Genomic DNA, 54,237 nt, shown 5'->3' on the forward strand with positions numbered 1-54,237 from the left:
TCGACTGTTCCGGCTCTGGTGTCCCATTCACGTGGCCGGTAGCCGTTGCGGTGGTTGACGCGGTCGTCGCTGCGCTCGCCGTAGCCGGCGCCGCACAGGGTGTCGGCCTCGGCCGACATCAACGCGTCGGCCATGGTCTTCACCATGGATCGCAACATGTCGGGGTCGCCGGTCTCGATCTGCTTCGCCAGCCAGGCGGCAGGGTTCACACTGTTGTTCGCGGCCATCGCCTGTTCTCCTTCGATCATGGTTTCAGCAACCTGAAGGATCACGCGATGGCCGTGTTCATTTCACGGTCGCCACGCTTGTGGCCAGGTCAAACTCGTACACCACTTCCGTGGACGCAACCCGTTGAGCATTTCTTGGCATGCGGCCTCGGCACCAGGGTGACCGAGATGGGTCAAGGTCGGGACCTTCATCTGCCCATGCCGCACCTCCGGCCAGCCGTCATGCCTGATCGGACGAGACTTCGTCTCACTAGGGAGCCGTCGAAACAGCTCCTCTTGAGCGCGCAGCTGGTCCAAAGCACTCTCTTTGTCACCTCTGGCGGCACTGATCTGAGCCAGCGTGCCGACGGCTTCCGCAGCAGCCGGAAGCGCACGCCCGTCCGCGACCCGAAGCGCGGCACGTGCATGCTCGGTGACAACCTGCGGGTTCCTTTCGCCGAGCGCTTGGTTTGCCTGGAAAGCATGAACGGCACTGATCATCTGCGGGTCGCCCGTCTGCTCGGCGGCACGGCGAGCTGTCTCCCACCACAGGCACACCTCCAGGGTCCTGCCTGTGCACGTGTTCCGCGTATGGGCGAGCAAGAATGTGAGCCGCGCGTTCAGACGCGCCCACCCGAGCGCCTCATAGGGCGGCGCGCCTGCGGCAGGGCCCTGTATGGCCGCGAGATCTGCGGCGATCTGCGAAGCAAGGTCTGGGAGTTCAGCCATCGGGTAGTTCTTGGCGTACTCCCATACCCTCCCTTCCCAGTCGGCCAGGCGGGTGGCGCCAAGCCGCGAGTCGATCAGTTCCCGCAAAGGGGTCAAAGAGTCTCCGAAGGCGGTCCCCATGGCCAAGCCGGCGCCGCCAGCCAGAATCTTGCGTCGTATCTCGTCCATGCCACCAGCATTCCCCGTTGGATCCGCTTCTGATATGTCACCGTCGTTGACATTCATGTTTGAACGCCTGATTTTCTGCCAGCCGACGAGGATCGCCCCTTGAGCGCGGAAAAGCTGCTCCAAAGGCTCGACACTCTCCTGCGGCAGGCGCCGCTGAGCACATTCGATCTTGCTGACTAAGCTCAAGCTCGTGTGGAGATGCGCCGCGACCTGCTTCAACGTGAGTTTGTTAGCTTCTCGAAGCACCTTGATTTGCGCTCCAAGCAGGTCCCAACCAGCTTGCTCGCTCGGGCTAGCACCTGGAATCCCAGCCACACGACCTCCTTGGACACGGTTGGACAACCGGATGTGTCCAACTATTGGCCTTCTACTGTCACCGACCATCACACATCATTACCTGGTGACCAGGGAGCTCCACCCCCCTGATTATGGGCGTACAGCACGGCCAATCGGCATCCACCGAAAAGAAAGCTCCGAAAACAATTCGGACCCGCGAGATGAAAGCGACTCACCCCACGGGCCTTTGACCGGACGCCAGACACAAGGAAGTCCGATCCTTAAGACCATTGCACCCGCTATGCATCCCCGAACTGCGACGCCGAATCAGTGATCGCCCTCACCCACAGGTCGGGCTGCCGAGCGACTACGTGAAAAACTCGCCCACTCGGCTTTCCCGCCGTCGTGCACGAAGGCCATCACCTCGCCGTACTGAGCCTCGACTTCTTCGACGCGATCAGGCCGCCGCTGCTATGGAGATGGGCGTGCAGGGACCATCCCCGCGTGCGCGGGGGCGATCCGGCCATACGGTCTGTCCCCGCGGGACCATCCCCGCGTGCGCGGGGGCGATGGTGCGTTGAACTGGGGAAACACAGTCCCTGGCGGACCATCCCCGCGTGCGCGGGGGCGATGCTCAGAACCTCGCCGTGTGGTGAGGCCCTTCGGGACCATCCCCGCGTGCGCGGGGGCGATTTTCTTCCTTAGTGCAGTGCGGGGCCTGGAACAGGACCATCCCCGCGTGCGCGGGGGCGATCGGACGGGGACCCGGCCCGGGGCCGGTTACAGGGGACCATCCCCGCGTGCGCGGGGGCGATCGCGGATTGGCACCGCAGAGGAGTGTGATCGGCGGACCATCCCCGCGTGCGCGGGGGCGATTTGCCGATGGGGGCCAGGTGCTCGTCGGAGCCCGGACCATCCCCGCGTGCGCGGGGGCGATCGCCCTCCCTGACCTCATGGCGCTCTATCCCACCCGTGGGACACTAGATATCCCGACCGACAATCCCTGGAAGCCATAGCCGCAGCATGAGATCCACAAGCCATTCCGAACCGAATGAAAAACAGCTCCCGGCGTAGAAGAGACCCAGGTCAGCGAGTGTCGGCCCCGCGCACGCGGGGATGGCCCCCTGCGGTCATCGTTGTTGAGCGTGATCTCCGCGTCGGCCCCGCGCACGCGGGGATGGCCCGAGGAGATGACACCGCCCCGGGAGATCCTGGCGGTCGGCCCCGCGCACGCGGGGATGGCCCCATGGTGCCTGCCTCGGGGATCCAGGGCCAGGCGTCGGCCCCGCGCACGCGGGGATGGTCCGAGCGGCAAGAAGGGCGGTCGGAAGTGACCGCTGTCGGCCCCGCGCACGCGGGGATGGTCCTGGATCGCCGAACATTCCTCGCCGCCACCTCGGGTCGGCCTCGCGCGCGCGGGGATGGTCCGTCCGTCTGGATCTCGACCCGCACCCACTGCACGTCGGCCCCGCACACGCGGGGATGGTCCGGCGGGTGCGGCGGCGTCGAGGGTCGATTCCGTGAGAGCGCTGAGGCTTGCAGATGCCCGTTGCGCTTCTCCGATCATGGTGGCGTTGAAGCCGGATTCGACGGATTGAAGCGGGACAGAACCGGTTCTGTCCAGCGCAGCGGGCTGGCCTCGGGGATCTCGACGACACCGGTGACGGTGAACTCGACTGACCGTTCGGCGCCGCACGCGGGATTCCAGTCGGTGCGGGCGGTGCCGGTGAGTTGCAGGGTGGCGCCTGTGCGCCAGTCGGGGAACAGTAGCCCGGCCTTGGGCTGGACTTCCAGGTTGCCAAGGGTGTTGAACATGGCGTTGCCGACGTAGTCGGGCCAGCGCACGACGGTCGGTGACAGCACCTCGACGAAGCCGGGGTTGCCGCCGCGGTGGGAGGCGTCGGCGTTGCCGTCGAGGTCGGCGGTGGCGATGAAGAACGTGTCGGCGGCGGCTATCAGCCGCCGTTGGCCGTCCGTCAGGGCATGGGATCGCATGGGCTCGGCGGGCGTGGTTGGTTCCCACCGAGGTTCACGCTTCTGGATGTACTTGGGGCAGTTGGAGTAGACCTGGTCGAGTGAGACGCGCAGGGCATGTCCGAGGGGGACGGCGTGGCCGTTCATCCGCATTCGGCGGTGGCGGGCCGGTTCGATCGCGAGCAGGCCGACCGCTGCGGGTTCGGCGAGCCGATCGCGCAGGGGGTCGCCCCACACCGCTCGTCCGTCGATCGTGATGGTGCGGGCGTCCTCGGCGTATAGGAACCCCGGCTGCCCGGTGAGCAGCGTCGCCCACATCCGCCCGTCGGTGTCTGCGGCGCCGAGCACCACCATCGGCTGCTGGGCGAGGAATTTGCGTGCCGCTTCGGGGATTTCCGCGCGGATGGCGCGGGAGGAGACCTTTCCCTGGTCGAGCAGGCCCGCGTGCCGCTGGGCAGCTCGTTCACCCTCGTGGTAGACGTCGACCGCCACAGCGGCCTCTTTTCGTCGGGTCGTCGGGTCGTCGGGATGAGAAGAATTAGAAGAAACCGCAGGTCGGAGCGGCTCCGTTAGGGGCGGGCTCGGTGTCGGCGCCGGTCGCTGCGTAGATCTCCAGGCGGATCCCGTCAGGGTCGGTGAAAAAGATCCCTCCGGAGGAGGCGCCCTCACTGTGCGGGACGACGCCGTCGTAGGCGAACTCGGCGGAAAGGTCGCGCAGAAGGTGTTCGGCGGCCTTCACGTCGTCGATCGACTCGACCTGGAACGACAGGTGGTGCAGGCCCGCCGAGGTGGTCGAATAGGCGGTGCAGCTCTGCTGCCACAGGGTGAGCACCAGCTGCCCTTCCCGTCCCAGGAACGCCCAGCGGCGCCCCTCCTCTTTGCCTTCGGCCTGCACCTCGAGGCCAAAGACCCGCAGGTAGAAGGGCAGCGACCGGCTCAGATCGGTCACGTTCAGCCCCACGTGCCCCGTCTGCAGGGACTTAATGGCGACCGTTTCCATGACGCACTCGCTAACCCGGGCTGTCACGCCCGATTGTCGATCTAACTGTCTATTCCAAGATAGAAGGTTAGACAATCGTCGTCAACCGGCAAAACCTCGATAGGCGGTAGACTCGGGACATGGAGTCCAGGGATGCATCACACCCGCAAGGAGCCACGGACCCCCGTCCACTCATCGGCGAACCGCTGTCCCTGGACCTGCTCAACACCCGGTGGGTCATCGACGGCATCGGCCATGACCTGCTCGACTCCACCGATGGCTTGGCTGTCTGGCTACGCTCGGCCGGCCTCCACGACCGGACGGTGGTCGACCGGGCGACTCTCGACGCCCTCCGGGAGACCCGCGAGACCCTGCTGGCGCTCGTGGACGACGCCTCGTCACCGAGAGCCGCCGACGCCCTCAACCGCCTTCTCGCGCACGGCGCACTGCGCTACCGCCTCGGGCCTGGCGGCCCGGAGACGCATTCGGAGACCGATGACCCCGCCTGGTTGGCGGCCTGGCTGGCCGCAGCCGACTATCTGCGGCTTCTAGCCGACAGGCCCGGCCGCATCAAGGCCTGCGCACACCCCGACTGCGTGCTGCACTTCCACGACACGACCAAGAACGGCACCCGACGCTGGTGCTCCATGGCCATCTGCGGCAACCGGAGCAAGGCCGCCCGCCACTACGAGCGCACGAAGACCCGGCATTGATCACATCGCAAGGCTCATGGGAGGGGGCGATGGGACAGTCGGTCTCGATCCCCCGTAGAGGCACTCCGAAACGATCGAAGATCGGAAAGGTCAACCTCTACTGGTTGCGGTAGAGCACGCCATGTAACCCGCCGATCATTGCCCGAACCCGTGGCCCGGAATCTCACAGTTCTGCCGTGAGCGCTAACTGCCGTGAGCACTACTGCCGTGGACGCCGTTGCCATGGATCGGGCTCCGCTTGTCAATGCCGAAATCCGGCGACGATCTCGTAGATTGCTGCTTTGTCCAGCGGGTCGGCATTTCGGAGTACGCGGCGCAGGTCCCCGAGAGCGGCTGTCATGGCAGTGATCTCCTCCCCTGCGAGTTTCTTGGGCGGCTCCTCCCTTGCCGGGTCCGTAGCGGCAAGGGAGGGCTCGTTACCTTTGTTGACTCCGCCCCCTCGTCCAACAGTCGTCGAGGGCGGTGGAAGGGCGAAGACGCAGCTCACACTGGTGATGGCAGCACCGGCATCGCGCTACAGCCCCAGGGTGGCGGCGGTCCGCTCGTAGATCGCAAGGGCCAGGGCCGGGTCCACGGCTCGGGGGGAGGGCTCGGAGGGCGCCGCGTTGGTGAAGAAGCCTCCGCTGGGTTCCGGTGCAGGTGTGGCGGTCGCGAGGTGGACGATGGTGCGTACCCCTTCGTCGGGTGTGATGGAGAACGGGCGGAACAGTGGAGCCGTCAGCCGCATGAGGCCCCCGGCGTTGGTGTTTATGCCCGTCCCCTTCACCATGCCGGGGTCGGCGTTGTACACCTTCACTCCTTGGGGAAGCCGCCGGGCGAGTTCCTTGGATGCCAGGAGGGACAGCAGCTTGCTCGTCGCGTAGACGTGTATCTGTGAGTAGAAGCGCTTGCGCCAGGACGTGCCGAGAACGTCGGGGTCGTGCACGTCGAGCTTCCCGCGTTTCTCTAGGAAACTGGACAGATTGATGATCCGGGCCTCGGGAGTGAACATTCCGGCCTTCAGCAGCGCATGGGTCAGGAGGAACGGAGCATGGTGGTTGACCGCGTAGGTCCGTTCAGCGCCGTCCGGGGTCTCCGCGTAACGGGGGAAGGCGGCTCCCGCGTTGTTGACGAGCACATCGACGGGGGTACCGTCGGCTTCCAGCTTCGCCGCCAGGTCCCAGACCTGTGCCCGGTGTGACAGGTCGGCCGCCAGCGACCGGACGTTCCCGGGCAGCCCTCTGGCCGCGGCAGCGGTGCGCTCTCCGTCGCGGCCGACGAGGACGACATCCATTCCGGCCTGGACGAGGTGACGGGCGGTCACCAGGCCGAGGCCGCCGGCGGCGCCGGTAATGACGATGGTCTTGGCTGTCATGGCGATTCCTTGTGGTCACTGCGGCTGAAATGCGGCGCGGGCGCGGGCTGGACGAGCCCATCGACCGTTACGAAGGCGTTCCGCGCCTGGTGGTGCGGGTGCCGAGCTGCCGGTAGGTCATCCCACCGAGGTCGTCGACTAGGGCGACCCGGTCGGGGTGGGCGGCCATGGCCGCCTTGACGGCGGCGGGCATCGCCCCCACCGGTCAGAGTCGCGTTTGAGCCGGACCAGCAGGCCCGGCCGCAGCGGGTCCAGCACGCCTGCCCGCACCAGCACCCTCGGCATGCGCCACGGCGAGATCCTCGTATCCGGCATGCTCACCCCTCCGTTCTTGGGTTGTGCGGAAAATCTAGGTCGGAACGCCTGGCCAATTGGACGACCCAAACTCGCGCATTGCATGACCGAAGCGCGCGTCTGCTACGGTCCAGCTCAGGGAGGGGCTTATGTCGATATCCGGAGTTCCGAGCCACTTTCTCCGTACGGCTGTCGCCTCGGTCGAGGCGACGGGAGCCGACGTACGGCACGCGATCCGCCACCCCTTTACCGCCTCACACGTGGACTGTGATCAGGCGGTGGACGTGATGCGGGCGCTCTGGCACGCCACCGGCGACGAACTTCTGGGACTCGGGCCACGGCCGGTGCCGCCCGGCACGTTCCGGATGATCGCACTGGGACTGATCCACACGCCCGACCTGCGCTCCTCGCTGGAGCGCCTGGTCGAGTTCACCGCGATCACCACGGGTTACACACGCAGCAGACTCGTCGTGGACGGCACCGCGGCCCGGATCGAGATCGCCACCGACACGGAAGTGCGGCCACTCGCCGCCGAGATCACGGTCGCCCTCGTGCACCGCTTCCCCGCCTGGCTGGTCGCGCAGCGGATCGCGCTCACCGCGCTGCAGCTGCCTTTCCCGGAACCGGACTACAGTGCCGAGTACGCGCCGATCTTCGGCGTCACGCCGGTTTTCGACGCCCCGGCGGTCTCACTCACCTTCGACGCCCGCTACCTGGCCGCGCCTGTCGTGCGCAACGAGCGGGAGCTGCTGAGCTACATCCGCCGCTCTCCAGCGGATCTGATCTACCACCGCGACTACGGCACCACGACCGCCGACCGGGTGCGCAGCATCATCGAACGCGGCGACATGAGCAGTTGGGCCCGCGCCGAGGACGTGGCCGCCCGGCTGTCGATCAGCGTCCAGCACATGCGCCGGCTCTTGCGGGAGGAAGGCACCTCCTTCAACAAGATCCGCGAGGAACTGCTGCGCGACCTCGCCGTGGACAGCCTGCGCCGCGGTGGCGAGTCCATCGATGAGATCTCCTACCGGCTCGGATTCTCCGAGCCGAGCGCGTTCCGGCGCGCCTTCACACGCTGGGTCGGGACTCCGCCCGGTGAGTACCGCCACAGCCTGATCACGACCGCCGCCACGACGCCCGCCAGGCACAACCAGGCGAAGACGTCGCCGATCACCCGGTAGAGCGTGGCGGAACCTCGCGTAGAAACATCGGCGAACACGATGTGCTGGTCGCTGCCCGCGTAATCATGAGCGGCGAGGGTACGGCCCGTCGAACGCCCCGGCCACGCCGAATTCCGCCTGCCGGATCATGGAGTAGCCGTTCTCGATCGCGCGGAGCTGGGCCTTCTGGCTGTGGACCGGCCCCATCAGCGGGCACCGGTCTTGAGGCAGCGGGACAACCGGCTGGGCCGGCTTCGAGCCCCCGGTCATGTCATGCTGTGCCGATCGCGCAGGATTTCGACGCCGTCGCCGTCAAGTTCATCGCAGTACACCGAGCGTCCGGTCGTGGCCATCACCAGTGCCAGGGTGGTGCCGGACACCAGCGGGCCGGAGCCCGTGGTGAAGGGGCCGTCGGTGGCGACGAGTCGCAGGCCGACGATCCGTCTCTTGGCGGCGACGACCAGGTCCGAGCCCCGGTAGTACTCGGCTAGCCGGGTGAGGGTCTCGATCGGGTACTCATGGCGAATGCCCAGCGGTCGCCGGATGTCCTCGGCATGCACGATCGTCTCACCCAGCATCGCGATGACCGGGAGAGGTAGTTTGGTGGTGCTCGTGATGACGCGACGGAATCTGTCATGCGTCTCGGTCGCGGTCGTGCCCAACTGCTCGGCCAGCCGCATGGCGACCTGTTTGTCGAAGTCGAACCGGCAGCGGATCACCCCTGCCAGCCACCGCAGACCGTTAAGGCTCGCCCCTACGGTGAGGTGCGCCAGCACCTCCCGCACAGTCAACCCGGCACACAGCGACGGAGCCGCCCACTGCTCGTCGGTCAGATCCTCCAGGTCGTCCGCCAGGGCCGCTCGCTCGGCATGCACCAGCGGCCAGAGGCCGGCCCTGCGACTGCCCCGTGCTTTCGGCGCCGGATTGGTCTTGCCGGACAGCCTTTTCTCGTCAGTCACAGAAGTCCTCGCGTCAGGTCGGTAGAGACGGTCGACGAGCAACCGGCGGCGCTCGCAGGCAGGGGTCTATTCGCCCGACATGCCTTGACGACCTTCGTGTCGTTGACCAGCAAGTTCGTTTGACAACCCTAGATAACGACGGCCACGCGGGCCGGTGCCGGCACTGCACCAGCGGCGGCACCGGCGGAAGGCCGAAGTCGCTCCCGATTCCAATATACTCGCACAGGCGTTCGATTGAAACATCCAGTCTTTGGTTCAGGGGTTACGGCATCCGACCGCCGGGTTCTCCGGCAGCGCCCGTACCCCGCGGAAGAGGACGGCGATCAGCAGGGTGATCCGGGCGCTGCCGGCGTGGGCGAGTCAACGTACGAGGTGCTCGCTTATCCTCGGCCGGTGACGCGCGCGGCGCGGAAGTCGACGACTCCGTTGGGCTGGGCCGTGAGGCCCTCCAGCGAGTCGCGCACCCCGGCGTAGAAGGACGGGCGGACCAAGTAGATCATGGGCAGTTCCTTGGCGAGTTCGACGGTGAGCTTCCCGTAGAGTTCACGCCGCTTGTCCACATCGGGTTCTGACCGGGCCGCGGTGACCATTTCGTCGACCTTCGGGTTGGAGAAGTTCCCGTAGTTGGACGGGCTCCCGGTGGAGACGAAACGGCTGATGTTGGCGTCCGGGTCGATCCGTCCCGACCAGGTGTTCATGTGCAGCTGGAACTCCCCGGCGGTCGCGGCGGCCAGCACCGCCGTCGAGTCACGCGCGTCGATCTGCAGGTCGAATCCACCCTCCTGGACCATCGACTTCAGGGCCTGGGCGATCCGGCTGAACTCGGGGGTGTTGCTGAGCAGCACCGAGACCTTGACCGGTGTGGTCACGCCCGCCTCTTTCAGCAGCTCCTTCGCCTTCTGCGGATCGTGCGGCGTGCACGCGGTCGCCGGCTCACTGGCCAAGGCGGACGACGGCGCGATGAAGCCGCAGGCCCCGGCGTATTGGCCGTTGTAGACCACCTTGTTGAGCGCCTCGCGGTCGATGCTCAGCTCAAGGGCTTTACGGACCTTGGGGTCCTGCAGCGGCCCCTCGACCTTGCCGGGCTTGCCGATCTTGCCCGTGTTCCCGCTATTCACCTCCAGGCCGATGAAGCCGATCCCGTTGGACTTGATGATCTTTGTGCCGTTCTTTCCGTCGAGGCCGGCGACGTCCGTCGTCGGAACCCGTTCCACGACGTCGATGTCCCCGGACCGGAGGTTCGTCACCCGGATGGTCGAGTCCGCGATGACCTGGAAGGTCACGCTCTCCAGCTGGATCTTGGCGGCGTCGTAGTAGTTCGGGTCCTTGACCACCTTGACGAAGTTCTGCGGAGCCCGGCTGTCGAACTTGAACGGGCCGACACATACGGGAGAGTCGCCGAAGTTGTCCCCGGCCGACTTGAGCGCGGTCGGCGACATGACGAGACCCGCCCGGTCACTGAGCATGACGCTGAACGCACCCGGCGAGATGGGCTTCTTCATCGCCAGCAGCACGGTGTGCTCGTCGGCGACCGCGACGCTCTCCAGCGCGGCCAGCTCGTTCTTCCGCTGCGAACTCGGATGGGTCAGGTGCCGCTCGATGGACACCTTGACCGCCTCGGCGTTGAACGGGGTGCCGTCGGCGAACTTCACGCCCTGGCGCAGTTTGACGGTGACGGTCTTGCGGTCCTCGCTGAACTCCGGCTCACTGGCGGCGAGCCGGGGCACCATGGTGGCCTCGGGGCTGACTGCGTAGAGCGTCTCGCACATCGCCTCGTAGACCACGACGGAGGAGAAGGTGTTGGCCAGTGTCGGGTCCAGCTGCCCCGGTTCACCGGCCACGGCGTACTTGACGTGCTTGTCTGTGCCGCCAGTTGCCCCCTGCGTGGTGTTCGACTGGGAACTGCAGGCGCCGGTCGCGACCAGGGCGCCGACGGCGAGAATCGAGTACAGGGCGCGCTGCGCCCCCTGGGGAAATGCTCTGAACGACCTCATGTGGTTCCTTGGAGATCAGGATGTTGCGAAAGGGGGGGTAGGGGCGCCGACCGATAGGACGGCACCGTGGTCGCCGGGCGTTCGTCTTATACGGTCTCGGTCAGCCGACGAGGCCGCTGGTCCAGACGGTGCGGCCGTCCAACAGAGTCAGTTCCGAAGTGATGGTGTGGATCTCTTCGGTCGGAATCGTCAAGTAATCCTTGGAGAGCACCACCAGGTCGGCTCGGTAGCCGGGGATGAGACGCCCCCGGATGGCGTCCTCGAAGGTGCACCAGGCACTCCCCACTGTGTAGCCCCGCAGGGCTTCCTCCCTGGTCAGCAGGTTTTCCTGAGCCAGTGTCGGGGTTCCCGCCACGGTGAGACCGGTGAGGAACCACTCCAAGCTGGTGAACGGGTTGTAGGAGGCGCCGCGCATGCCGTCCGAGCCCAGGGCGATCGGGACGCCCGCCTCGATGAGCTTGCGCATTTCCGGAGATCTCGCGATGAGCGGTGCGCCCCAGGACTTGATGGACTCATCACCGTGGAACCGCATCAGGCTCTGGAGCATCACGCCCACCCCTAGGGCCTTCAACCGGGGGATGTGCTCCTCGGTGATCCCGGTGCCGTGCACGATCGTCCAGCGAAGGCCGGAGATCGGGTGCTTCTTGTTGATGCGCTCCCATACATCTAGTAGCCGGTCGATGTACAGGGTGTGGAACGCGTGGATCTGCACAGTCCACCCCTTGGCGGCGAACGGCGTGAGTAGCCGCTCGTGCAGCTCCATGGCCTCGGCCGAGGTGTCGCCCGGGGTCTCCATGAGATCATGGCTGCGGAAGATGATCACTTCGCCGATGCCCGACATCCGCATCATGTCGTCGCCGAAGTGCGGCTCAAGAAACCGGGCGTAGCCCGCCAGGTCCTCTTCCTCCGTGCCGGGGGCGGTCCCGTGCTTGAAGAGCCGCACCCGGGTGGCAAGCTCACCCCGACGCCATGTCTCGTAGATCGGATGGTAGACGTCCGGCCCGGTGTTGAAGCCGCCGCCGTCGATGCAACCGGTCAGGCCGACCCGGGCGAACTCCCGGGACAGGGAGGCCGTCGAGGCGACCTGGTTCTCAAAGGCCGGGGTCGGGAGCTGCCGGTAGAACCACGGCATCAACTGGACGCCACGCCCGCGGCCGGTCAACTCGCCGTTTTCGTCCCGCTCGAACCTCCCAAGGTGGGCCACGGACGCCACCAATTCCTCGGTGATCCCCATGGCCTCCATGGCGAGTGTGTTGAGCTGGACGTAGGTGTACTGCATCTGGACATAGACCGGGTGGTCGGGGGCGGCCCGGTCCAGCTCCTGTCTGGTCGGCCCCCGGCCGCCGTCCCGGAACTGCCGCTCGTCGAAGCCGCCGATAACCCGGATCCAGCTCCCCTTGGGCTGTCGCCGCGCCGCCTCCGCGACCAGCTCAAGCCCGGTGGACAGCTCGTAGACGTCCTCCCACCGGATTTCGTCGTCCCACGTGAGGCCGGCCCGGACGAAGTGGACGTGGGAATCGATCAGTCCGGGGATGACCCGGCGACCGCCCAGATCCACCACCTCGGTGGATTCACCGGCCAACGACCGGATCTCCTCGTCATCCCCCACCGAGGTGATCACACCGTTGCCGATCGCGAGGGCACTGACCTCGCCGACGTCGGCGAGAGTGGCGATCCGGCCGTTGACGAGAATCCGATCGGGAATGGCGGATGAGGTCACAACACCTCCAACAGAATCAGCCCGCGCATCGGCGCGGCTGTGGATGGAGAGCGTGGACGTCAGGACCATGACGAGAATCCGGCGGGGATTACAGATCGTGACAATCCGCGCTCGACAGTTACTCATTCAATGTCGCGGGGGATACCCCGCGAGGTCCAACAGAAGCTTTCAAAGGTAGGTATGGATAGCATCGCTAGATGGAGCTACGGCAAGTAGAGCACTTCGTCGCCGTCGCCCAAGAGCTCAATTTCTCCAGGGCAGCCGAGCGGCTGCACCTCGGTCAGTCGGCGGTCTCCTCGTCGATCCGGGCGCTTGAGCGCGACCTGAACACGGTCCTGTTCATCCGGGACAGCCGGACCGTTCAACTCACCCATGCCGGCCAGGTCTTCCTGCCCGTGGCCCGCCGGTTGCTGGCCACCGCGCGCGAGGCCCTCGACAACGTCTCGGCGGTCAGCGGGCTGCTCACCGGCACGATCAGAATCGGGATTATCCAGACACTGGAGAGGATCGATATCCCGGGCGCCCTGGCCGATCTCCGCAAGCGCCATCCGGGACTCTCCGTTCACCTGCGCGACGAGCAGCCTCACACCATGCTCACCGATGTGGCTAGGGGCCGACTGGATCTCGCCGTGGTTCCCGCGATCGGCGACGAGCCCCCCGGGGTACAGCTGCAGCCGCTGCATCGCGAGGACTTCGTCCTGATCACATCGACGACGCACCGCCTCGCCGACCGGGTGACGGTAGACCTCGACGAACTGACCGACGAGGTGTGGGTCGAGTTCCTCAAAGGCAGCACGCTGCGCCAGGTCAACGACGAAGTCCTGGGCACATCGCGCACCGTCGTGGCCGACCTCGGCCAGATGGCGCTGCTGGTCTCGCTCGTCCAGGCCGACGTCGGCATCGCCATCGTCCCGCGCTGCGTGGCCGAGAACGCCGGCATGCCGACCATCGGCATCCGCCAGGCCTTCCCGCCCCGCGAGATCCTGCTGGCCTATCCCGCCGGTCCGATCAGCGCCTCGACTTCCGCCGTCATCGACGCTTTCCTGTCGGCCAAACGCCGCCGCGGCACCCGCACGCGCACCCCGATGAACCCGGATCCCGGAAACCCGGGTCCCGACACCTGACCGGCGCCGAAGGTTCAGACGCGGGTACGGCGAAGCGCGGGCCGCCAACGCCTCACGAATCCTCGGTCCTTGGCGGCTCCGGCCGGATTCCCGCCCGGGTCGTCATCGACGTGCTCATCGACGCGATCCGGAACCGTGTCCGAGCCGTCACCGCGTTGCCGTCCCCGTCCCGGCCGCGGAGGATCGTCTCTACCGACGACCCGTTGATCACGGCCGCCGCGACGGCCGGCGTGCCGTAGACGGAGCAGTAGTCGTCGACCAGCCGTTCGCCGGCGGATGGAATCCTCAGTCAGGCAGTTCGCCGCGACCGACAAGCCCGTTCTCGTACGCATGGATCACCGCGTGCACGCGGTCACGCAGGTCCAGTTTCTGCAGGACGGCCCGGACATGCGACTTCACCGTGTTCTCGCTCAGCACCAGTTCGGCGCAGATCTCGCTGTTGGACCTGCCGCGGGCGAGCAGGCCGAAGATCTCGAGCTCGCGCGGGGTGAGACCGTCCAAGGCCGTCGTCCGCCGTATCGGCACCTGCCGTACGAGATCGAGGACCGTCGCGGCGACCCCCGGTGCGAGCGCCGACGTCCCGGAGGCGACGTCGCACACGGCTTGGGCCAGGGCGGCGGGCCGGACGTCCTTGGTGAGGTAGCCGCTCGCGCCGGCCCGGATGGCGGCCACGACCAGTTCGTCATCGTCGAAGGTCGTCAGCATGAGCACCCGGGTCGCCGGTGCGATCCTGACGATCTCCGCGGTGGCGGCGACCCCGTCCATACGCGGCATGCGGATGTCCATCAGCACCACGTCCAGGCGGTGCCGCCGGACGACCTCGATCGCGTCGCTGCCGTTCGCGACGTCGTGGGTGACCTCGATGCGCTCATCGGCCGACAGCACCGTACGGAGCGAGGCCCGCAACAGCTCCTGATCGTCGACGAGCATGACACGGATCGCGGTCATGCCCCCTCCTTCGTGGGGAGCCGCGTCCGCAGCACCCACCCCTCGTCCCCGTCGTCGATCGACAAGGTGCCGCCTGCGGTACGCACACGTTCCTCGATCCCCATCAGACCGGTCCCCGGGCTGCCGACGTCGCGAAGCGCCTTGCCGCCGTCGTCGCAAACCTCCACCACCAGCTCGGCCCGGGCCCAGCGCAGGCGAACGGTCACCTCGACCGGTGGTTCGAGGTGGCGCAGCGCGTTGGTGATGCCCTCCTGCACGGTACGGACCGCCGCGACCTCGGCACTCAGGCTCAGTGGTCGCCGCTCCCCCACCTCCGCGAACGTCACCGCGTGGAGCGGGCTCGCCGCCGAGGCCACGAGGTCGGGAAGGGCATCGAGCGAGATCGGGACCTGTCCGGGCCGGGGGTCGGCGCGCGGTGCCGCGCCGACCGGGCCCAAGGTGGCCAGCATCGCTCGCAGACCTTGGTGGGCGTCCCGGCCGGCCTCGGCGATGTCGCCGAGTTCGCGGCGGGTCGCCGGATCCGCCGTCGTGACCGCCGCGGCCTCGATGCGCGCGACCATGACGGTGACGGTGTGGGCGATCACGTCGTGCAGGTCGCGGCGGATGCCGGCCCGTTCGTCCGCGACCGCCGCGGCCAGCCGTTCGCTTTCGGCCCGCCGGTCGGCCTCGCGCCTGCGGCGTATCAGCAGGGCCGCAAGCCACACACCGCCGACCGCGAGCATCAGCAGCCCGCCCTCGACCAGGCGGGTCCACCCAGAGCTGTCAGAGGGCAGCCGGGCCCACGCCACCAGCTCGGTGAGGACGACCCCGAGCGCGGCAACGGCCAACGCGGCCACCGAGGACCTGACCGAGACCCGGCTGGTCAGCCGCCACAGCGTCATGGGGAAGCACACGGCCGAGGGCAGCATGCTGGGTGACCAACTCAGGGAGGGCATCGTCACCAGGACGAGCATGCCCAGCGCGCCGATCGCGTAGCCCGCCCACGGCCGTCGATGGGCCACCACCGCTCCCACGTGGAGCAGGACGGCGGCACCCGCCGCGGCGGAGATCTGCCACAGCTCCGCGCCGAGGTGTTGGACGCCCGCCAGGGTGAGCACCGTCAGGAGAGCCAGGACCACGTGCGCCACCACCGTCGCCGCCGGCCATGTGCCCCGGCGCTGGGAGGCTGTCACGGTCGTCGCCTCCCGGTGGGCTCGTGGTGGGAAACCGTACCTGGCTCGCCGTGCCACAGGATAGCCAGCGGCGGGCAGGCCGATCCCGACGACCAGAAGGGCGAGCTGTGATCGACGGCATAGCTTCCGGTACCGACCGAGTCGGTACCGGAGGACGCGGGCTACGACGGAAAGGTACACACGACATGTCAGTGGGCTGGGACACGGCCGTGGCTGGATGGGAAGGGTTCGCTCCCCTGGCGGGCGATGTCGCCGCCGACGCCTGCGTGGTGGGTCTGGGTGCCTCCGGGTTGGCCGCGATCGAGGCGTTCCTCGACCGCGGCCTCTCAGTCGTCGGGGTCGACGCCGACCGGGTGGCGGCCGGGGCGGCCGGACGTAACGGGGGCTTCCTGCTGGGCGGACCGGCGCCGGCGTTCCACCGGGCCGTCGAGCGCTGGGGCCCGGCCGCCGTCGACCTCTACCGCGACACGCTGGGGGAACTCGACCGGCTGTACGCGCTGCTCGGCCCGTCGGTGATCCGCCGGGTTGGCTCCATCCGGCTGGCCGGACTGCCCGGCGGGCCCGCGGACGAGGCCGAAGCGGCGGACCGGGAGGCCGAGGTGGCCGACTGCGCGGCCCAGGCCGCGGCGCTGCGTGAGCACGGAATCGCCGTGGAGGAGTACAACGGGCCCCTCGGTGTCGGCCTGTACCTTCCCGACGACGCGGCCACGAACCCGGTGGTGCGGGCCACCGGGCTGGCCGCGCGCCTCGGCCGTCGCACGCCGCTGCACGAGCACACCCCGGTGAGGTCCGTCGGCGGCGGCGCGGTGGTGACCGAGCGGGGTGTGATCAGGGCGCGGTTCGTCGTGGTGGCCGTCGACGGGCGGCTGGAGAGGATCGTGCCCGCGCTCCGTCCCCACGTGCGGACGGCCCGGCTCCAGATGCTGAGCTCCGCCCCGATCTCGTCGCACCGGCTGCCCTGCCCGGTCTACGCCCGCTGGGGTTACGACTACGCGCAGCAGCTACCCGATGGACGGCTCTACGTCGGAGGTGGCCGGGACCGCTTCCTCGACGAGGAGTGGACCCACGACGCCGACCCCACCGAGGCCGTGCAGCACCACATCGAGGACGTCGCGCGGCGGATGGCGGGCGGTGCCGTACGGGTCGAGCACAGGTGGGCGGCGTCGGTCGGATGGACCCCGGACGACCGGCCGCTGTGCGCCCGGGTGGAGGTGGGGGTGGTCGCGATCGGCGGTTACAACGGCACGGGAAACCTGGTCGGCCCGGTGACGGCACGCGCGGCCGTCGAATACCTGCTCGACGGGAAGACCCCTCCGGCGTGGGCCAACGCGCTGGATATGGCGGCGGGCTGACATCCACTGAGTATGTGGAGCGTTTCGGTCAAGCGCTCGACGACGGGCTGGATACGCCGCGTGCCGTCCAGACACTGGACGAGCTGTTCCAGAACAACGACCTGCCCGACGGCAGAAGGTTCGAGACCGCGGTCTTGCTCGACCGCGTGCTCGGACTTGAGCTGGCACGCGACGTAGGGCGCTACTGATCCGCCCCCAGGCCTCCGCGCGCCAGCGCCGGCGTGGTCGCCGTCACGGCCCCGCTGGCGGGCGTGAGCAGCTGCGTGGCACGCCCACCAGCACTATGAACACACCATCGCTGATCCGCGCCACGCCGCAACGAGCGCTCCCCGGTCCAGCAGATCAACGACCTCGTAGGCAGCGATCTTGACGGTATGTATGCCCTGCGGTGCCATCCGCGTACGTCGAACCTCAGGGCGACCGCCGCTACGGAAGCCGGACGGTCTTCAGATCAAGGCCGGGCGCTCGGAGGGCGGGGTCAGCAACCCGCGCCGGTCGAGTGTGCGTACGGCCGACAGGCACACCAGGCCGAGCGCGGTCAGGAGGAGCCAGGGGACGGCTCCTGGCACGATGTCGACGAGCAGGCCGGTGACCAGATTGCCCAGGGCGATGCCGATGCCCGCCACCATGTTGTAGAGGCCGTAGTGCGTGGCGACCATACGGTCGCCCGATAGTGCGACTATCCGGTCCATCTCAAATGGGTAGGCGAGCACGGTGCCCAGGGCGAGCAGTACGGCGCAGGCGAGCACGGCCGCCAGCCGTACGGGGGCGGAGCCTGGCCAGAGTGCGCCGTAGACCACCAGGGGCAGGAAGGCGGCGGCCATGCACGCGAGCCCTCGGGTGATGGCCTGCGGCCCTGTCCAGCGGCGGCGGGCCCAGTCGGTGACGCGCACTTGGCCGACGACCGCGACGACCGCGGAGACCACGAACAGCACGCTGACCGCTGCGCTGCTGTCGAGCTCCAGCGGCAGCGCCAGGTAGACCTGGAACGACAGTGTGTAGGAGCCGGCCATGGCCAGCGTGAACAGCATGAACGGCCGGTTCGTGATGACTGCCCGCCAGTCGGCGAGAACTGGGCCGGCGGGCGGGGTGCTGGTGCGGCACGGCGGGAGGGCGAGGTATTGCAGCATGGTGAGCAGGGCGAAGGTGCCCGCCGCGACCAGGCATACGAGGCGGAAGTCCACCACGGCCAGTGCCAGCCCGATCGGGGGTCCGATGAGGATGCCCACCTGGTAGAAGACGTTGAACAGGGCGAATGCCTCCACCCTGCGCGGGCCGGCGTCGTGGGCGAGGTATGCGCGCACGGCCGGGTTGAACAGCGCCCCGGCGAAGCCGGTCATCGCCGAGGCGATGAGTAGAGCGGGGAGGTTCGCGGCGAACGCCAGGAGGGCGAATCCCGCCGTACGCAGGAGACATCCGGCGAGAATGACGGGCCGGTAGCCGAGCCGGTCGGCGAGGGTGCCGCCGATCAGGAACATGCCTTGCTGGCTGAGGTTGCGCATGCCGAGTATGAGCCCGACACTCCACGCCGCCATGCCGAGGCCGTCGGAGAGGTGCCCTGCGAGGTACGGCATCAGCATGTAGAAGCCGGTGTTGATGGTGAGCTGGTTGACCATGAGCAGCTGGACGCTGCGGTCGAAAGAGCGCAGGCGCCGCCACATCAGCGCTTCACCCCCGTGACGCAGCGGGTCCAGCGGGTGACTTCGGCCTCCGCCGGGCATTGGATTTCCTCGGGTTCGTCCGCTGGTGGCCGGTCGAGCAGGTCGTGGGCGGCACAGTAGTCGTCGTCGAAGACGGATGTGTAGTAGCGGGAGGGGCCGTCCGGGAAGACTGCCGCGATCCGGGTGGACGGCTGCATGGTCCGGGCGCACCAGGCCGCGACGGTAGCGACGGCGCCGACGCTCCACCCGCCGGTGGCGTAGTGGGTGGCGGCCAGCCGCCGGCACGCCCACACCGCTTCATGCGGGGCAACCCAGTGCACTTCATCGAAGGCGTCGCGGGCGATGTTCCGCGGATGGATGCTGCTGCCGAGGCCGCGCATCAGCCGGGTCCGGGCGGGCTGACCGAAGATCACCGAACCGACGGCGTCGACTCCGATCAACCGCATGTCCGGATAGAAGCGGCGCAGCTCTCTGGCGATGCCTGCCGAGTGGCCACCGGTGCCCACGCTGCACACCAGCACGTCGATCCGGCCGAGCTGTGCGATCAACTCGCGGGCCAGGCCGGTGTAAGCCTCCACGTTGTCCGGGTTGTCGTACTGGTTCGGGTAGTAGGCGCCGGGGTGTTCGCGCAGAAGCTCATCGACGCGGTCCAGCCTGGCCTGCTGCCAGCCGCCCACCGGGTGCGGATGGCCCACGGTCTCCACGGTGGTGCCGTAGGCGGTCAGCAGGCGGTGCACGATCGCCTCCATGCCGGGATCGGACACGACAGTGATGGGATGCCCATAGGTGATCCCGGCCAGGGCGAGTCCCAAACCGAAGGTCCCGGAGGTCGATTCGACGACCATCGCCCCGGGCGCGAGGTCTCCGCGGGCGCGGGCGCGCTCGATGATGTGCAGGGCGGCGCGGTCTTTGATGCCGCCGGGGTTGGCGCCCTCCAGTTTGGCCCAGAAGCCATGGCGGCCGGAGGTGAAGGTCTCGCCGATCCAGCAGGTAGGCGTGTTGCCCACCGGCAGCGGCAGGGCGGGGTGAGTGATGGCTGGTGCTGAGAACATGGTGATCGGCCCTTTTCGGCGCATGCTCGCGCCAGGTCGCTGATTGTCACGGAACACGTCGTCTCGCGGGCATCTCGTGGGATGCCTGCGGTGTCCGCGGCGATCAGGGCCGATAGACCTCAAGGGTGTGGGTGAGCACGGCTCGTTCTCGATGGCCCCGGGGCGGGGCTCTGCTTGGTGGCCGGCTGGGCGCCCATGTTCGGGGCGGTGAGGTGAAGTCTCCGGTGAACCGGTCGATCTCGACCGCCGGCCTCACGGGCGAAAGGTCGGATGCCGACATGTTGAACGCGTCCGAGTGCACCGCCCCGCCGTGGTGGTCATGCGGGTTCGGGTGCGGACAGGACATCGAACTCGGTGCGCTCGATGGGGTGTGCTGATGGTGAGGGGTGGTGGCGTGCACCCAAAGGTGCACGACCGTGAGGGTCCCGATCAGCACGGCAAGCCACGTCACCAAACGTGGCTTGTGCGCAACCTTCCCCCCGATACACATTTCAGCTACTTACTGTAGCCGAACCACTCCGATGGGTAACGCCTGGTAGTTGGGTGCGACCACAACGCGCACTGGTGGACTGCAACGCGCGCCCCCCCGAAGGCCCCAGCCGTACGGCATTGCGTTCTTTTTGGTCGTTTTTTTCTTAGTGGAACGCATGGCTTTTATATCAGTTATGCGGAGATATGTGGAAATCGGTGGCAAGCGCTTGTACCAAGTACGTAATGTGGAGTTAATTTCCCATTTAGCAGTGAAAGGTGAAATTGTGGCCGACGCGTTCCAAGCAACGGTCGGGGAGCTGGCGGGCCAGATCAACCAGCAGATCGAGCGCGTACGCGAAACGTATGGAGCACTTAAGGCCATCGCGTCAACGACGACCTCCTCCGACGGGATGATCAGCGTGACCGTCGGGCCTCAGGGCGAGGTCCGCGGTATCGAATTGAACCCGCGCGTCTACCGCAAACTGTCCGCCTCCGAGCTGGCCGACGCGATCATGGATCAGATCAACCGCGCCATGGCCACCGTCGCGGAGCAGCGCCGGCGGTTGATGGAGCCGCTCATGCCGGAGGAGCTGCGCTACGACCAGGTCTTCGGCGAGAACGTCACGCTCGACGCCTTCCTGCCCCCGCCCGTGGACACCGACGCATGACGGGCTACTACGTCCGCCCTGACGCGCTGCGCAGTCAGACACGCGTCTACGACGAGCAGCACACCGACATGGAGCAGGTGCGCGACAACCTGCGGGCCGCCTTCGACCGCGACGGAAACACGCTCGGTAGTGATCTGTACGGCGCCGAGCTGGCCAAGAAGCTGCCCGGGATCGAGAAGCACATCTTCACGGCACTGGACGCCTACATCAAGGAACTGGAGCACACGTCCACCGGCCTGCACCGCACGGCCGACACCTACGAGCTGGCCGACCGGATCCGGCTCCCCGGTTCCTGATCACCCATGGGCTTCGACGGGTTCCTCGTGCCCGACTGGGCCAAGCCTTACATCGGGTGGGTCGTCGGCATGGACTGGCCGGAGGGTGACGAGACAGGCTGTTTCCGGCTGGCCGACGCGTGCGTGACCGCGGCCCACCGCATCGTCGAGGGCACCGCCGCCGACCAGCCGTGGAGCGCGAACAAGATCGGCTCAGAGTGGGACGGGGCCGCTCACCTGGCCTTCGCCGAGCACGTGGGCAAGGTGGCGGAGCAGCAGGTCGCCGACCTCGTCAGCCGGCTGATCAATACCGCCGTCGCGCTTAACGGTGTGGGCGCGCAGATCCAGTACGCCAAGTACATGATCGAGGTCACCGTCTGGCTGCTGATCGCGCAGCTCGCGTACCTGCTGGCGGCCGCTATGGCCACCGGCGGGGCGACCCTGGCGCTCATCCCGACACGTGTGCTGATCGCTCGCATGACAGTGGCGCAGATCGCCAAGCGGACCCTGCTCAACATCGCGATTTACGCCGGGATCGTGGCGGGGATGGACTCCGGCATCCAGGCCCTGCAGATGGCGCAGGGGCGCAGGGACGAGTTCGACCTGCGGCAGTTCGGGATCTCCGCGGTGAGCGGCGGCGCCATGGGCGGGCTCATGGGGCTGCTGAGCGGCGGGCTCACCCGGCTGGCCACCCCCGCCCTGCGCGCGGGGCTGACCAGGGCGGAGATGAGCACGGCGGAACGACTGCTGTCGGCCGCCAGTTCCTCCCTGTACGGCCAGGCGGCCCAGTTCGCGGTGACCGGCGGCATCACGACGGCCGGGACCCTGCTGGCGCAGGGCGACTTCAGCTGGGACCTGCTGGCCAAAGGCATCACCTCAAGTGCTCTCGGCGCGGACGGCCAACACCTGGCCGCGCCCCTCGCCACGCCCCTCGCCACGCCCCTCGCCACGCCCCCGCCGAACCGGGGCGGCACGGATTCTCCGTACGGAGACCCGTCCCCCGCCCCGCACAGTGGTCCCGATCCGGATCCGCGCCCCGCCCCCGATTCACGTTCAGCCCCGGACCCGCGCCCCGACCCGCCGAGCGGTCCCGACCCGGCCCCGCGCTCTGTTCCGGACTCCCAGAGCGGCCCGAATCCGACGCCTCAACGTGAGTCCGACCGCGCCGCCACGCTGAGCCACGCGGCGGCCGATTTCGGACCCGGTGCCAAGCCCGACAGTGGACCTGAGGCCGCCCACCAGGCCGCGGTCCCGCACAACCCGCCGGATCGGCAGCACCAGGGAGAGGTACGGCCGCAGCCCGCACCTCCGCAACCCGCACCGCCGCAGGCCGCACCTCCGCAGGGTGGAGTGCCCGTGCGCGGTCCGGAGGCGCCCCCCGGCTCCAGGACACCCGAGCAGAGCACATCCCCTGCGCCCCGCAGTACACCGGAACCCCGCAGCACACCGGAACACGCCGCCGATGGCGCACCCCGCCGACCGGACGGACGTGGGAACGGCGCCGAACCCGCGGCATCCGCGCGTCAGGGGGCGCCCGGCGAGACGCCTCCCGCGAGCAGGATCGAACGGCTGCTCAATCATGTCCCCGACTCGGGTGACACCATGCCGGGCCCCTCGGCGGCGAGCCGGGCCGACCACGAGAGCGGCAGCACGCCGCCTACCTCCCCGCCGGGCGGCGACGCCCCGCCGCCCCGGGCGGGCGAGGGTGCGACCGCGCCCTCCCGTTCGGACGACGCCCCGAGTGTCCCCTCGCAATACGGGCCCGGTTCGCGGGACGGCACATCGTCGCGGGTGCCGTTCGACTTTGAACGCTTCTACAACGATCCTCGCTGGTGGGCCGAGGCCACGAGGTTCGAGCAGCGCCTGGGCGCGTACTACTTCAACGACCCGCAGACCGTGGACGCCGCCCGCTCCGCGCTGCGCAAGCTACGCGACGTCCTCGTGGACCTCACCCCGAGGCGGCCCGGCGAAAGCCCCGAAGCCTTCGCCCGCCGCGTGGAGAGCGTCTTCTTCAAGGACGACCCGTCCAGCGCCGGGCAGGTGGGCACGCGCTCCGGGGTGACCGTCGACGACCTGCTCGCGCATGGGAACCTGCGCGAGCTGATGACGGCCTTCTACAACGGCGCCTACTACAACCGCGCCAACCCCAACATCTTCGGCAACGCCCTGCTCAACATCATGGACACCGGCGACTGGGGCCGGGCCCGCGAGGCCGGTCTCGATGTCGGCGAGGTGCGGCGGGCCCGGCACCAGCTCGACGAGCGGCTGCACCGCTCGGTGCTCGGGCGGCTGGAGGCCAGGCTCGCGCCGGGGATGTATACCTTCCACCGCGACCCTTTCGGCACGGGCAACGTCGCCATGCTCTCGGAACGCGGCGCCAGGGACGTCGCCGAGCTGGTCACGAGCCAGTTCAGCCGGCGCGACCGTACGGAGACGGAGATCCAGAAGCTGGACCTCAACACGACGCCCGGCCACTATGACCGGCTGGGCGTGCCGCTGGGCAGGTTCGAACGGGCGTTCGTGGAAGAGCACCTCAATGGGCCGGCCACCCCTGACGCGTTGCTGCCATGGCGGGAGGGTGTGACCGCGCATGACACGACGGGGAGCCGGTGGGCGAGGAGGATCGCCGGGGAGGGCTACCCCGTGATCGACGGCCTCTCCGGCACCACCGCCAAGATGCTCACCGCGGTCAAGTTCCTCGACCTCGGGCCCAGGACGACCGAGCGATTCCTGGGCGCGCTCATGGGATGGATGCTGCCCGGCCAGGACCACTCGCTGTTCGAGATCGCCAGAGGCGCGCAGATCGCGGGCGTGGGAGGGGTGCGGCTTGAGCCTGGCTCCCGGCCGAGCCCGGTGGACTTCTACCGGAGCCTGCCCGACATGGACCTCGCAACGCTGCGCCGCGAGATCCTGCCCGACGGCATGTTCCCGCATGAGTCCAGATACGCCACGAACGCCAGGGATGTCGCTGGTTTCTCCGAGACGCAGCATCCCAAGGTCGTCGAGACCGTCGACCGCCTCTGGCCGCAGCTGGAGAGCGGCCGGGTCACCGACCCGGACCTCGCAGCCTGGCTGGACCGCTCGGGCATCGACCCGGGCGACCCCGCCGCCGTGCGGGCGTTGGGCGAACGGCTGTCGCCCGCGCATGTGATGGCGCTGACCGTGTACACCAGGCACAGCCACTACCTGATCAACAACGTGACGCGTACCCAGCTCTGGACCGGGGGGGTGTCGGAGTCGGTGGTCAGGCGCCGCATGGCGGACAAGGTCCACCAGCTCGTCGGCAACTACCTGGACAACCTCGCCGCAGGCACCAAGGCCCTGCCGCTGCCGCTGGCCCTGCGCCCGCTCCTGCACGTGGGCGACGGCCACCTCAACTCCGAATCGCCCCTGAACTCGCCGGCCGGCTCCTACATCGACGCGGTTCGCCGTACGGACGATGCCAAGGAGCGGCTCGCGCAGGCGCGGGACGAGGGGCGGAAGGAGGAGGCCAGGGACGCCGGGCAGGACCTCAGGGCGGCCCGCAAGGACCGGCAGGAGGCATGGAACGCGCTCAAAGAGCAGCTCGGCAGGGCCACGCCGCGTCTGTGGGACGAGATGCGCTGGCACGCCGACATGGTGCACGACGCGATGGCGCAGCTCCCGGGGGTGGGCTCGCCCGAGCAGCCGGTGCGGGCGTACCGCGGCGACTGGTTGACGCCGGTGCACTCTCCGATCTACGGCTCCGGCCTGCACCCGCACGGGACGGCCCGCGAGTTCCTCAGCGTGAGCAAGCTGCTGGAGGTGGCGATCAGGTTCATGGCCGAGAACCCGGCCGGCGATCGCAAGGTCCTCGTGGCCTACCAGCTCACCGGGCAGCAGGCCAAGGACATCTCCATCTTCTCCTCCTTCTCCGAGGACCAGGAGGCCGTCTTCCCGCCGCATTCACGTGTGCGCCGGGTGGACGATCCGGAGCTGGCCGCGAGCCTGCGCGAAGAGGTGGATCGGCTGGCGGCGGACATGGTCGAACGCGGCGTCATTCCGGAGGTACCGCGCTCTTATAAGGTCATCGTGATGGAGGAGAGCTGACGTGAGCGCTGATTGGGCCGCGCTGGACGACAGGGCATGGCAGCTCTACAGCGGCATGCACCGGATGCTGCTCCGCCTGGCGGGCCGACTGCCGGACGAGCTGATCACCCGGACCCGCGCCATGCTGGCCGGGGGTGACCTGGCCTACCTGCCCGACACCGTGGCGATCGCCGCGGTGGAGCGCGGGGTGCCGCTGACGGCCCAGGAGGTCGGGCTCTTGCGCGAGGTGTTCGCGGCGCTCGGCTTTGAGGGCGAGCCGACGGCTTCAGACGAGATCACGCTGACGACCGCCACCCCCGTGACCGGCCACACCTTCTCCCCCGACGTGGTGCGCCCTCCGCGCGTGCCGGCCAGGCTCGACCTGACGGGGGGCGTCCCCGACGAGCTCGCCGACCTGGAGGACGACCTGCTCGACCTCGTCGACCACCTTGTGGTGGATGCGCTGAGCGGGCACGCGGGCGTCGCGGTGGTACGGCGGGCCTGGCGCGACGGGCCCGGCGGCGCGCGTCGGGTCTACCTCGTGGAAGTGGATCCGGGCGTGCCCGCCTGGGAGCCGACGCTGGAGGCCCAGACCGAGGCGTCGCAGACGGGTGAGAGCGATCCGCAGGTGGAGGTCTACTGGACGGGCGACGACCTGCCCCCTTACCATCGGGCCGCGTTGGAGGCCGCGGTCCTCTTGTGGCGGCGCTGAGGAGCCTCTGCGGGAGAACGGCTTCTGATCATCGTTCTTCGCCGGCCACCTATTCTTCCCAGCGCCACCACAGTAAGCTATACGTCTGGATTGAGGTATCCGTACCTTTTTTGGGAGATTGAACCTTGATGGTCATGATTCCGCGGGGATGCGAGGAGAAATCGCGGGACCGGTGACGACCAGGCGCCATCGGTCACGGCCAAAGACGTGCGCGTCGCATTGGGCGCATTTACGGCAATCGACCATTTTAGTCTTTTCCCCGGCGCGGTCGACCAAGTTGGAAGATGTCATCGACCTTTTCCAGGCCGGGGAGCCCGTCGATGTCGTGACCCCACCCGGCTGAACCCTCACTTCCTCGCCGGCTGTCTACGCGCCTTGGGCAAAGGCGGGATCGCGTCGGACGGGTCCTCTGCCGCTCGCCTCGGGGCCGCCCCTGCAGGCCCGGATGCTGCCGCGGCCGTTCTACGACCGGGTCGACGCGACCACTGCCTCCGCTCTGGTCGGTGTCTGCCCGGGCTGGTGAGCTCAGACGCTGAACGCGCCCGCCGGACACCTTCCGGCCCACCAACCCGGCCACCGCCCTTGCCTACGGCGACCTCACGCTGTACTGATGGTGCGCCTCCCGACAAGAGATGTGACGCCGAGGGTGACACCGATCCCGACGACGATGGTGACCAAGTACGGCAGGGGTGCCGCTGCCTGTAGGGGATCGCCGGTTTTGACGATGGCGAAGGGCAGGACGGTGACGAACGCCCCCACACTTCCGGCGATGACGCTGATGGCGGTGGCTGTACCGACCTCGTGTACGAGCATTCGCTGTGTTTGGGCACTGGTCGAGCCGACGAGGGACATGACCGCGAACTCCGCGCGGCGTTGGGTGATGGAGGTGATGAGGTTGTTGGTGAGGGCGATGGCCATGAATGCCGCGATCAGGGCGACGACGAGGTAGTTGATCGAGGCGAGGACCTGAGCTTGGCTGTTCGCCGCGCCCACGCTGTTCTCGATGCCCTGCATGCTGAGCGTGCCTGCGGCGACGCTGATGAAGAGGGTCAGGAAGGTCACGATCGGTCGCACCCGGTCCGGGGCCGCGGAGAGGTTGATCGCGGCCATGTAAGAGGGGGCGGTGGTGCGTGCTGGGCGGAAGGCACTGAGCGTGGTGTTGGCCATTGCCATGAGCTCAGGTGCGAGGATGCACAGGCCGACGGCGACGAGCACGACGCCGGGCCCGGTCATCGCGGTGGTGAGCACGTCGTCAGGCGCCATGCCGAGTACTGCGGTCGATGAGGCCAGGCCGGCGACGATCATGATCGCCGCTGCGATTCGGCGTCGCCGCCCCGGATGCCGTCCCATACGACGGCGTGGGGGCGGAGACGCATCGGCTACGGGGCTGCGGTGAGCGAGGGAGCGACTCCCTGTCCACGCGGCGAGCACGCTCGCTGCCAGCACGATGAGCACGCCGAGGACCGGGAGGAGCACCCCCGGCGCGAAGGCCGAGGCCGCGTCGGTGAGCCCGGCGGAATGGATGCTCCGTGTGACGATCCAGCCGACGAGGTAGCCGATGGCCAGGCCCGGGAGCGCCATGATGGCCGTGATGGCAGCCGTCTCGATGACGAGCATCTGCTGTACCTGCCGAGGGGTCGCGCCGATGAGGCGGATGCCCGCGATCTCCCCGGCGCGACCGGTGAGAGCGACGCTGATCGTCGAGACCATGGCGAACAGGACGATCGCGACCGTCCAGCCACCCACGATGAGCGGGAATCGCACCAGGAACTCACGGTCGGCGGCGACCGTACTCTCGGCCAGCCCGGTGCCGAGCAGGCTCATCATGCCTGTCACCAGGATGGTGCCGACGAGCGCGACCAGGCCGGTGGCGATCGCGGAGCCGCGGTGGTGCGCGAAAGAGCGTATGGCGATCTTGATCATTGGTTCGCCGCCGTGTCCTGGGCAGCCTGTTCCGCCGATTCGACGAGGACGGCCATTCTGTTGGCGACCTGCTGCGCGGTGGGACGCGGGAGATGATCGACGATCCGGCCGTCGGCGATGAAGAGAACGGCGTCGGAATAGGAGGCGGCGACCGGGTCGTGTGTGACCATGATGGTCGTTTGACCGTGGTCCGCGAGATCCCGCATCAACCGCAGGACCTCCCTGGCGCTGCGGATGTCGAGGGCGCCTGTGGGTTCGTCGGCGAAGACGATGTCGGGGTCAGTGATCAACGCTCGCGCGACAGCGACGCGTTGCTTCTGGCCGCCTGACAACTGATCGGGACGGCGACTGCTCAGGTTGCCGAGCCCGACGCGAGTGAGGAGTTCGGTTGTGCGCGCCGGTTCGGCCTTCCGACCGTCCAGGCGCAGGGGAAGCTCGACGTTGTCGGTGGTCGACAGCGCGGGCAGGAGGTTGAACGACTGGAAGACGAATCCGACGCGGCGTCGGCGCAACCGCGCGAGCTGTGTTTGATCGAGTCCCCGAAGGTCCTGTCCGTCGAGCTCGACGGAGCCTGACGTCGGATTCTGCAGCCCGGCGGCGCAGTGCAGGAGGGTGGTCTTGCCGGAGCCCGATGGTCCCATGATGGCCAAGAAGGATGACCGGGCGACATCGAGGTCGACGCCGCGCAGGGCATGGACGGGTCCGGTCTCTCCTGGGTATTCGCAGCGGAGAGCACGGATGCGCAGCACGGGCGGCGCGAGCGCGGCAGTGGTGGGCAGATTCATGGCACCTCTATCGAATGATCCATTTAAACAATCGTTTCATACGAATGTTTATACGATACGGTAGAGCATATGAGTGCCAAGGACAAGCTTTTGACAGCAGCACGCGACTGCCTGCTGACCAAGGGGTACGCGCACACGACCGTGCGAGACCTGGTCGCGGCGTCGGGGGCGAACCAGGCGTCGATCAACTACCACTTCAGGTCCAAGGAGCATCTGCTCGCCCGAGCCCTGCGCGGTCTCAACAAGGAGTGGGGTGAGCTGCTGTTCGCGGTGCTCGAGGAACCTGGCGACGTCGTCGACGGGACCCGGCCCGGTCCCGGCGATCAGGAAACTCTGTGGGGTCGGATCATCGACTCGATTCAGGCCAACCGATCGCTATGGTTCGTCAACTTCGAATCTGTCGCGTCCGCACGGCAGGACGACGAGATCCGGGAGATGATCGCCGGCGGCCAGGAGCTTGCCAGGGCCGAGCTGGCGCGGGCGTTCGCCGGCCTCGGCCCTGACAGCGATCCAGACGAGGTCCGCGCGACCGGATCACACTACCTCGCCCTGATCGTCGGACTTGCCGCGCAATGGCTCACCGACCCTGAACACGCGCCGACGGCAGAGCAGTTCGCCGCCGCCAGCTTCGGCTCCGGTCAGCGCCGCCAATAGCGGGATTGCTGTTGAGGCGAAAGTCGTTGGCACTGAGAACGATCACGAGCTGCTGCGAAACTTCTGCCTGACGAGCAGAGGGTGGCCCGGGGCATGTAGGCCTTCGGGAGGATTTGACCGGATTGTTGGCGCACGAGGAGCCTAGCCGCAGTCGTGTCGTCGCGGCCCAGGCAACTCATCCGACCCGCAGAGCCGGTCCCGCCGGGACGTCGCCCGGCGGGACCGGCTTTCGATGGGGCCGTGCCGTACGGCGGGGCTGCGCCGTACGGCGGGGGCTCAGACTCCGAACGCGGCCGGGTAGCGGATGGTGCCGGCCGGGACGGGCAGGGCGGGGTCGAAGACGAGCGCCATCATGTATTCGTCATCGACGTCGAAGGGCGGCCGGATGGCGCGGCCGGAGGCCGGGGTGAAGCCGAAACGCGGGTAGTACTCGGCGTGGCCGAGGACGAGCACGAGGTTTTCACCCTGCTCGCGGGCAGCACGCAGGGCGGCGCGAATGACGGCCGATCCGGCGCCGCTGCGCTGGTGGTCGGGCCTGACCGCGCACGGGCCGAGAGCGAGTGCCGGGGCGCCGTCGACGTGGCAGCGGGTGAGCAGCGCGAACCCGGCGAGGCCGCCGTCGGGCGCCGCGGCGACCCAGGACAGGCCGGGGATCCACGCCGTGGCGTCTGCCCGCAGGGCTTCGACCAGGTCGGCCTCCAGCGGTGTGGGGAAGGCCGACAGGTTGACCTCGCGGATCTCGGCGATGTCGGCGGCGGTCTCGGGGCGGGTGATCCACGAGGTGGTGGTCATGGCGGGGTGTGCGGCGGCCGGGTCGGCGGCGCGGGCTCGTTCCGCCGGCGGGTGAACCGGCGAGCCGGAGGACAGGTCTGCGTGGGGTGCTTCGGTCCGTGCGTCATGAGACGGATCTACATTGGATGGATCAATGTTGATGTGTGGCAACGTGAGGCCTTTGTGGGAAGGAGCCCCGAGGAGACGCAGATGCCTCCCTCCACATCGGCTGGACGGCCGACGGAGAGGTGAGGGAGTGGGTCAGACCGGGGCCCGGGACGTGAGAATGGTCCGGGCGCTGCGCGCAGCAGCGGTCTTCACCGCGGCCATCAACCTCACCTCCCCGCTCATCCGAATATCCAGCACCAATCGCTCGGCAGCTTAGCAGACGCCGCGCTTGCGCCACTTCAGACGTCCGCGGCCCGGGTGGGGGTTGAGACACGGATGCCGGCCTCGGGGATGGCCTCAGGATCGGTGTGCCCAAGGGATGCCTTCGAGGAGGCGCTCAAGCGGGACTTCGCCACGCCTCCGCCACGCCTCCGCCCCGCCTCCGCCATGCCGGGTCTGCCCGCCGCGGGCCATCACCACCCGGAGCCGGTCGACGACGTCGTCGGGGAACGGACACACTATTGCCTTGCGCACAAGTAAATCTCTGGCCATTAACTTTGGCGCTTCGGAAGAGGTGCGATGGCGCGACGGACCCGCAGGACGCCTCGACGGCCTCCCCAAGACGCCGCCACGAGACGTCGAAGGTTTCAGCAGAGAGAAGGGCCCATGCCAACAACTCGCGCCGTCGCAGTCGACGCGCAGCACGAGGAGTTCCGGAGCATGGACGAGTTCATGTGCTTCGTCCTGTACTCCGCGCAGCGGGCGATGACGTCCGCCTACCGGCCGCTGCTCGACAAGATCGGTTTGACCTACCCGCAATACCTGGTGCTGGTCGCGCTGTACGAGAACGGCCCGTCCTTGGTCAAGACCCTGGGCGCCAAGCTCCATCTCGACTACGGAACACTGACCCCGCTGCTGAAGCGCCTGGAGGCGAACGGGCTGGTCGCACGCCGCCGCCGCGCCGACGACGAGCGACTGGTCGAGGTGTCGCTCACCGAGGAGGGCGTGGCTCTGCGCCGACGTGCCAACGACATGGTCCCCTCCCTGGACGCCGCGATGGGGCTGACCGACGAGGAGATAGAGCAGTCCAAGGCGCTGCTGCGGCGACTCACCGTCAACATCACCACGCGGACGGACGAGCCCCCCGGTCGTGTGTGATCCTCCTTGGGCCGCATCACTTCCATGTGTTCCCTCGCGACACGGCTGTTCCCTCGTGAACACGGCGCCGTCCACACCGACCCGCTCGAACGGCTCCCCCCGCCCCACTGACGATCAGGCGGTGAGCGCCTTGCGCGCGTAGGCTCGGACGTCGGCGTCGGAATCCGCGAGGGCGGCTCGCAGCGCGGGTGCCACGTCCGTGGCGGTCGCCCAGGGGGTGAGGGCGAGCACGGCGGCCTTGCGCACGTCGATGTCAGGGTCCGCCAGGGCCGCGACGAGGGGCTGCTTCGCGCAGGCGGGGTCCGCCGCCGCCAGGCAGCGCACGGCGCCCACCCGGACCTGCCAGTCGGGGTCCCGCATCGCGCGTACGGCCTCTGCCGTGAGCGGCGTGCCCACCGCTCCGGACGACTCCAGCGCCGCCGCCCTGACCAGCGGGTCGGCGTCCCCGGCGAGCACCGGCAGCACCTCCGACGGCTTGCCGATGAGACCGAGTCCCTTGGCGGCCCATACACGTACCGTTCTGGAGGAGTCGGCTGCGGCGGTGGCCACCGGGTCGGCCTCATCGAGCGAGACCAGGCCGCGGATCGCCGCGATTCGCACTCGGTGGTCGGCGTCGGCCAGCGCCGTCTGGAAGGTCTCGGTACGGCCGAGCCGCAGCGCACGCAGCACATCCAGGACGGCGCCCCTGACCACCGGGTCCCCGCCGGTGACGCGTGCTGCCAGGGCTTCGCCGAAGTCGGCGGTCGCGGGCAACACCTCGACGAGTTCGAGAAGGCCGTCGGCGGCGGCGTGCCGTACGGTGCCGCGCTGGTCGGTGAGGGCGGCGACCAGCGCCGTGCCCGCGCCGTCCGGCACCGTCTCGGTGAGCGTGGCGATGGCGGCCCTGCGCACCTTCGGGTCGGGGTCGGCCAGGTAGGGCGCGAGGTCGTGCACGCTCGGCTGCTCCTCGGCCAGGCGGTGGAGTTCCAGGATGCGTGGTGAGCGGCCGACCGCGACGCGGTCTGAGCGTTCGCCGCCCGCCTTGCGCACCGCCGTGGCCGTTTGGGCTCCGAGGGACACGGGCTCGGCCGCGACGGGCGCAAACTCCTCAACGGGCACGAGGTACGGTTCCACCGGCCGCTTGAGGAACTCCATCGCGCCGTCGCCGCGCTTGCGCAGGTTGAGGTGGAACAGCCAGGTGTCGTCGTCGCGCTGCGGCTGGTCGGCGCGCTCGTGGTAGAGGCCCCACCGGCTCTCAGTACGGGTGAGCGAGGCCCTGGCCGCCATCTCGGCGCAGTCGCGGATGAAGTCCACCTCGGCGCACCGCATGAGCTCGTGCGGCGTCCGCGCCCCCATGGAGTCGATCTCCTCCCGCATGCGTTCGAACGACTCCAGCGCGATCTCCAGCTTGGCGGCCGTCTTGGGCGGGGCCACGTAGTCGTTGACGAAGCGGCGCAGCTTGTATTCGACCTGCTGTTGTGGCGGCCCGTCCGGGTTGCGCAGGGGCCGGTAGGCCAACGCGTGGGCGGCTTCGATCTGGTCCTGGGGAAGCGGTTTTCCGGGCTGGTGGTGCGCTGCGGCGTGGGCTCCGGCCAGGTCGCCGAAGACGAAGGCGCCGATCATGTAGTTGTGCGGCACGCAGGCCAGGTCTCCGGCCGCGTACAGGCCGGGCACAGTGGTCGCGCCGTGCTCGTCCACCCACACGCCGGACGCCGAGTGGCCGCCGCACAGGCCGATCTCCGAGATGTGCATCTCCACGTCGTGGGTGCGGTAGTCGTGGCCGCGCCCGGCGTGGAAGGTGCCACGCGTGGGGCGTTCGGTCGTGTGCAGGATGTTCTCGATCGCGGTGACGGTCTCGTCGGGAAGGTGGGAGAGCTTGAGGTAGATGGGGCCGCGGGCGGAGGCGATCTCGGCGGAGACCTCGGCCATCATCTGGCCCGACCAGTAGTCGGAGTCGACGAACCGCTTCCCCTGGTTGTTGACCTGGTAGCCGCCGAACGGGTTGGCCACATACGCGCAGGCCGGGCCGTTGTAATCCTTGATCAACGGGTTGATCTGGAAACATTCGATGCCGCTGAGCTCGGCCCCGGCGTGGTAGGCCATCGCGTAGCCGTCGCCGGCGTTGGTGGGGTTCTCGTAGGTGCCGTAGAGATAGCCGCTGGCGGGCAGGCCGAGCCGGCCGCAGGCGCCGGTGGCGAGGATCACGGCTCCGGCGCTCACGACGGCGAACCGGCCCGACCGGGTGTCGAATCCCGCCACGCCGACGGCGCGGCCCTGCGAGGTGAGGACCCTGACCGGCATGACGCGGTTCTCGATGCGGACCTTCTCCCTGATGTCGCGTCGGCGCAGGACCCGGTAGAGGACCTTCTTCACGTCTTTGCCCTCGGGCATGGGGAGCACATAACTGCCCGAACGGTGGACCCGCCGAACGGCGTACTCTCCGTGCTCGTCCTTCTCGAACTTCACCCCGTACCGCTCCAGCCGGCGCACCATGTCATAGCCCCTGGTCGCGGTCTGGTAGATCGTCTTCTGGTTGACGACGCCGTCGTTGGCCCTGGTGATCTCAGCGACGTAGTCCTCGGGCGTGGCCTTGCCGGGGATGACGGCGTTGTTGACGCCGTCCATGCCCATGGCCAGCGCGCCGCTGTGCCGTACGTGGGCCTTCTCCAACAGCAGCACCCGCGCGCCGTGCTCCGCCGCGGTGATCGCGGCCATCGTGCCCGCGGTGCCGCCGCCGACGACGAGCACCTCGCACTCCAGGTGCAGGGCGTCCTCGATCGAGGGGATCTCCATTCACAACTCCTTGATGATCTGGTCGCGCAGCGCCGCCCGGTCGGCGTCGGGGTCGCGCGGCCCCGGCACCTCGATCACCGAGCGGACGCCGCCGGAGCCGAGCACCACGACGCGGTCGGCGAGCAGGAGCGCCTCGTCCACGTCGTGGGTGACGAAGACGACCGTGGCGCGGGTGTCGCGCAGCACGTCGAGGAGGAGCCTCTGCATCTCCGCGCGGGTCTGGGCGTCGAGCGCGCCGAACGGCTCGTCCATCAGCACCGCGCGGGGCGCTCCGGCGAGCGCGCGGGCGAGCTGCACCCGCTGCCGCATACCGCCGGACAGCTCACGCGGCAGCCTGTCCTCATGGCCGGCCAGCCCGACGCGGGCGATCCACTCCTGTACGGCTGCGCGGCGCTCGCGCCTGGCCAGCCTGCGGATGCGCAGCGGCAGTTCGACGTTGCTCCGCACGGTGCGCCAGGGCAGGAGGGCGTCGTCTTGGAAGACCATCGAACGGTCCCGCGAGGTGGCCGCGACCTCCTCGCCGCCGGCGACGATCCTCCCTCGGTACGGACGCAGCAGCCCGGCCAGCGCACGCAGCAGCGTGGACTTGCCCGAGCCGGACGAGCCGACCACGACCAGGACCTCGCCCGGCCGTACGGTGAGGTCGATCGCGGCGAGCACCGGATCGCGGGCGTAGCCGAGCGTCACGGACTCCAGGGTGATCCCGAGCGTCATGGCCCGCTCCTCTTCGCCCGGGGCAGCCACCGGGTCGCCCTGCGGCCGACCAGCTCGACGGCGGCCGAGGTGAGCCAGCCGAGCAGGCCGATGGTGATCATGCCGACGATGACGGCGGGGTAGTCGACGATCGTGTACGACATCCAGGTCCGGTAGCCGACCCCGAACTCACCAGAGATCATCTCGGCCGAGATCACGCAGATCCACGACACGCCCATGCCGACGGACAGGCCGCCGAACACGCCGGGGAGTATGCCGGGGAGCACGACATGCCAGAGCACGTGACGACGGTCGCCGCCGAGTGTCCGCACCGCGTCCTCCCACAGGGTGGGGAGGGCGTGTACGGCATGGCGGGTGCTCACCATGATCGGGAAGAACGCGGCGGCGAACGTGATGAACACGATGCCCTGCTCGTCGGTGGGGAAGAGCAGGATCGCCACCGGGACCAGGGCGATGGCGGGGATGGGGCGCACGGCTTCGAGAAGGGGCATGAGCGCATCGCCCGCCCGTGTGGACCTGGCGACGAGCACGCCCACGGCGACGCCGAGCGCGGCGGCCAGGCCGAAGCCGGTGAGAATCCTGATCAGGCTTTGGAGGAGGTCGAGGTAGTAGATCTGGGTGGCGAGCTGCCTGGCCGCCTGGGCGGCGATCTGGTCGAGCGTGGGAAGGCGGTCGAACCTCAGCCACAGGCGGGCGTCGGTGACGGTGAGCACCTGCCACAGCCCGGCCGCCGCCAGAAGCGACGCGATCCGGATCGCCCAGCGCCGCCTTGGCCCGCCGCCCGTGGCGCGGTCCTTCGGGGGAGGTGGCGCGGGCGGGGGTTTCAGCGACGCGTCCGGTCGGCGGGCCCGGGCGGCGACCTGGGTCTGGGTCTCGGCCTCGGTCTGGGGTTGGGTCCGGCTCTCGGTCTGGGGCTCGGCCTGGGTCCCGGTCTGCGGCTGGGTCCCGGCCTGGGTCCCAGCCTGGGTCCGGGTCTCGGTGCCGCTCACCGGAGGTCGCCTCCCGCCTCGGCGGCCTTCAGCGCGGACTCGTACGCGATGGGTTCCGTCTTCGGGTGGGTCTTGCGGTAGGCGTCGGCTCCCTCCTGCGTCGTGAAGGGCAGGAATCGGGCCGTGGCGTCGGCGGACGGGTCCTTCAGCCAGACGGACCGGTCGGCGAACCACCGCGTCCCCGTCGCCGTGTCCGGGACATAAGCGGCGCGCACGGTCCCCTTGGCCGCTGCTCCCTCCGCCGCTGCTCCCTTGACCGCTGCTCCCTTCGCCGCTGCGATCTGGCGGAGCAGGCAGGTGGGGGTGGCGGCGGAACGCGTGGCGTCCTCACCGGCCAGCCAGAGCTCCGAGGCGGTCTTCGGATCGGAGACGGGCAGGTCGCAGGTGGCGTCGGTGCCGGTGACGGCGGCGGCGTTCGCGGTGGAGGCCCGGTCGGTGTCGTAGGCGGCGCCGTACGCCTTCCGCAGGTAGGTGTCGTTGACGAAGGAGCCGAGGTCCACTCCGGAGAAGTCCGGGCTGATCCGCTTGAGGTAGGTGACGTCGTGCTCGTGGGCGGCCCGCAAGGGCTGCTTCACGGTGACGTCGAAGGTCGCGATGCCGCCCCGCCCGTTGTAGAGGTAGACGACCTCGGGCGGCAGCCCGGTGGCCTCGGCCACCGACTCCGCCGCCTCCACGGGGTGCTCGTGCAGGTAGCGAGTGGCGTCGATCTGCGCCTTCAAGAAGGCGTCCACGACGTGCGGATGCCCTTTGGCGTACTCCTGCCGCACCACCACACCGTGGAAGGTCGGCACGTTCAGCGCCGAGCCGTCATACACGAGGCGGCCCTTGTCCTGGAAGGCCAGCAGCCCGGGCCAGGCCACGAACTGCGCGTAGCCCTGCACGCCGCCGGACTCCAGCTGGGCCGCGCCCACGGCGGGCTGGTGGTTGACCGTCTCCACATCGCCGATCCCGGCCTTCTCCAGGGCCTGGACGAGCGTCCCGTGGCCGGCTGAACCGACACTGGCAGAGATCTTGGTGCCGGCGAGGTCGGCCAGGGTCCGGGCCGTGGACGCGGGCGGGACGACGACCATGTTGAGCCCGCCACGCAGGTTGTAGCCGGTGATGGAGATGAGCTCGGTGCGTGCTGCGGGGGTCCCCTGCGTGCGGGAGGCATTGATCAGCAGCGGGTAGTCGCCCATGGAACCGATGTCGATCTTCCCGGCCACCATCTTGGCGGTGATGGGGGCGCCGGTGTCGTAGTCCTGCCACTCGACCGTGTATTCGCCGCCGAGCCGCTTCTCCAGGTAGCCGAGCGAACGCAGCAGGGTCCCGGCCGTCACGGTGTTGATGGTCTTGGACTGGTAGCCGATGACGACCTTGATCTTCCCGTCGCCGCCCGGGGACGTGCCGGAGACCGTGCATCCGGCCACGGCCATCAGGGCGACCGCCGTCAAAACCTTCCGCAGCATGGTGCGTTTTCCTTCATCGCAGCAGGTAGGGGATGTTGATGGTGACCGCGTCCACGGGGCACCGGGCCGCGCAAGGGCCGCAATACCAGCACTCGTCCACGTGCATATACGCCTTGCCGGTCTCGTCGCTGATGGCCAGGGAGTCGAGCGGGCACGCCTCGACGCACAGGGTGCAGCCATCGATGCATACGGATTCGTCGATCGTGACGGGAACCTCGACGCGCTGGTCGATCAGGGCCATGCCCGCTCCTCCTCCGGGGTTCGTCGCAGATGGCCGCGCATGGTGAGCCGGTCGCCCCGGAATCGGATGAACTCCAGGTCGACCGGCCTGCCGTCGGCCAGGTGGGTGAGCCGCTCGACCATGAGCAGCGCGGCTCCGCGCGGCGCGCCGAGCGCCGCGGCGGTGTGTGTGTCGGCGTTGACGGCTTCGAGCGTGAGCTCAGCGACGCCGAGGGGCTGCCCCGTGATCCCTTCGAGCAGGGCGAAGATGTCGTTGTTCGCCAGGTCGGCGTCGAACAGCGGCTCGCCGGCGTCACGGACGAGGTAGGTGAGGTCGAGCGACAGCGGCAGGCCGTTCAGGCTGCGGACCCGTTCGAGGTAGACGACCTGCTCGCCGGGTGCGAGCCCGAGCCGCCGGCTGACCGGGGCGGGCGGCTCCATCATGGTCATCGTGCGGACCTGGTTGGTCACCCGCCCGTGCTCGTGGAGGGTCTCGGCCAGGCCGAGCAGGCGGTGGAGGCCGTGCGGATACTTCTCGGCCGCCACCGTGGTGCCCACGCCCGGACAGCGCTCGACCAGCCCTTCCTCGCGGAGCAGGTCAAGCGCCTCCCGTACGGCATTGCGCGAGGTGTCGAACTCACGCGCGAGCGTGGCCTCCAGCGGCAGCTGCCCTTGAGGGAAGCTCCCCTGGAGGATCTGTCTTCTCAGCAGGTCAGCGATCTGCCGGGCACGATCTGCCCGGCTCCGCCGATCGTCGAGCGCCATCCGTTGCACGGAAATAAACCTACTAAATGAGTAGGAAAAAAGGGATAACGGGGAGATTGCGCCACTCTCCCCGGGTTACCTCACGGCGTTGACCTGCTGCGCGAGCGGCTCGCCGACAAGATCTGCCACCCCCACGACCACGTGCGTCCAGCCCCCAGGCGATGGCCTGCGGCCCCGACCAGCGGCGGCGGGCCCAATGCGTGACGCGCATTTGGCCGACAACCGCCACGATCACGAACACCACGAACAGCACGCTGACCGCCTCGCTGCTGTCCAACTCCAGGGGCAGCGCCAGATAGACCTGGAACGACAGCGTGGAGGAGCCGGCCATGGCCGGCGCGAACAGCATGAAGGGCTTGTTCGTGACGACCGCCCGCCAGTCGGCCAGGACACGGCCGGCGGGCGCTCATGGCACTCAGTTCATGCGGGCGGAGGGCGTGGACGCCGGTTGCATCCGATGCAGCGTGCCGAAGAGCGCGATGGCGGCCATGTACACGCATGCCACGACGATCGTCACTGTCGTGCCGGCCAAGTCAAGGAGGTATCCCCCGGCGAGCGCGCCCAGCGGGCTGGCCCCGAAGCACAGCATGCCGTACACACTGCCGACCCGGCCGAGCAGGTTGTGAGGGGTCGTTCTGAGCATGTAGGTCGAGGTCGTGACATCCATGACACCCGCCACGAAACCCGTGCCCGCCCAGGCGACAGCCAGAGTCCATGGGCTTGAGTTCACAGCGACGAGCAGGACCGTGGAGAGCCAGCACCAAGGGGCCGCGCGTAGCACCACATGCTCAGGTACGCGGCGCGATATGACCGGCGTCAAAAGCGAGCCGGCCAGGCCGCCCACTCCGGTCGCGCCGAGGATGAGGCCGATGCCGACGGGCGTGATCCCTTGGCCCTGTGCGAGCACGATGATGAGCAACGCCATGATCTGCCACAGGAAGTTCGTGCTCGTGAATAGCGTCGTGGCCAGCCGGAGGAAACCGTCGCGCCAGATCCATTGCGCGCCGCGGGCGACCCCGCGCAGCATCCCCTCCTGTTCGTCTCCATCCGCATCGCTGCCGCCGCGGGAGAGGAAGCTCTTGGTGCGCATGGACACGAGCACCACCATCGAGATGATCTGGGCCACCAGACCACCGAGGAGCGGCAGGGCATTGCTCACGTTGAGCATCAGACCGCTCAGAGGTTGGCCGAAGAGATTGGCCGCATGATGCATGCCGTCGGTCTTCGACACCACCGAGGGGAGGCGTTCCTTGGGCACGAGCATGGCGACGGCCGGATCGACGCTGAGTTGGTGCAGGACGGTGAGTGCGCCCTCAATGAAGATCGCGACGATCAGCAGCCATACCCATGACCCGTCAGCGAGGACCGCCAGCGTCGCCATCCCGAGCGCGAGCGCCCGCCCCCCCTGCGCCAGGATGAGCAGCCTGCGCCGGTCATAGCGATCGACCAGGACGCCGAACGGCAGCATGAAGAGCAGTGACGGGATCAATGAGGCGAAGCGCACCCATCCCGCGAGAACGGGCGAGCCGGTAAGCATCAGCACAAGCAGCGGATAGGAGGCGGCCGTGGCGCGCGTGGCCGTGGTGGCCAGCCCGGCACCCGTGAACAGCAGCAGGAAGTCACGCCGCCACGAACTACTCTCCACCGGTGGCCGCGTTCATCCGTGCCACATCGGCACGAACGCGTCTAGCGATGTGGTTGATGAGCTTCATCAAGTCGGGGCAGTAGACCGAAGGATTGCGAAAGCCCGCACCGGCCCGATAGCGGTGGGCGTACTGCCCGCCTCCGCACACCTGGCTGAGCGGACACTCCTGGCACTGGGCGCTCAGGGCCGCGATGCCGATCTGCCTGGCCGCCACGGACGGATGGTCCATCGCGAGGTCAAAGGAGTGGTCACGGACATTCAGTCCGGTGGCGGCGGCGCCCTCGTATGCCGCCTTGAGCGAGTCGACCTGTTCGATCTCGCCATCAGTCTCCACCACAAGCGTCGTGTACGGCACCAGCCCCAAAGCCTCCGACAGGCTGGAATGGCCCAGCAGCATCCGGATGACGCTCTCGAAGATCCTTACCCGCGTCTCCCTGCGGGGGGCGGTATACCAGCGTTCGAAGATCGTGATCAGCCAGTCGGCGTACGGCGTCGCCGCCGGGTCGGCCGTGCGCAGCGGCGGAGGCTCCGACCAGGTGCCGTGCGGCAGCAGGAAGTCGATCGCCGGCGGTGACCAGCTGATGAGCTCCTCATAGGTGCCCACCGGGTCGTTGGCGACGTCGATCGTGCACAGCAGCCCGCGGTAGAGGTCTTGATAAGCCGGCGCGCCGAGTAACCGCAACCCGGCCGCGACCCGCTCGTAGCTGCCGCGTCCGTCGGCGAATCTGCGGTGCCGGTCGTTGGCTTGGGCGTCGCCGTCCAGGCTCACACTGATCCCGATGCCGCGGCGCGCGGCCATGGCCAGAAACCGCTCGTCCACCAGCAGGCCGTTGGTCTGCATGCCGATGCGGACGTCCACTTCGGGCGCCAGGGCTTGGCGCAGGTCGCGGGTGAACCGGTCTAGTCGCGGAGTGCCCGCGAGGAGTGGTTCCCCTCCGTGGAGGACAACCTCCACGGAGGGGACCCGATGAGCTCGGGAGTGTTCGGCGATCCGCGAGATCGTGTGCTCCATCGTCGCCGGTGTCATCACCTTGTCGCGGGAGGACCAGCTCTGGTCCGCCATCTCGTACATGTAGCAGTAGTCGCACGCCAGGTTGCACCGGCTGTGAACCTTGACCACGTACTGCGTGAAGGGCAGCGCAGTCCATCCCGTCGCCCGCAGTGCCGCCATGTCCAAGTCAGCGGGCCATTCCCGCCGCCCGATGTTCGATACCGTCGACCGCATGGCCGTCCGCCTCCCGAGCTCAGCTAATCGCCGGTGTTACAGGGAGCTGTTAAACCCGGGCCCGTCAGGCAAGGCGAGTTCGGCCATCACTGATTCGAGAACGGTTTCCTGCACGGGAATCACCACCCTTTCAATGCGGGATCAGCCGTTCTGACCCCCGTCGTTTCTCACCATAGGTAGATCCATCCAGATTCAACAAGATCTAGCAATTAGGGCAACTACCGTCTACTCTTCCGATCAGTGCCTTGGGACACGGGGATCCAGGGCACCTTGACGGGGACGGGGTGAGAGAGTGCGTGGCTTTCTTGTGGATCTTGTCGTTCCAGCGCGCCGGCCGATGATGTGACAGGTCGACGGTTCGCGCTATTGTTCGAGGTCAAAGGCTGTTTTGGACGGTCGCGCACCTGAAGGTGGAGCGGCATCACACAGCGCTTCACCAACCAACGGGTGTTGAACAGCGCACATCTGGCCATTCCGCCGCGCCATAGGCAGCGGAAGGTACGGGTGGTGCGCGTTGATGCGCGACTGCCATGCCCATCGACAATGTGATCAGTCTGTCGCTGACGGTGTCGGCAAGATAATCACCTGGCATGAATATGTCGGTGAGGGCCGACAGCCCTTCCTCTGATTCCGATTCTCGATCGGTGTGGGTTCATCGTCAAATTGCAAGGTGCTGTTCGTTCACCCTGCCAGAGCCACCGAGTTTTATTCGGTCATGAATAGCCCCCATCTACCGTGCCCGCGTGGGCGGAATATAAGTTTCCGCTGGTAACGGCGGTTTCCCGAATGTGGAACGGTCACCGCATAACGTTTCCACGTCCGTCACGCCGCTTGAGCCGTAGGCTGGGGATTCTCACAGACGTGGAAGAGCCTGCGGGCCCGCGCAACCTGGTCGACGAGCCCGCCCGTTCACGCTGTGTCCGCCGGATGTCCTTGGGGTTCGCTCCAGCCCCGCCTTGCGACAGGAGTTCGGTGAGGCGGGCGGCGATGGCGTTGGCGTGCCCTCCGCTCCGCTCGGATTGAAACACCGGCGAAACATCCTGTGCCGTATGCATGGCCTACGGGGGCGGCCGAGGTGCCTCGGCCGTGTAAGAAGGGGACGACAGGATGCGCATGCGAACCGGCCTCGTGCTGGCAACCCTGGCCTCGACGCTGGCGATGGCCGCGCGTCCACTTCGCGCTTGATCCACCTGGTGTAGTCGCCGAGCGGCAGCAGCGGCAACAGCGGCAACAGCACTGCCGACATCTCGGCCTCGTCTCCCGCCGTCGTCTCCGCCGGCGGGAGACGCGATTCCATGCCGCCCGGTCCCCGCGCGATCCCCTGACGAACACTCGTGTGGAGATCCACGAGATCACGCAGGCACGCGAGGAGCGGGCACGCGTGCCGCTCCCCTGCGGCAGCCCGTTGTCCCGAATGCGATCCAGAGATGCGGCCGTGGGCCGATGCCGCCTCCGTGCACGTTCACGACGTCAATCCACAAGATCACAAGGTGATTCCATGCTCCACATCACTGAGCGGCTCGACCGAAGAGCAGCGACCCCGCCCGTCCACCTCGTCCAGAACTATCGGCCCAGCCAACCGCACGGCTGGCCCGGGACGCCGGGGCAGACGGGTGCGACGGTCGGCGGACACATCGCGGCCAAGGACTTCACCCACAAGGGGAAGTCCTACCGGATCGGCCTGCTGCCGTTCGGCCAGCCGGGCGATTCGCCGCACCCGGTCTACCTGGATGTCCCGTCCGACCCTGACATCGCCTTCAAGCAGACGCTGGCCGAGGCGTTCGGGACCCATTACTCGTTCCGCTACACGGGCGGGTTCCGCGGTCGGCGCGAGTTCGACGTCCAGTCGTACAGCGTGTTCGCCGAGGGAGGCCCGGCCAGCCCCATGCTCGGTTACGGAGCCGATCTGTACGTCGTTTACACCCCGGACCTTCGCCGGGGCGATCCCGCCGTCCACGACACTCTGCGCTGGATCCAAGTCGTCAAACGGCTCGGACCCTCCGCCTCGGCGAAGAGCCAGGTCGACAACGCCGGCCGCCCCAACCCGTTCTACGTTCACGGGGGACGCATCTCGATCTTCGGCGACCGGGTCTTCAACGTCGCCTACAAGAACGCACCCGACAGACTGCAGGGGCCGCCCCCGGACGACTCCGCCTTGGCGGGCGTGGGGTTCAAGGCCGAACTCTTCCTCGCCCAGGACACCGGGAGAAAGAACGCCGCCGGCAAGACCGTGGTCAACGTCTTCGGCGGGATCAAACACGGCTGGCAGGTGCAGGAACAGCGGCCGTGACGCCCTTCCCGCACAACGAGTCCCAGTCGGCCATCACGATTGCGAGAAACACCATGCCTTCCATCCCCGTCGCCGATCCCGCGGAATCGGGGCGCACGCGCATATCGCGTAGGTCCATGCTGCGCGGCGGAGGCGTCCTCGGCCTGTCCGCGCTCGCCTCGGCCGGACTCGCCGCCGCCCCTGCGTCCGCCACCGCCCCGGCCTCCGCCGCCGGACCGGCCTCCGCCGCCGGACCGGCCTCCGCTGCCGGACCGCGGTCGAAGTCGGCCGTGCACCTGGTCCCGAACTATCGGCCCAGCCAGCCGCAGGGTTGGTACCAGGTGCCGACCATCGGCGGACACGTCGCGAAGAAGGACTTCGCCCACAACGGCAAGTCCTACCGGATCGGACTGCTGTCGTTCGACCAACCCGGCGATTCACCGCACCCGGTCTACCTGGATGTCCCGTCCGACCCCGACATCGCCTTCAAGCAGCATCTCTCCGAAGCCTTCGACGAGCATTACTCGTTCCGCTACATGGGCGGTTTCCGCGGGAGGAACGAGTTCGACGTCCAGTCCTACAGCGTGGCGCTCATGAAGCCGTCGGAGCAGTCGCCCGACTTGGCGTGCGGGGCCGACATGTACGTCGTCTACCGGCCGGATCGCCGCCGCGGCGACCCCGGCCCCTACGACAACCTTCAATGGATCCAGGTCGTCAAGTCGCTGGGCCCTCCCCTCGACAACCTCTGGAGAGCGAACCCCTTCTACGCCTACGGTGGGCTCACCTCCATCAACGGGCACAGCCTGGTCAACTACTACGACGCCCCCATGCTCGGGGTCGGTGGGCCGATGGGCGCGAACATCCAGTTCAAGGCCGAGGTGTTCCTCGTGCAGGACACCGGGAGAAAGGACTCCGCCGGCAAGGGCGTCATCAACGTCTTCGGGGGGATCAAGTGGGGCTGGCGCCTGGAGGAGGTAACCGCGTGAAGCCGGCCTATCGCCGGGACGAGCCGTTCTTAAAGTAGCCCGAACGAAGCCGACAAGATCCGCCTGATCACCTCGATCGAGCGGATCTTGTCACAGTGGAGGCACCCTGGAACGAGACGATAGAGGTGATCAGCGTGCGTAAAGTGCTGATGCACCTCATCGCCGAGACCGCCCGGCACGCCGGACACGCCGACATCCTGCGCGAGACCCTCGACGGGCGGAAGGCGACGTGACCGAACAAGGCCAGGCGCTCGCGGCCTTCCTCTCCCACAACGACAGCGACCGAGTCCAGATCGCCGCATAACCCGCCCCCAGGCCGCCGCGCCAAGCAGCACGACGTCCTCCGCGGCGTGGCGGGAGCCGTACCCTCGCCCATGGCGCGGCGAGCAAGGGGCGCAGAGCACGCACGCAACGCTACGTCCGATTCTCGCGAGCAATCGTTTCCGGAAATGTCGCAGTCTGAGCTGGTGGTCAGAGCTTGAGCCCGACCGACCACTTTCACACGCATGCACGGAGAGGCTTTCGCATGTCTTCAGGACTGGACTCCAAGGTTTTCATTGTCACTGGCGGGACCTCCGGGATCGGCCTCGCGGTCGCCCGGCGACTTGCCGCAGAAGGCGCCGCCGTCGTACTCGGTGCCCGTCGCAAGGATGTCGGCGAGGAGGCCGCAGGGAGCATCCGCGTGGCGGGTGGCCGGGCACTGTTCGTGCCCGCGGACGTCTCCGTCGAGGCCGACGCCGCCGCGTTGGTCGCCGCGGCGGTTGCGGAGTTCGGGCGTCTGGACGGGGCGTTCAACAACGCCGGCGGCTTCAACGCATCCGGCCCGCTGACCGGGATTGATGGCTCCGCCTGGAACGCCGAGATCGCCCAGAACGTGACCAGCGTCTTCAACTGCCTCAAGCACCAGATCCCAGCGGTTCTAAAGACCCGCGGGGCAATCGTCAACAATGCCTCCAACATGGGCGTCGTAGCCCTGCCCGAGATTGCTCCGTACGTCGCGGCCAAGCACGCCGTCGTGGGGCTGACCCGGGCTGCCTCCCTTGAAGTCGCCGAGCGCGGTGTCCGGATCAACGCCCTCGTCACCGGGGGCGTGGACACGCCGCTTTCCCGCAGTTCTCACCTCACCAGCGAGGAAGCGGCCGCGCACATCGCCTCGCTGCATCCGGTGAACCGCATCGCCCAGCCCAAGGAGATCGCCCCGTTCGTCGCGTTCCTGCTGAGCGACGAAGCGTCCTTCATCACCGGCGCGGCCCTCGCCATCGACGGCGGCTTCACCGCCCGCTGACCCCGCACGCCCATTGTGCGGGGGCCTGCTCCTCAGCGCCGTATGGCAGGCGCCCACGTGCCCGACCGGGCATCTCGCCGTATGGCGTCGCGCCGGGGCGGGCTCACCGGGCCGAGCCCCGGCGACAGGTCCGGCGACAGGTCCGGCCGCCGATCGTACGGCGATGGCCCACGACGGCGAAAGCAGCGCTGCCGTATTCATGGTCACCATATAAACGACTTGTGCTTTTTGTCCGCCCAAATCCGGCGGACCAGAGGGAGATGTTTCCCACAGAAATTCTTACCCTTGCACAGCATTTACACAGCATGGGCAACGCTGAATCCAACACGGTTCATACGGACGGAGTCCGCCCGGTCACACCGAATCACCGGCCCGCCACCATCCGCACACCCCTGCGGGCCGGACTCCGCCGCACCCGCGTCGACGTGCTGTTATGTGCGCGCAGGGGCCCGTGGAGGCGCGAGGCCACTGCCCGGACGAGCCAGCAAGCGGCGGCACGCGACGGCGGCCAGAGGCGCGCCAAGCGCGGCACATTGTATCCACTAGACCACATCATGGCCGTCGACTCGGCGCCGCTCGCTTTATGGAAACCGTAAGGAACGGCCGGTAGCCTCCTAGGCCATGAAATGGCAGCGCAGGATCAACAAAGCGCTTGTCGCGTATACGGGATACCAACTCAAGCGATCGGGAAAGCAGAAAAAAGCCGAGTCGGCAAAGGCGAATCGCGACGCGATCAGGCCAGCGGCGGACCCCGAGAGCGACAGGCTGCTGGTCGCTCCGGTCTTCATCATGTGTCCGGTGCGCTCCGGCTCGACGCTCCTGCGTTCCGTGCTGAACGCTCATTCTCAACTCCACGCCCCGCACGAGTTGCACGTCCGGAGGCTGACGGTCGGATTGGGCACCCGGCTGGCCCGGCAGGCGATGACCGAACTCGGCCACAACCAGGCCGACCTCGAACACCTCCTCTGGGACCGGGTGCTCCATCGGGAGCTTTCACGCAGCGGCAAGCGGTACATCGTCGAGAAGACCCCCGCCAATGCCTTCGTCCATGAGCGCATCGCGACCTGCTGGCCGGACGCCCGGTTCATCTTCCTCCTACGCCACCCGGCTTCCATCGCCGCCTCGTGGTACGAGGCCGACCCGCACAAGCGGAACCGCGAAGAGGCCGCCGCCGACGCTCTCCGCTACATGAAGGCCGTGCATCGGGCCAGAAAGGCCCTGCCCGGCTTGACCGTCCACTACGAGAACCTCACAGCCGACCCCGAACATCAGACCCAGGCCATCTGCGATTTCCTGGGCATCGAATGGGAACCCTCAATGCTCCAGTACGGCAGGCCCGATGTGATCCGCAAGGGACTCGGCGACTGGAAGGACAAGATCGCATCTGGGAGCGTGCAACCAGGCCGAGGCGTGCCCGCGCCCGAGGAGATCCCCGAGGTTCTCACACCGATGTGTGAAGCCTGGGGATACCTGCCGGGCAGGACGTGACGATCATGAGGATTCGCTACCTTCTTCTGCACGCCTACGGCATGGGCGGCACCATCCGCACGGTTCTCAACCAGGCCGCCGCGATGGCGGAACACGGCCACGAGGTGGAGATCGTGAGTGTGGTCCGCCGCCGGGAAAAGCCGCACTTCCCGTTCGACCCCCGCCTCTCGGTGACGACCTTGGTCGACCAGCGCGACGGCGTGCTCACCGACTCGGTGGTTCGCAAAGTCTGGCGGCGGGTCCGCGGCAAGGTCGTGCCGCTGGGCGAATTCGCCGCCGAGTATTTCACCGAACGCGTGGAGAAGGCCGTCATCGACTATGTCTCCGCCCTCGACGACGGGGTCCTGGTCACCACACGGCCCGCCTTGAATCTGATCGCCGCCCGCCGCGGCTCCAAGCACGTGACGCGTGTCGCTCAGGAGCACATGAACCTGTCCGCCTATCGGGAACCGGTCCGAGCGGATATCTTCCGCCACTACCACAAGCTCGACGCGGTCACCGTGCTCACGACGAGCAGTCGGGACGAATACCGTCGAGCGGTGCCGGACACGCCTGTCGTGCGCATTCCCAACGCCGTGCAGCTCCCCGCCGGCACCACACCCTCACAGCAGGAGAATCCCGTCGTCGTGGCCGCCGGGCGGCTGGTCCACCAGAAGGGGTTCGACATGCTCATCCCCGCCTTCGCCCACGTGGCGGAGCGGCACCCGCAGTGGCGTCTGCGCATCTTCGGCACCGGCCCGAAGCGGGCCCGGCTCAAGGCTCTCATCAGCGAGCACGGGCTGGACGAGCACGTTCACCTCATGGGGCGCACCACCACCTTGGGCGAGGAACTCTCCCAGGCATCGATCTACGCCCTCAGCTCCAGATTCGAGGGTCTGCCCATGGTCATGATCGAAGCCATGGGGCACGCGCTGCCCATCGTCGCCTTCGACTGCCCCACCGGCCCGGCCGACGTCCTCAGCAACGGCAAGGACGGCGTCATCGTCCCACCGCGAGACGTCGACGCGTTCGCCACCGCGCTTGACCAGCTCATGTCCGACCGGGACCGGCGGCTGCGCATGGGCGCCGAGGCCGCCGCCACGGCCCGGAACTTCGCCCCCGACGTGGTGATGCCCGTATGGGTGAAGTTCTTCGACGAGTTGGCACACGGAAAGAGCGTCACCGGCAGTCGGCCATAAAGTGCGTCGCCGTACCGGAGACCAGATCAGGCGACACCGTCTAGGTGTCGGCAGGTGCGCTTTCTCCTGGCGCAGCGGCGGGAACCGGCACCGGATGCTCGGGGCGGCCCGGCAGAAGGGGGGTGGCGACCAGAATGACAAGCGTGACGCCCAGCAGGAACCAGTACGCGTTGCGGAACGCACCGATCGCCACCTCGGCGCTCGACTTGCCGACGCCTGAAGCCGCCAGGATGAGGGCGACGACAGCCACTCCAAGTGCGCCCCCGAGCTGATTCAGGTTGTAAAGCACGGAACTGCCCTGAGGCACTTTCTCAGGCGGCAGTGTCCTATAGAGAGATCCCATCGTCGGCGCGCCAACGGCACCCAGCCCCAGTCCGATCAGGAATGCGGCCGCAGCCGACCACGCTACCGAATTGCGGGCCGACAAGTCCCTGCACCGTGACGCTCGCGGCGAAACTACGGCTCGTGAACAGCCGGACATCGATCAGTGGCGGGACACGGCGCACGCGGAGCACGTGCACCACGTACCCGATGAGGAGAGCGAGACGATGCAGGCGGCCGCCGCCGAGTGGGCCGCCCATATACACTCACGGATCAACAGCACGCCCCTCAAACCCTCGACGGATGAACCGGCGGGATCTCCCCTGTCGCCACCCCGTTGAGAAGTCCGTCCCGGCGGGCGAGGGCAGCGGCTTCGCCGCGGGATTTCACGCCGAGTTTCCGGAGGATGTTGGAGACGTGCACGCTCGCCGTCGTCACGGAGATGGACAGTTCGCGGGCGACGTCGCGATTGCTCATGCCGTTCGCTGCTTCATGCCCTACATCATCATATTTGCCGTAGAACGCCCATCCACAGCGGCGAGGGTCAGTCCCTGTGACGGTCAGCGGCGGGGGTGGCGTGGACGGCGTTACGCCACCGACGAAAAGGGCATTCTCCGCAGCGGCGGTCCGCTGATCGCGTGGTTCAAGAATGCGGAGGGCAACATTCTCTCCGTGATCCAGGGATAACCCTGGCCTTGACGCCGAGCAGACCTCGGATTTGCCGACCCGGGGAATCACCCCATCCATGAAAAAGTTCAAGATCGCAATTCTCGCGGTTGCGGCGCTGTCCGTAGCGGGACCGGCCGCCGCGTCGGTGACACCCCATGCCCAGTCGTCTCTGGTGCTATCGGTCACGGTGGGCACCGCCGCTCCCAACGGCCCGCGGCCGACGCCCAAGGTGGTGACTCTGCGGTGTGATCGGGACAGCGGCAGCCACCCCACCCCGAGAGCGGCCTGCGACCTGCTGCGCAAAGTCAACGGGAATGCGGCCAACCTCAACGTCGACCCGGGCGGCATCTGCACCCGGGAGTACATTCCGCACACCGCCCGCCTCCTCGGCAAATGGCGCGGTCGACCTGTCTCATTTGAAAAGACCTTCGGCAATCGCTGCGAAATGATCAAGACGACGGGAGCGGTCTTCACCTTCTGACGGTCCTCACGAGGACGGCGCTAGAGCACGGCGCCAAGGGCTCCTGTGAGGCCGCGAACGCGGTCTCACAGAGCTCCTGTCGATGTCAGGTCCGCAGGCACGGCACGCAACCGGGAAAGGGCGGCGCTCGACCAGGGAAAGATGCCGCTCAACCGGGAGAAGGGCCGCTCACACCTTTCGGCCATCGTGCCGGTTCTCACCGGCCCGCACCCGCTCGTGTGCGGCGCTTTCCTTTCCGGGTCCGATCGAGCTTTCCGGCGCAGTCGGGCTGAAGGCGATGGCACGCACGTGTTCGACCTCGTCCGGGCGCGTGGGGATGCCGTCCAGGCCGAGGCGCGGGGCGAGGTATTTCCACTCCCACGGGTGCGCGTCGCCGTAGCGGATGAGCAGCGCCAGGGTCTCCGCCGGGCCGAGCCGCCTGTGATGCGGGGCCTCGAGCCGACGGCTGCCCACCCGGATCTCCACGGCCGGAGCGGCCCGGAGATTCCTGTACCAGTCGCTGCGCTCCCCCCAGCCTGACACCACGTAAACGGTTCCGGAGTAGCGGTCGAGATCGGCGACCTCGACCACGGTCTCCCGCCTCGACCCGCTGTTCCTGCCGCGCGTGGCGAGAAAGGCGAAACGGTTCCCGAGAATCCAGCCGAGACCCGCGCGGTAGAGCCAGATGGGTGCGCGATAGAACGTGCGGGACCATCCGCTCGGCTTCTCCGCGAAATGAGCCATGGCTTATCCTCCTCGCTGCGGCCACGATGGGGAACACCGGTTTCTCGGAGCCCGCCCGGTTGCGAGATCACGCCTCGCCGCCGCCCCGAATGCGGAGCCCCAATCCATCCTGGACTGCTTACCCACCATGCCCGCCTTTGCCCATCTCGTAACGTCGAACGGGCCGACGGCCCGCACCCCGGGAAAACCCCGTCGGCTGTCGAACGGCCGATTACTGTCGGTGACGTCTGCCACACTGCGGCACATGACCGAGAGCGTGCCGCAGACCTTCGCGCAGACCTGGCCCGACGACACACGCCCGCCGCTTCCGGACACCGGCGACGAGCGTGAGACCCTCGTCGCCTTTCTCGACCACCATCGGCAGACCTTCGAGCTCAAATGCCTGGGGGTTCCACCCGAACACCTGTCCGACCTGGGCGTGCCGCCGTCCAAGCTCAGCCTGCACGGCCTGATCCGCCACCTCGCCGACGTCGAGCGCTGGTGGTTTCGCCAGCAGTTCGCCAAGGAGGACATCCCCGGTCTCTACTACACAGAGGAAGACCCCGACCGGGACTTCGAGACCCTCGACGGCGACCCGGCGGAGGCGCTCGCCCGCTGGCGCGAGGAATGCGCGGTCGCCCGCGAGATCGTCGCCCGAGCCGCGTCCCTCGATGAGACCTGTGTCCGTTTCTCCACAGGCAAGCCCATATCCCTGCGCCGCATCATGGTGCACATGATCGCTGAATACGCCCGCCACAACGGCCACGCCGACCTTCTCCGAGAACGCATCGACGGCAAGACCGGCTTCTAGCCGGGCGGAGCAACGTAAGCGAGGCAACGTAATACGGGCGGTATCAGGAGCGGAATGGAGACAGCCGGGTTCGCGAGGCATGACACGGCATGGCGTGCCGCGGTGGGGTAAAAACGGGGTTAAAACGGCAAAATGGGCTGCATGCGTACTCCTGTGCCTCCGGCCGCTGAAGGGTTCCGTCGTCTTCTCTCGATGATGGCGGACGCCCTACTGGCTCTTACCGCCGGAGTGGTGGCCGGTCTGGCCGCGGTCACCTCGCTCAGCATGTCGGGGCAGACGTCCACAGACCGGGAGACGGGCGTTCTCTTCCTGGTGACGGCCGCGATCGCGGTGTTCACCGTGTCGTTCGCGAACCATGTCGTGCTCACCCTGTGGGCACGTGCGAGCGTGGGCAAGCGGCTCGCGGGGCTGCGGCTCGTGCGCGTGGCCGATTGCGCTGCTCCGAGGTTCGGCCAAGCCCTCGGCCACTGGGTGCGAGGGCTGTTCACGATCGTCCTCATCCCGCTGCTGGCCCTGGTGGAGGGCGGCGAGCCCGGGAGGTGGAACCCCAAGCTGCGCGTCGTGCGCCGACGGGACCTCGCCTGCCGGTCGGCGCGGCCGTACGGAGCAGGGCGGCCATGCCTGTGAATGGCCGTGGGGCGGCCATGGCCGCCCCACGGCAGGGTGTCAGAGCATCGCGTCCTTGAAGGCGATGGTGGCCTTTCTCGCGCCGGGAACGCCTGAGGCGAACCCGAAGCAGAGTGAGGGCCGGACGCCTACCATCTGGATTCCCATGCCCTCCGGTTCGCGGTTGTCCAGCGACTGGGCCGCTTGGGTGAAGGAGCGCTGCACGACGCCGCCGGTGCGGAGATCCACTGCGGTGAGGTGGGTGTCGCCGGGCCTGCCGGCAGCGGAGCCGTCGAGCAGGTAGAGGTAGTTCCCGTACGCGGTGTAGCCCTGGAAGACGCCGAGCCCGCCGGGCTGCGCGACCTCAAACACCGGGGTGGGGGTGCCTCCGGCCTTGACGGCTGCGAGAGCGTAGACCGCGAAACGCTTCTGGCCGTTGAGCTCGTAACGCATGATCAGTCGATTCGTCGAGGGATCGATCGTACACGTGGTGCGCGTGGCGTTGGGGACCGGAGCGTATTTCGTGAGCGCCGAGGACGACGTAGTCAGAGTTTGACCGTTGACAAACCTGAACCTCGCGATTCTCCTGCCCGCGGAACTTCCACCGCTTCTCACGCCATCGGTCTCGGTCCACAGGTAGGGGGAGGACCCCGAGGGTTCCACTCCGATCTGCACGCCGTGCCCGAACCCCAGGAGATACATATATCCGGTCACAGTGCCGCTCGGGTTGAGCCTGGTCAGGCACAGGTCTCCGGCGGCGTTCGACGCCGCACCGTTCTTCACCTGGACCGTGTAAATGTTCCCGTTACTGTTGTCAATGGCGAACGACTGCAGCACCGTTTCGTCCCGAAGAGCCTTTTTCCAGTGCAGGATGGAGGCGGGGGCGGACAGATCGAAGCGGCCTTGAGCCGTAGTCGCCTGCGCTCCGCGCATTCCAGCCGATCCCAGTGTGGCGACGGCCCCGGCGCCTGCCACGAGGAGGCGTCTCCGCGTCAGAACCGGGTTTTGTTCAGCGAATGGATCCGACATTCACTCTTCCTCCCTTTCTCATCTGACACAAGCGGCCCTGTATGTGCAACTCAGCATTGTAGAGGGAAGAAGCGAGAATTCCGAGAACTAAATTTCACTGCCTTAATGGCTCAAGAACAACTACGACAGGCCATACACAACTGCCTGCCCTCAACTGGTGGAAGCAATTCCGCTGGTCAGTAGCTCGGCGAACACTTCATTCGGCTTACGCCATCCCAGGATACGCCGCGGACGGTCGTTGAGCTCGTCGGCGACGGCCTGGAGATACCCCGGGTCGCTGGTGATCGTGGTCCCTTTGGGGAAATACTCACGAAGCCACCGGTTCGTGTTCTCGTTCGTCCCGCGCTCCCAAGGGGAATGCGGATGGGCGAAGTACACCTCGATATCCGCGGCGACCGAAAGAGCGGCGTGACGGGCCATCTCCGCCCCGCAGTCCCAGGTCAGGGTCCGGCGCAACGCCGCGGGCAGCCCCTTGATCCGCTCGGCCACCGACGCGGTGACCGTCGCCGAGTCCCGGGATGCCAACGGCACGAGGATCAGATACCGGGAAGTGCGCTCGACCAGCGTGGACACGGCCGAGGCGCAGTTGCGGCCGACCACGAGATCCCCTTCCCAATGCCCGGGGACGGCCCGGCCGGCGGCGTCGGCGGGCCGCTCGTCGATGAACCGCATCCCGGTGATCCGCGGCGCGCGGGGAACCCGGCCGCGGGCGGGCCTGCGGCGGGTGCGGCCGGAGCGCAGGGCGATGCCCTCGGCCCGCATGACGCCGACCGGCAGCGCGTAGATCCAGGAGTAGACGGCCTCGTGCGACACGCGTACAGCCTGGCGGCAGGGGTGGTCGATCGGCAAGCGGTACGCGATGGCCTCCGGAGACCAGCCCCGTTCGAGCAGGCCGGTGACGATGAGCCGCAGCACCGGATCGGCGTCGAGCCTGCGGGGTTTCGGGCGTCGCCTGGCCCGGCCGGCCGCCTGTTCCGCACGGGTGGCGCGGTATCTCCGCCTGCCGCCGTGACGGGAGATCTCCCGTGAGATCACGCTCGGGCATCGCCCGATCCGTGCCGCTATCTCCTTCCCGGTCAGGTTCTCGGCGATACCACGTGATATCTCCTCCCGATCCTGCATTGTCAGCATCTGGCGCACCGCCCCCACGGAATCTCCCCCCGACGATCACACGCCGAATAGGGCTACACCAGGAGAACCTCGATTGCTACGACCGGTTGAGGGCAGG

Annotated in this window: 51 protein-coding genes and 1 CRISPR repeat array; of the genes, 20 read left to right on the forward strand and 31 right to left on the reverse strand. The window is 68.0% G+C overall.

The window, feature by feature from the left end; genetic code table 11:
- The 4 genes from BLQ73_RS26900 to BLQ73_RS26915 form a co-directional block, all read right to left on the reverse strand.
- On the reverse strand, positions 1–158 hold a 158-nt coding region (locus BLQ73_RS26900; RefSeq protein WP_420820042.1), incomplete at its 3' end, for a transposase.
- 132 nt (positions 159–290) lie between these two features.
- A complete protein-coding gene (locus BLQ73_RS26905; protein ID WP_176955704.1) occupies positions 291–1,418 on the reverse strand; it encodes a helix-turn-helix domain-containing protein in 1,128 nt (375 codons plus the stop codon).
- Positions 1,419–1,870: 452 nt separating this feature from the next.
- A CRISPR array of direct repeats spans positions 1,871–2,316; the repeat unit is 28 nt; unit sequence GGACCATCCCCGCGTGCGCGGGGGCGAT.
- A gap of 626 nt (positions 2,317–2,942) precedes the next feature.
- Complete coding sequence (locus BLQ73_RS26910; protein WP_093174715.1) at positions 2,943–3,845, reverse strand: pyridoxamine 5'-phosphate oxidase family protein; 903 nt, start codon at positions 3,843–3,845, stop codon at positions 2,943–2,945.
- Positions 3,846–3,891: 46 nt separating this feature from the next.
- Positions 3,892–4,353, reverse strand: coding sequence for a VOC family protein (locus BLQ73_RS26915; protein ID WP_093174717.1), 462 nt, complete (start codon positions 4,351–4,353; stop codon positions 3,892–3,894).
- A 119-nt stretch (positions 4,354–4,472) separates the two neighbouring features.
- Here BLQ73_RS26915 and BLQ73_RS26920 point away from each other — a divergent pair, with 119 nt between their 5' ends.
- Positions 4,473–5,045 (forward strand): CGNR zinc finger domain-containing protein, encoded by a 573-nt coding sequence (locus BLQ73_RS26920; protein WP_093174719.1) that lies wholly within the window; start codon positions 4,473–4,475, stop codon positions 5,043–5,045.
- A 514-nt stretch (positions 5,046–5,559) separates the two neighbouring features.
- On the opposite strand, the gene BLQ73_RS26925 is transcribed toward BLQ73_RS26920, so the two are convergent.
- Both BLQ73_RS26925 and BLQ73_RS34730 read right to left on the reverse strand, forming a co-directional pair.
- Complete coding sequence (locus BLQ73_RS26925) at positions 5,560–6,399, reverse strand: SDR family NAD(P)-dependent oxidoreductase (protein ID WP_093174721.1); 840 nt, start codon at positions 6,397–6,399, stop codon at positions 5,560–5,562.
- A gap of 67 nt (positions 6,400–6,466) precedes the next feature.
- Complete coding sequence (locus tag BLQ73_RS34730) at positions 6,467–6,592, reverse strand: hypothetical protein (protein ID WP_275936327.1); 126 nt, start codon at positions 6,590–6,592, stop codon at positions 6,467–6,469.
- 250 nt (positions 6,593–6,842) lie between these two features.
- On the opposite strand from BLQ73_RS34730, the gene BLQ73_RS26930 reads away from it, so the two are divergent.
- Complete coding sequence (locus tag BLQ73_RS26930) at positions 6,843–7,874, forward strand: AraC family transcriptional regulator (RefSeq protein ID WP_093174724.1); 1,032 nt, start codon at positions 6,843–6,845, stop codon at positions 7,872–7,874.
- A gap of 63 nt (positions 7,875–7,937) precedes the next feature.
- Here the strand turns inward: BLQ73_RS26930 and BLQ73_RS26935 are convergent, their stop codons facing one another.
- From BLQ73_RS26935 to BLQ73_RS26950, 4 genes are all read right to left on the reverse strand, one after another.
- Positions 7,938–8,123 (reverse strand): hypothetical protein, encoded by a 186-nt coding sequence (locus tag BLQ73_RS26935; protein WP_093174726.1) that lies wholly within the window; start codon positions 8,121–8,123, stop codon positions 7,938–7,940.
- Positions 8,120–8,812, reverse strand: coding sequence for a maleylpyruvate isomerase family mycothiol-dependent enzyme (locus BLQ73_RS26940; RefSeq protein WP_245691451.1), 693 nt, complete (start codon positions 8,810–8,812; stop codon positions 8,120–8,122). The genes BLQ73_RS26935 and BLQ73_RS26940 overlap by 4 nt, the downstream gene beginning before the upstream one ends.
- A 380-nt stretch (positions 8,813–9,192) precedes the next feature.
- Positions 9,193–10,806 carry an ABC transporter substrate-binding protein gene (locus BLQ73_RS26945; protein ID WP_093174728.1) on the reverse strand — a complete coding sequence of 538 codons (1,614 nt, stop codon included), beginning with the start codon at positions 10,804–10,806 and terminating at the stop codon, positions 9,193–9,195.
- Positions 10,807–10,906: 100 nt separating this feature from the next.
- Complete coding sequence (locus BLQ73_RS26950; RefSeq protein ID WP_176955705.1) at positions 10,907–12,526, reverse strand: amidohydrolase; 1,620 nt, start codon at positions 12,524–12,526, stop codon at positions 10,907–10,909.
- A 197-nt stretch (positions 12,527–12,723) separates the two neighbouring features.
- Here BLQ73_RS26950 and BLQ73_RS26955 point away from each other — a divergent pair, with 197 nt between their 5' ends.
- On the forward strand, positions 12,724–13,650 hold the full coding sequence (locus BLQ73_RS26955) for a LysR family transcriptional regulator (protein ID WP_093174732.1): 927 nt from the start codon (positions 12,724–12,726) through the stop codon (positions 13,648–13,650).
- Between the two features lie 285 nt (positions 13,651–13,935).
- Here the strand turns inward: BLQ73_RS26955 and BLQ73_RS26960 are convergent, their stop codons facing one another.
- Together BLQ73_RS26960 and BLQ73_RS26965 are read right to left on the reverse strand one after the other, a co-directional pair.
- The gene (locus tag BLQ73_RS26960) at positions 13,936–14,598 is read right to left on the reverse strand and encodes a response regulator (protein WP_093174734.1); all 663 of its coding nucleotides are present in this window, start codon (positions 14,596–14,598) and stop codon (positions 13,936–13,938) included.
- Positions 14,595–15,770, reverse strand: a complete 1,176-nt coding sequence (locus tag BLQ73_RS26965; RefSeq protein WP_093174736.1) for a sensor histidine kinase — start codon at positions 15,768–15,770, stop codon at positions 14,595–14,597. The genes BLQ73_RS26960 and BLQ73_RS26965 overlap by 4 nt, the downstream gene beginning before the upstream one ends.
- A gap of 185 nt (positions 15,771–15,955) precedes the next feature.
- Between BLQ73_RS26965 and BLQ73_RS26970 the strand changes: the two genes are divergently transcribed.
- Both BLQ73_RS26970 and BLQ73_RS32830 read left to right on the forward strand, forming a co-directional pair.
- Positions 15,956–17,122, forward strand: coding sequence for an NAD(P)/FAD-dependent oxidoreductase (locus tag BLQ73_RS26970; protein WP_093174738.1), 1,167 nt, complete (start codon positions 15,956–15,958; stop codon positions 17,120–17,122).
- Positions 17,123–17,136: 14 nt separating this feature from the next.
- Positions 17,137–17,310 carry a hypothetical protein gene (locus BLQ73_RS32830; RefSeq protein ID WP_176955706.1) on the forward strand — a complete coding sequence of 58 codons (174 nt, stop codon included), beginning with the start codon at positions 17,137–17,139 and terminating at the stop codon, positions 17,308–17,310.
- Between the two features lie 258 nt (positions 17,311–17,568).
- Here BLQ73_RS32830 and BLQ73_RS26975 read toward each other — a convergent pair whose 3' ends face one another.
- Positions 17,569–18,783, reverse strand: coding sequence for an MFS transporter (locus BLQ73_RS26975; protein WP_176955707.1), 1,215 nt, complete (start codon positions 18,781–18,783; stop codon positions 17,569–17,571).
- Positions 18,783–19,835 carry a PLP-dependent cysteine synthase family protein gene (locus BLQ73_RS26980; protein ID WP_275936328.1) on the reverse strand — a complete coding sequence of 351 codons (1,053 nt, stop codon included), beginning with the start codon at positions 19,833–19,835 and terminating at the stop codon, positions 18,783–18,785. The genes BLQ73_RS26975 and BLQ73_RS26980 overlap by 1 nt, the downstream gene beginning before the upstream one ends.
- A 740-nt stretch (positions 19,836–20,575) precedes the next feature.
- On the opposite strand from BLQ73_RS26980, the gene BLQ73_RS26985 reads away from it, so the two are divergent.
- The 4 genes from BLQ73_RS26985 to BLQ73_RS27000 are packed head-to-tail and all read left to right on the forward strand — an operon-like array spanning position 20,576 to position 26,008.
- Positions 20,576–20,974, forward strand: coding sequence for a YbaB/EbfC family nucleoid-associated protein (locus BLQ73_RS26985; RefSeq protein WP_245691453.1), 399 nt, complete (start codon positions 20,576–20,578; stop codon positions 20,972–20,974).
- On the forward strand, positions 20,971–21,270 hold the full coding sequence (locus BLQ73_RS26990; protein WP_093174746.1) for a hypothetical protein: 300 nt from the start codon (positions 20,971–20,973) through the stop codon (positions 21,268–21,270). Before BLQ73_RS26985 ends, BLQ73_RS26990 begins: the two co-directional genes overlap by 4 nt.
- A 6-nt stretch (positions 21,271–21,276) precedes the next feature.
- Positions 21,277–25,317: a WXG100-like domain-containing protein gene (locus tag BLQ73_RS26995; RefSeq protein ID WP_093174749.1), complete on the forward strand. Its 4,041-nt coding sequence runs from the start codon at positions 21,277–21,279 to the stop codon at positions 25,315–25,317.
- A 1-nt stretch (position 25,318) separates the two neighbouring features.
- A complete protein-coding gene (locus BLQ73_RS27000) occupies positions 25,319–26,008 on the forward strand; it encodes a hypothetical protein (RefSeq protein ID WP_093174751.1) in 690 nt (229 codons plus the stop codon).
- Between the two features lie 597 nt (positions 26,009–26,605).
- On the opposite strand, the gene BLQ73_RS27005 is transcribed toward BLQ73_RS27000, so the two are convergent.
- A complete protein-coding gene (locus BLQ73_RS27005; protein ID WP_093174754.1) occupies positions 26,606–27,931 on the reverse strand; it encodes an FtsX-like permease family protein in 1,326 nt (441 codons plus the stop codon).
- On the reverse strand, positions 27,928–28,716 hold the full coding sequence (locus BLQ73_RS27010; RefSeq protein ID WP_093174756.1) for an ABC transporter ATP-binding protein: 789 nt from the start codon (positions 28,714–28,716) through the stop codon (positions 27,928–27,930). The genes BLQ73_RS27005 and BLQ73_RS27010 overlap by 4 nt, the downstream gene beginning before the upstream one ends.
- A 69-nt stretch (positions 28,717–28,785) precedes the next feature.
- Here BLQ73_RS27010 and BLQ73_RS27015 point away from each other — a divergent pair, with 69 nt between their 5' ends.
- A complete protein-coding gene (locus tag BLQ73_RS27015; protein WP_093174759.1) occupies positions 28,786–29,370 on the forward strand; it encodes a TetR/AcrR family transcriptional regulator in 585 nt (194 codons plus the stop codon).
- 276 nt (positions 29,371–29,646) lie between these two features.
- Here BLQ73_RS27015 and BLQ73_RS27020 read toward each other — a convergent pair whose 3' ends face one another.
- Positions 29,647–30,162, reverse strand: a complete 516-nt coding sequence (locus BLQ73_RS27020) for a GNAT family N-acetyltransferase (protein WP_093174761.1) — start codon at positions 30,160–30,162, stop codon at positions 29,647–29,649.
- A gap of 753 nt (positions 30,163–30,915) precedes the next feature.
- Between BLQ73_RS27020 and BLQ73_RS27030 the strand changes: the two genes are divergently transcribed.
- Positions 30,916–31,407: a MarR family winged helix-turn-helix transcriptional regulator gene (locus tag BLQ73_RS27030; protein ID WP_093174766.1), complete on the forward strand. Its 492-nt coding sequence runs from the start codon at positions 30,916–30,918 to the stop codon at positions 31,405–31,407.
- A 114-nt stretch (positions 31,408–31,521) separates the two neighbouring features.
- On the opposite strand, the gene BLQ73_RS27035 is transcribed toward BLQ73_RS27030, so the two are convergent.
- From BLQ73_RS27035 to BLQ73_RS27075, 9 genes are all read right to left on the reverse strand, one after another.
- A complete protein-coding gene (locus tag BLQ73_RS27035; RefSeq protein WP_093174769.1) occupies positions 31,522–34,179 on the reverse strand; it encodes a fumarate reductase/succinate dehydrogenase flavoprotein subunit in 2,658 nt (885 codons plus the stop codon).
- On the reverse strand, positions 34,180–34,893 hold the full coding sequence (locus tag BLQ73_RS27040) for an ABC transporter ATP-binding protein (protein ID WP_093174771.1): 714 nt from the start codon (positions 34,891–34,893) through the stop codon (positions 34,180–34,182).
- A complete protein-coding gene (locus BLQ73_RS27045) occupies positions 34,890–35,882 on the reverse strand; it encodes an ABC transporter permease (RefSeq protein ID WP_245691454.1) in 993 nt (330 codons plus the stop codon). Before BLQ73_RS27045 ends, BLQ73_RS27040 begins: the two co-directional genes overlap by 4 nt.
- Positions 35,879–37,330 carry an ABC transporter substrate-binding protein gene (locus tag BLQ73_RS27050; RefSeq protein ID WP_093174774.1) on the reverse strand — a complete coding sequence of 484 codons (1,452 nt, stop codon included), beginning with the start codon at positions 37,328–37,330 and terminating at the stop codon, positions 35,879–35,881. The genes BLQ73_RS27045 and BLQ73_RS27050 overlap by 4 nt, the downstream gene beginning before the upstream one ends.
- 13 nt (positions 37,331–37,343) lie before the next feature.
- Complete coding sequence (locus tag BLQ73_RS27055) at positions 37,344–37,571, reverse strand: 4Fe-4S dicluster domain-containing protein (protein WP_093174776.1); 228 nt, start codon at positions 37,569–37,571, stop codon at positions 37,344–37,346.
- Complete coding sequence (locus BLQ73_RS27060; RefSeq protein ID WP_093174779.1) at positions 37,562–38,314, reverse strand: GntR family transcriptional regulator; 753 nt, start codon at positions 38,312–38,314, stop codon at positions 37,562–37,564. Before BLQ73_RS27060 ends, BLQ73_RS27055 begins: the two co-directional genes overlap by 10 nt.
- Before the next feature lie 22 nt (positions 38,315–38,336).
- Positions 38,337–38,663: a hypothetical protein gene (locus tag BLQ73_RS27065; RefSeq protein WP_093174782.1), complete on the reverse strand. Its 327-nt coding sequence runs from the start codon at positions 38,661–38,663 to the stop codon at positions 38,337–38,339.
- A gap of 66 nt (positions 38,664–38,729) precedes the next feature.
- Positions 38,730–39,959 (reverse strand): MFS transporter, encoded by a 1,230-nt coding sequence (locus BLQ73_RS27070; protein WP_093174784.1) that lies wholly within the window; start codon positions 39,957–39,959, stop codon positions 38,730–38,732.
- Complete coding sequence (locus BLQ73_RS27075; RefSeq protein WP_093174787.1) at positions 39,949–41,184, reverse strand: FxsB family cyclophane-forming radical SAM/SPASM peptide maturase; 1,236 nt, start codon at positions 41,182–41,184, stop codon at positions 39,949–39,951. Before BLQ73_RS27075 ends, BLQ73_RS27070 begins: the two co-directional genes overlap by 11 nt.
- A 1,498-nt stretch (positions 41,185–42,682) precedes the next feature.
- Here BLQ73_RS27075 and BLQ73_RS27080 point away from each other — a divergent pair.
- The 6 genes from BLQ73_RS27080 (at position 42,683) to BLQ73_RS27110 (ending at position 48,390) form a co-directional block, all read left to right on the forward strand.
- Entirely contained in the window at positions 42,683–43,474 is a 792-nt protein-coding gene (locus BLQ73_RS27080; protein WP_093174790.1) for a hypothetical protein, read from the forward strand.
- A 116-nt stretch (positions 43,475–43,590) separates the two neighbouring features.
- The gene (locus BLQ73_RS27090; RefSeq protein WP_176955708.1) at positions 43,591–44,439 is read left to right on the forward strand and encodes a hypothetical protein; all 849 of its coding nucleotides are present in this window, start codon (positions 43,591–43,593) and stop codon (positions 44,437–44,439) included.
- Positions 44,440–44,534: 95 nt separating this feature from the next.
- Complete coding sequence (locus BLQ73_RS27095) at positions 44,535–44,672, forward strand: mycothiol transferase (RefSeq protein WP_338056657.1); 138 nt, start codon at positions 44,535–44,537, stop codon at positions 44,670–44,672.
- 245 nt (positions 44,673–44,917) lie between these two features.
- On the forward strand, positions 44,918–45,724 hold the full coding sequence (locus BLQ73_RS27100) for an SDR family NAD(P)-dependent oxidoreductase (protein WP_245691455.1): 807 nt from the start codon (positions 44,918–44,920) through the stop codon (positions 45,722–45,724).
- Between the two features lie 621 nt (positions 45,725–46,345).
- Positions 46,346–47,212, forward strand: a complete 867-nt coding sequence (locus BLQ73_RS27105) for a sulfotransferase family protein (protein WP_093174797.1) — start codon at positions 46,346–46,348, stop codon at positions 47,210–47,212.
- 5 nt (positions 47,213–47,217) lie between these two features.
- The gene (locus BLQ73_RS27110) at positions 47,218–48,390 is read left to right on the forward strand and encodes a glycosyltransferase family 4 protein (protein ID WP_093174820.1); all 1,173 of its coding nucleotides are present in this window, start codon (positions 47,218–47,220) and stop codon (positions 48,388–48,390) included.
- A 40-nt stretch (positions 48,391–48,430) separates the two neighbouring features.
- On the opposite strand, the gene BLQ73_RS27115 is transcribed toward BLQ73_RS27110, so the two are convergent.
- On the reverse strand, positions 48,431–48,817 hold the full coding sequence (locus tag BLQ73_RS27115; RefSeq protein ID WP_245691457.1) for an MFS transporter: 387 nt from the start codon (positions 48,815–48,817) through the stop codon (positions 48,431–48,433).
- Between the two features lie 182 nt (positions 48,818–48,999).
- Positions 49,000–49,458 (reverse strand): response regulator transcription factor, encoded by a 459-nt coding sequence (locus BLQ73_RS35155; RefSeq protein ID WP_218126034.1) that lies wholly within the window; start codon positions 49,456–49,458, stop codon positions 49,000–49,002.
- On the opposite strand from BLQ73_RS35155, the gene BLQ73_RS27125 reads away from it, so the two are divergent.
- Positions 49,430–49,861, forward strand: coding sequence for an SSI family serine proteinase inhibitor (locus BLQ73_RS27125; protein ID WP_143020463.1), 432 nt, complete (start codon positions 49,430–49,432; stop codon positions 49,859–49,861). The two genes, BLQ73_RS35155 and BLQ73_RS27125, sit on opposite strands and share 29 nt — an antisense overlap.
- Positions 49,862–50,029: 168 nt before the next feature.
- Here BLQ73_RS27125 and BLQ73_RS27130 read toward each other — a convergent pair whose 3' ends face one another.
- Positions 50,030–50,584: a nitroreductase family deazaflavin-dependent oxidoreductase gene (locus tag BLQ73_RS27130; protein WP_093174805.1), complete on the reverse strand. Its 555-nt coding sequence runs from the start codon at positions 50,582–50,584 to the stop codon at positions 50,030–50,032.
- Positions 50,585–50,828: 244 nt separating this feature from the next.
- Between BLQ73_RS27130 and BLQ73_RS27135 the strand changes: the two genes are divergently transcribed.
- Positions 50,829–51,374, forward strand: a complete 546-nt coding sequence (locus BLQ73_RS27135; RefSeq protein ID WP_093174807.1) for a DinB family protein — start codon at positions 50,829–50,831, stop codon at positions 51,372–51,374.
- Between the two features lie 141 nt (positions 51,375–51,515).
- Positions 51,516–52,001 carry an RDD family protein gene (locus BLQ73_RS27140; RefSeq protein WP_176955709.1) on the forward strand — a complete coding sequence of 162 codons (486 nt, stop codon included), beginning with the start codon at positions 51,516–51,518 and terminating at the stop codon, positions 51,999–52,001.
- Positions 52,002–52,040: 39 nt separating this feature from the next.
- Here the strand turns inward: BLQ73_RS27140 and BLQ73_RS27145 are convergent, their stop codons facing one another.
- Both BLQ73_RS27145 and BLQ73_RS27150 read right to left on the reverse strand, forming a co-directional pair.
- Positions 52,041–53,009 carry a phage baseplate protein gene (locus BLQ73_RS27145; RefSeq protein WP_093174812.1) on the reverse strand — a complete coding sequence of 323 codons (969 nt, stop codon included), beginning with the start codon at positions 53,007–53,009 and terminating at the stop codon, positions 52,041–52,043.
- A gap of 150 nt (positions 53,010–53,159) precedes the next feature.
- Positions 53,160–54,140 (reverse strand): IS30 family transposase, encoded by a 981-nt coding sequence (locus tag BLQ73_RS27150; protein WP_093171674.1) that lies wholly within the window; start codon positions 54,138–54,140, stop codon positions 53,160–53,162.
- Between the last annotated feature and the right edge of the window lie 97 nt (positions 54,141–54,237).

The organism is Sinosporangium album, from assembly GCF_900100605.1.
Taxonomy (GTDB): Bacteria; Actinomycetota; Actinomycetes; order Streptosporangiales; family Streptosporangiaceae; genus Sinosporangium; species Sinosporangium album.

Coding starts and splice junctions, on each gene's coding strand:
- BLQ73_RS35155 (WP_218126034.1), bottom strand. CDS start 49,458: ATGGATGGGGTGATTCCCCGGGTCGGCAAATCCGAGGTCTGCTCGGCG.
- BLQ73_RS27040 (WP_093174771.1), bottom strand. CDS start 34,893: ATGACGCTCGGGATCACCCTGGAGTCCGTGACGCTCGGCTACGCCCGC.
- BLQ73_RS26925 (WP_093174721.1), bottom strand. CDS start 6,399: ATGACAGCCAAGACCATCGTCATTACCGGCGCCGCCGGCGGCCTCGGC.
- BLQ73_RS27150 (WP_093171674.1), bottom strand. CDS start 54,140: ATGCTGACAATGCAGGATCGGGAGGAGATATCACGTGGTATCGCCGAG.
- BLQ73_RS27090 (WP_176955708.1), top strand. CDS start 43,591: ATGCTGCGCGGCGGAGGCGTCCTCGGCCTGTCCGCGCTCGCCTCGGCC.
- BLQ73_RS26955 (WP_093174732.1), top strand. CDS start 12,724: ATGGAGCTACGGCAAGTAGAGCACTTCGTCGCCGTCGCCCAAGAGCTC.
- BLQ73_RS27080 (WP_093174790.1), top strand. CDS start 42,683: ATGCTCCACATCACTGAGCGGCTCGACCGAAGAGCAGCGACCCCGCCC.
- BLQ73_RS26915 (WP_093174717.1), bottom strand. CDS start 4,353: ATGGAAACGGTCGCCATTAAGTCCCTGCAGACGGGGCACGTGGGGCTG.
- BLQ73_RS26960 (WP_093174734.1), bottom strand. CDS start 14,598: ATGACCGCGATCCGTGTCATGCTCGTCGACGATCAGGAGCTGTTGCGG.
- BLQ73_RS27145 (WP_093174812.1), bottom strand. CDS start 53,009: ATGTCGGATCCATTCGCTGAACAAAACCCGGTTCTGACGCGGAGACGC.
- BLQ73_RS27015 (WP_093174759.1), top strand. CDS start 28,786: ATGAGTGCCAAGGACAAGCTTTTGACAGCAGCACGCGACTGCCTGCTG.
- BLQ73_RS27110 (WP_093174820.1), top strand. CDS start 47,218: ATGAGGATTCGCTACCTTCTTCTGCACGCCTACGGCATGGGCGGCACC.
- BLQ73_RS27030 (WP_093174766.1), top strand. CDS start 30,916: ATGCCAACAACTCGCGCCGTCGCAGTCGACGCGCAGCACGAGGAGTTC.
- BLQ73_RS27105 (WP_093174797.1), top strand. CDS start 46,346: ATGAAATGGCAGCGCAGGATCAACAAAGCGCTTGTCGCGTATACGGGA.
- BLQ73_RS26980 (WP_275936328.1), bottom strand. CDS start 19,835: ATGTTCTCAGCACCAGCCATCACTCACCCCGCCCTGCCGCTGCCGGTG.
- BLQ73_RS27005 (WP_093174754.1), bottom strand. CDS start 27,931: ATGATCAAGATCGCCATACGCTCTTTCGCGCACCACCGCGGCTCCGCG.
- BLQ73_RS27035 (WP_093174769.1), bottom strand. CDS start 34,179: ATGGAGATCCCCTCGATCGAGGACGCCCTGCACCTGGAGTGCGAGGTG.
- BLQ73_RS27065 (WP_093174782.1), bottom strand. CDS start 38,663: ATGCTGTTCGCGCCGGCCATGGCCGGCTCCTCCACGCTGTCGTTCCAG.
- BLQ73_RS27140 (WP_176955709.1), top strand. CDS start 51,516: ATGCGTACTCCTGTGCCTCCGGCCGCTGAAGGGTTCCGTCGTCTTCTC.
- BLQ73_RS26970 (WP_093174738.1), top strand. CDS start 15,956: ATGTCAGTGGGCTGGGACACGGCCGTGGCTGGATGGGAAGGGTTCGCT.
- BLQ73_RS26945 (WP_093174728.1), bottom strand. CDS start 10,806: ATGAGGTCGTTCAGAGCATTTCCCCAGGGGGCGCAGCGCGCCCTGTAC.
- BLQ73_RS26935 (WP_093174726.1), bottom strand. CDS start 8,123: ATGACCGGGGGCTCGAAGCCGGCCCAGCCGGTTGTCCCGCTGCCTCAA.
- BLQ73_RS26920 (WP_093174719.1), top strand. CDS start 4,473: ATGGAGTCCAGGGATGCATCACACCCGCAAGGAGCCACGGACCCCCGT.
- BLQ73_RS27055 (WP_093174776.1), bottom strand. CDS start 37,571: ATGGCCCTGATCGACCAGCGCGTCGAGGTTCCCGTCACGATCGACGAA.
- BLQ73_RS27075 (WP_093174787.1), bottom strand. CDS start 41,184: ATGCGGTCGACGGTATCGAACATCGGGCGGCGGGAATGGCCCGCTGAC.
- BLQ73_RS27020 (WP_093174761.1), bottom strand. CDS start 30,162: ATGACCACCACCTCGTGGATCACCCGCCCCGAGACCGCCGCCGACATC.
- BLQ73_RS27060 (WP_093174779.1), bottom strand. CDS start 38,314: ATGGCGCTCGACGATCGGCGGAGCCGGGCAGATCGTGCCCGGCAGATC.
- BLQ73_RS27135 (WP_093174807.1), top strand. CDS start 50,829: ATGACCGAGAGCGTGCCGCAGACCTTCGCGCAGACCTGGCCCGACGAC.
- BLQ73_RS27010 (WP_093174756.1), bottom strand. CDS start 28,716: ATGAATCTGCCCACCACTGCCGCGCTCGCGCCGCCCGTGCTGCGCATC.
- BLQ73_RS26975 (WP_176955707.1), bottom strand. CDS start 18,783: ATGTGGCGGCGCCTGCGCTCTTTCGACCGCAGCGTCCAGCTGCTCATG.
- BLQ73_RS34730 (WP_275936327.1), bottom strand. CDS start 6,592: ATGCCCGCCGCCGTCAAGGCGGCCATGGCCGCCCACCCCGACCGGGTC.
- BLQ73_RS27130 (WP_093174805.1), bottom strand. CDS start 50,584: ATGGCTCATTTCGCGGAGAAGCCGAGCGGATGGTCCCGCACGTTCTAT.
- BLQ73_RS27050 (WP_093174774.1), bottom strand. CDS start 37,330: ATGCTGCGGAAGGTTTTGACGGCGGTCGCCCTGATGGCCGTGGCCGGA.
- BLQ73_RS26990 (WP_093174746.1), top strand. CDS start 20,971: ATGACGGGCTACTACGTCCGCCCTGACGCGCTGCGCAGTCAGACACGC.
- BLQ73_RS26995 (WP_093174749.1), top strand. CDS start 21,277: ATGGGCTTCGACGGGTTCCTCGTGCCCGACTGGGCCAAGCCTTACATC.
- BLQ73_RS26930 (WP_093174724.1), top strand. CDS start 6,843: ATGTCGATATCCGGAGTTCCGAGCCACTTTCTCCGTACGGCTGTCGCC.